This window comes from Pseudomonas sp. RW10S2 (assembly GCF_014268985.1).
Taxonomy (GTDB): domain Bacteria; phylum Pseudomonadota; class Gammaproteobacteria; order Pseudomonadales; family Pseudomonadaceae; genus Aquipseudomonas; species Aquipseudomonas wayambapalatensis.
In genome coordinates, this window is record NZ_JABWRO010000025.1 from 1 (window position 1) to 49,852 (window position 49,852).

At 61.9% G+C, this 49,852-nt stretch carries 60 protein-coding genes and 1 tRNA gene; 53 read left to right on the forward strand and 8 right to left on the reverse strand.

The annotated features are described in order from the left end of the window. Positions 1–126: 126 nt before the first annotated feature. The 30 genes from rpsJ to bfr all read left to right on the forward strand — a co-directional run bounded on the left by rpsJ (position 127) and on the right by bfr (position 16,058). Positions 127–438 carry a 30S ribosomal protein S10 gene (gene rpsJ / locus HU729_RS07970; RefSeq protein ID WP_003186070.1) on the forward strand — a complete coding sequence of 104 codons (312 nt, stop codon included), beginning with the start codon at positions 127–129 and terminating at the stop codon, positions 436–438. An 81-nt stretch (positions 439–519) separates the two neighbouring features. Then, positions 520–1,155 (forward strand): 50S ribosomal protein L3, encoded by a 636-nt coding sequence (gene rplC / locus HU729_RS07975; protein WP_054893562.1) that lies wholly within the window; start codon positions 520–522, stop codon positions 1,153–1,155. A 12-nt stretch (positions 1,156–1,167) separates the two neighbouring features. Beyond that, complete coding sequence (gene rplD, locus HU729_RS07980; protein WP_008089819.1) at positions 1,168–1,770, forward strand: 50S ribosomal protein L4; 603 nt, start codon at positions 1,168–1,170, stop codon at positions 1,768–1,770. Then, positions 1,767–2,066: a 50S ribosomal protein L23 gene (rplW, locus tag HU729_RS07985; RefSeq protein WP_003255484.1), complete on the forward strand. Its 300-nt coding sequence runs from the start codon at positions 1,767–1,769 to the stop codon at positions 2,064–2,066. Before rplD ends, rplW begins: the two co-directional genes overlap by 4 nt. A gap of 14 nt (positions 2,067–2,080) precedes the next feature. Further along, entirely contained in the window at positions 2,081–2,905 is an 825-nt protein-coding gene (rplB, locus tag HU729_RS07990; RefSeq protein WP_186670248.1) for a 50S ribosomal protein L2, read from the forward strand. Positions 2,906–2,921: 16 nt separating this feature from the next. Continuing rightward, on the forward strand, positions 2,922–3,197 hold the full coding sequence (rpsS, locus tag HU729_RS07995; protein WP_003255482.1) for a 30S ribosomal protein S19: 276 nt from the start codon (positions 2,922–2,924) through the stop codon (positions 3,195–3,197). An 11-nt stretch (positions 3,198–3,208) separates the two neighbouring features. Next, positions 3,209–3,541 carry a 50S ribosomal protein L22 gene (gene rplV / locus HU729_RS08000; protein WP_003103908.1) on the forward strand — a complete coding sequence of 111 codons (333 nt, stop codon included), beginning with the start codon at positions 3,209–3,211 and terminating at the stop codon, positions 3,539–3,541. A gap of 13 nt (positions 3,542–3,554) precedes the next feature. After that, positions 3,555–4,241 carry a 30S ribosomal protein S3 gene (gene rpsC, locus HU729_RS08005; RefSeq protein ID WP_003255481.1) on the forward strand — a complete coding sequence of 229 codons (687 nt, stop codon included), beginning with the start codon at positions 3,555–3,557 and terminating at the stop codon, positions 4,239–4,241. Positions 4,242–4,253: 12 nt separating this feature from the next. Then, entirely contained in the window at positions 4,254–4,667 is a 414-nt protein-coding gene (gene rplP / locus HU729_RS08010; protein ID WP_009397508.1) for a 50S ribosomal protein L16, read from the forward strand. Beyond that, complete coding sequence (gene rpmC / locus HU729_RS08015) at positions 4,667–4,858, forward strand: 50S ribosomal protein L29 (RefSeq protein WP_002555481.1); 192 nt, start codon at positions 4,667–4,669, stop codon at positions 4,856–4,858. Before rplP ends, rpmC begins: the two co-directional genes overlap by 1 nt. A gap of 2 nt (positions 4,859–4,860) precedes the next feature. Beyond that, entirely contained in the window at positions 4,861–5,127 is a 267-nt protein-coding gene (rpsQ, locus tag HU729_RS08020) for a 30S ribosomal protein S17 (protein ID WP_023534981.1), read from the forward strand. Positions 5,128–5,150: 23 nt separating this feature from the next. Next, the gene (rplN, locus tag HU729_RS08025) at positions 5,151–5,519 is read left to right on the forward strand and encodes a 50S ribosomal protein L14 (protein WP_011063774.1); all 369 of its coding nucleotides are present in this window, start codon (positions 5,151–5,153) and stop codon (positions 5,517–5,519) included. Between the two features lie 11 nt (positions 5,520–5,530). Next, the gene (rplX, locus tag HU729_RS08030) at positions 5,531–5,845 is read left to right on the forward strand and encodes a 50S ribosomal protein L24 (RefSeq protein ID WP_003255476.1); all 315 of its coding nucleotides are present in this window, start codon (positions 5,531–5,533) and stop codon (positions 5,843–5,845) included. A gap of 20 nt (positions 5,846–5,865) precedes the next feature. Continuing rightward, positions 5,866–6,405: a 50S ribosomal protein L5 gene (gene rplE / locus HU729_RS08035; protein WP_186670250.1), complete on the forward strand. Its 540-nt coding sequence runs from the start codon at positions 5,866–5,868 to the stop codon at positions 6,403–6,405. 13 nt (positions 6,406–6,418) lie between these two features. Continuing rightward, positions 6,419–6,724 (forward strand): 30S ribosomal protein S14, encoded by a 306-nt coding sequence (gene rpsN / locus HU729_RS08040; RefSeq protein ID WP_013970638.1) that lies wholly within the window; start codon positions 6,419–6,421, stop codon positions 6,722–6,724. A gap of 209 nt (positions 6,725–6,933) precedes the next feature. Continuing rightward, positions 6,934–7,326, forward strand: coding sequence for a 30S ribosomal protein S8 (gene rpsH, locus HU729_RS08045; RefSeq protein WP_186670252.1), 393 nt, complete (start codon positions 6,934–6,936; stop codon positions 7,324–7,326). Between the two features lie 12 nt (positions 7,327–7,338). After that, positions 7,339–7,872: a 50S ribosomal protein L6 gene (rplF, locus tag HU729_RS08050; RefSeq protein WP_027594874.1), complete on the forward strand. Its 534-nt coding sequence runs from the start codon at positions 7,339–7,341 to the stop codon at positions 7,870–7,872. 10 nt (positions 7,873–7,882) lie between these two features. Beyond that, on the forward strand, positions 7,883–8,233 hold the full coding sequence (gene rplR / locus HU729_RS08055) for a 50S ribosomal protein L18 (protein WP_023629183.1): 351 nt from the start codon (positions 7,883–7,885) through the stop codon (positions 8,231–8,233). Positions 8,234–8,236: 3 nt separating this feature from the next. Further along, the gene (gene rpsE, locus HU729_RS08060; RefSeq protein WP_003255465.1) at positions 8,237–8,737 is read left to right on the forward strand and encodes a 30S ribosomal protein S5; all 501 of its coding nucleotides are present in this window, start codon (positions 8,237–8,239) and stop codon (positions 8,735–8,737) included. Between the two features lie 2 nt (positions 8,738–8,739). Next, a complete protein-coding gene (rpmD, locus tag HU729_RS08065) occupies positions 8,740–8,916 on the forward strand; it encodes a 50S ribosomal protein L30 (protein WP_029614570.1) in 177 nt (58 codons plus the stop codon). 3 nt (positions 8,917–8,919) lie between these two features. Continuing rightward, positions 8,920–9,354: a 50S ribosomal protein L15 gene (gene rplO / locus HU729_RS08070; protein WP_054893563.1), complete on the forward strand. Its 435-nt coding sequence runs from the start codon at positions 8,920–8,922 to the stop codon at positions 9,352–9,354. Beyond that, entirely contained in the window at positions 9,355–10,686 is a 1,332-nt protein-coding gene (gene secY / locus HU729_RS08075; protein ID WP_003255459.1) for a preprotein translocase subunit SecY, read from the forward strand. 28 nt (positions 10,687–10,714) lie between these two features. After that, complete coding sequence (gene rpmJ / locus HU729_RS08080) at positions 10,715–10,831, forward strand: 50S ribosomal protein L36 (protein ID WP_011531897.1); 117 nt, start codon at positions 10,715–10,717, stop codon at positions 10,829–10,831. Between the two features lie 131 nt (positions 10,832–10,962). Further along, complete coding sequence (gene rpsM, locus HU729_RS08085; protein ID WP_003255457.1) at positions 10,963–11,319, forward strand: 30S ribosomal protein S13; 357 nt, start codon at positions 10,963–10,965, stop codon at positions 11,317–11,319. A gap of 18 nt (positions 11,320–11,337) precedes the next feature. Continuing rightward, positions 11,338–11,727: a 30S ribosomal protein S11 gene (gene rpsK, locus HU729_RS08090; RefSeq protein ID WP_003255454.1), complete on the forward strand. Its 390-nt coding sequence runs from the start codon at positions 11,338–11,340 to the stop codon at positions 11,725–11,727. 15 nt (positions 11,728–11,742) lie between these two features. After that, the gene (gene rpsD / locus HU729_RS08095) at positions 11,743–12,363 is read left to right on the forward strand and encodes a 30S ribosomal protein S4 (protein ID WP_054893564.1); all 621 of its coding nucleotides are present in this window, start codon (positions 11,743–11,745) and stop codon (positions 12,361–12,363) included. A gap of 22 nt (positions 12,364–12,385) precedes the next feature. Further along, the gene (gene rpoA, locus HU729_RS08100; RefSeq protein WP_003255452.1) at positions 12,386–13,387 is read left to right on the forward strand and encodes a DNA-directed RNA polymerase subunit alpha; all 1,002 of its coding nucleotides are present in this window, start codon (positions 12,386–12,388) and stop codon (positions 13,385–13,387) included. A gap of 42 nt (positions 13,388–13,429) precedes the next feature. Further along, positions 13,430–13,816, forward strand: coding sequence for a 50S ribosomal protein L17 (gene rplQ / locus HU729_RS08105; protein ID WP_003255451.1), 387 nt, complete (start codon positions 13,430–13,432; stop codon positions 13,814–13,816). A 172-nt stretch (positions 13,817–13,988) separates the two neighbouring features. Continuing rightward, the gene (locus HU729_RS08110; RefSeq protein WP_186709490.1) at positions 13,989–15,428 is read left to right on the forward strand and encodes a catalase; all 1,440 of its coding nucleotides are present in this window, start codon (positions 13,989–13,991) and stop codon (positions 15,426–15,428) included. 165 nt (positions 15,429–15,593) lie between these two features. After that, positions 15,594–16,058, forward strand: coding sequence for a bacterioferritin (gene bfr / locus HU729_RS08115; protein WP_063542481.1), 465 nt, complete (start codon positions 15,594–15,596; stop codon positions 16,056–16,058). A 66-nt stretch (positions 16,059–16,124) separates the two neighbouring features. Here bfr and uvrA read toward each other — a convergent pair whose 3' ends face one another. Beyond that, complete coding sequence (uvrA, locus tag HU729_RS08120; RefSeq protein WP_186670256.1) at positions 16,125–18,959, reverse strand: excinuclease ABC subunit UvrA; 2,835 nt, start codon at positions 18,957–18,959, stop codon at positions 16,125–16,127. Positions 18,960–19,088: 129 nt separating this feature from the next. Between uvrA and HU729_RS08125 the strand changes: the two genes are divergently transcribed. From HU729_RS08125 to HU729_RS08180, 12 genes are all read left to right on the forward strand, one after another. Then, entirely contained in the window at positions 19,089–20,483 is a 1,395-nt protein-coding gene (locus tag HU729_RS08125) for an MFS transporter (RefSeq protein WP_186709491.1), read from the forward strand. Positions 20,484–20,492: 9 nt separating this feature from the next. Further along, a complete protein-coding gene (locus tag HU729_RS08130; protein WP_186670260.1) occupies positions 20,493–21,035 on the forward strand; it encodes a single-stranded DNA-binding protein in 543 nt (180 codons plus the stop codon). 336 nt (positions 21,036–21,371) lie between these two features. Next, positions 21,372–22,220: a transporter substrate-binding domain-containing protein gene (locus HU729_RS08135; RefSeq protein ID WP_186670262.1), complete on the forward strand. Its 849-nt coding sequence runs from the start codon at positions 21,372–21,374 to the stop codon at positions 22,218–22,220. Positions 22,221–22,272: 52 nt separating this feature from the next. Beyond that, the gene (locus HU729_RS08140; RefSeq protein ID WP_186709492.1) at positions 22,273–22,935 is read left to right on the forward strand and encodes an amino acid ABC transporter permease; all 663 of its coding nucleotides are present in this window, start codon (positions 22,273–22,275) and stop codon (positions 22,933–22,935) included. Positions 22,936–22,945: 10 nt separating this feature from the next. Next, positions 22,946–23,608, forward strand: coding sequence for an amino acid ABC transporter permease (locus HU729_RS08145; RefSeq protein ID WP_186709493.1), 663 nt, complete (start codon positions 22,946–22,948; stop codon positions 23,606–23,608). Then, on the forward strand, positions 23,605–24,402 hold the full coding sequence (locus HU729_RS08150; protein ID WP_186670268.1) for an amino acid ABC transporter ATP-binding protein: 798 nt from the start codon (positions 23,605–23,607) through the stop codon (positions 24,400–24,402). Before HU729_RS08145 ends, HU729_RS08150 begins: the two co-directional genes overlap by 4 nt. Positions 24,403–24,431: 29 nt before the next feature. Then, positions 24,432–24,821, forward strand: coding sequence for a RidA family protein (locus HU729_RS08155; protein WP_186709494.1), 390 nt, complete (start codon positions 24,432–24,434; stop codon positions 24,819–24,821). A gap of 104 nt (positions 24,822–24,925) precedes the next feature. After that, positions 24,926–25,690, forward strand: coding sequence for an IclR family transcriptional regulator (locus tag HU729_RS08160; protein ID WP_186709495.1), 765 nt, complete (start codon positions 24,926–24,928; stop codon positions 25,688–25,690). Between the two features lie 37 nt (positions 25,691–25,727). Next, complete coding sequence (locus HU729_RS08165; protein ID WP_186709496.1) at positions 25,728–26,945, forward strand: amino acid deaminase; 1,218 nt, start codon at positions 25,728–25,730, stop codon at positions 26,943–26,945. A gap of 62 nt (positions 26,946–27,007) precedes the next feature. Next, the gene (locus tag HU729_RS08170) at positions 27,008–27,943 is read left to right on the forward strand and encodes a sugar kinase (protein WP_186709497.1); all 936 of its coding nucleotides are present in this window, start codon (positions 27,008–27,010) and stop codon (positions 27,941–27,943) included. 231 nt (positions 27,944–28,174) lie between these two features. Beyond that, positions 28,175–28,348, forward strand: a complete 174-nt coding sequence (locus HU729_RS08175; protein ID WP_186670301.1) for a hypothetical protein — start codon at positions 28,175–28,177, stop codon at positions 28,346–28,348. A gap of 275 nt (positions 28,349–28,623) precedes the next feature. Beyond that, the gene (locus tag HU729_RS08180) at positions 28,624–29,358 is read left to right on the forward strand and encodes an endo-beta-N-acetylglucosaminidase (protein WP_186709499.1); all 735 of its coding nucleotides are present in this window, start codon (positions 28,624–28,626) and stop codon (positions 29,356–29,358) included. Between the two features lie 68 nt (positions 29,359–29,426). On the opposite strand, the gene HU729_RS08185 is transcribed toward HU729_RS08180, so the two are convergent. Next, on the reverse strand, positions 29,427–29,924 hold the full coding sequence (locus tag HU729_RS08185) for a heme-binding protein (RefSeq protein ID WP_238348333.1): 498 nt from the start codon (positions 29,922–29,924) through the stop codon (positions 29,427–29,429). A 310-nt stretch (positions 29,925–30,234) separates the two neighbouring features. On the opposite strand from HU729_RS08185, the gene fdnG reads away from it, so the two are divergent. The 7 genes from fdnG to HU729_RS08220 all read left to right on the forward strand — a co-directional run bounded on the left by fdnG (position 30,235) and on the right by HU729_RS08220 (position 39,401). After that, the gene (fdnG, locus tag HU729_RS08190) at positions 30,235–33,303 is read left to right on the forward strand and encodes a formate dehydrogenase-N subunit alpha (RefSeq protein ID WP_186709502.1); all 3,069 of its coding nucleotides are present in this window, start codon (positions 30,235–30,237) and stop codon (positions 33,301–33,303) included. Continuing rightward, positions 33,303–34,253 carry a formate dehydrogenase subunit beta gene (gene fdxH / locus HU729_RS08195; RefSeq protein WP_054893573.1) on the forward strand — a complete coding sequence of 317 codons (951 nt, stop codon included), beginning with the start codon at positions 33,303–33,305 and terminating at the stop codon, positions 34,251–34,253. Before fdnG ends, fdxH begins: the two co-directional genes overlap by 1 nt. Then, on the forward strand, positions 34,250–34,906 hold the full coding sequence (locus HU729_RS08200; RefSeq protein WP_186670281.1) for a formate dehydrogenase subunit gamma: 657 nt from the start codon (positions 34,250–34,252) through the stop codon (positions 34,904–34,906). Before fdxH ends, HU729_RS08200 begins: the two co-directional genes overlap by 4 nt. A gap of 4 nt (positions 34,907–34,910) precedes the next feature. Next, positions 34,911–35,837 (forward strand): formate dehydrogenase accessory protein FdhE, encoded by a 927-nt coding sequence (fdhE, locus tag HU729_RS08205; RefSeq protein WP_186709504.1) that lies wholly within the window; start codon positions 34,911–34,913, stop codon positions 35,835–35,837. Between the two features lie 115 nt (positions 35,838–35,952). Further along, the gene (gene selA, locus HU729_RS08210; RefSeq protein WP_186709505.1) at positions 35,953–37,380 is read left to right on the forward strand and encodes an L-seryl-tRNA(Sec) selenium transferase; all 1,428 of its coding nucleotides are present in this window, start codon (positions 35,953–35,955) and stop codon (positions 37,378–37,380) included. After that, positions 37,377–39,299, forward strand: a complete 1,923-nt coding sequence (gene selB, locus HU729_RS08215) for a selenocysteine-specific translation elongation factor (protein WP_186709509.1) — start codon at positions 37,377–37,379, stop codon at positions 39,297–39,299. The genes selA and selB overlap by 4 nt, the downstream gene beginning before the upstream one ends. A gap of 6 nt (positions 39,300–39,305) precedes the next feature. Further along, a tRNA-Sec gene (locus HU729_RS08220) sits at positions 39,306–39,401 on the forward strand. A gap of 119 nt (positions 39,402–39,520) precedes the next feature. On the opposite strand, the gene HU729_RS08225 is transcribed toward HU729_RS08220, so the two are convergent. Both HU729_RS08225 and HU729_RS08230 read right to left on the reverse strand, forming a co-directional pair. Further along, complete coding sequence (locus HU729_RS08225; RefSeq protein WP_186670286.1) at positions 39,521–40,510, reverse strand: asparaginase; 990 nt, start codon at positions 40,508–40,510, stop codon at positions 39,521–39,523. Between the two features lie 72 nt (positions 40,511–40,582). Continuing rightward, positions 40,583–42,025 carry an alanine/glycine:cation symporter family protein gene (locus HU729_RS08230; protein WP_186670288.1) on the reverse strand — a complete coding sequence of 481 codons (1,443 nt, stop codon included), beginning with the start codon at positions 42,023–42,025 and terminating at the stop codon, positions 40,583–40,585. A gap of 178 nt (positions 42,026–42,203) precedes the next feature. Here HU729_RS08230 and HU729_RS08235 point away from each other — a divergent pair, with 178 nt between their 5' ends. Beyond that, positions 42,204–43,013 carry a helix-turn-helix transcriptional regulator gene (locus tag HU729_RS08235; RefSeq protein WP_186709506.1) on the forward strand — a complete coding sequence of 270 codons (810 nt, stop codon included), beginning with the start codon at positions 42,204–42,206 and terminating at the stop codon, positions 43,011–43,013. Between the two features lie 49 nt (positions 43,014–43,062). Here the strand turns inward: HU729_RS08235 and HU729_RS08240 are convergent, their stop codons facing one another. The 3 genes from HU729_RS08240 to HU729_RS08250 are packed head-to-tail and all read right to left on the reverse strand — an operon-like array spanning position 43,063 to position 45,774. After that, a complete protein-coding gene (locus HU729_RS08240) occupies positions 43,063–43,908 on the reverse strand; it encodes an alpha/beta hydrolase (protein ID WP_186670292.1) in 846 nt (281 codons plus the stop codon). An 8-nt stretch (positions 43,909–43,916) separates the two neighbouring features. Then, on the reverse strand, positions 43,917–44,711 hold the full coding sequence (locus HU729_RS08245; protein WP_186670293.1) for a TSUP family transporter: 795 nt from the start codon (positions 44,709–44,711) through the stop codon (positions 43,917–43,919). A gap of 19 nt (positions 44,712–44,730) precedes the next feature. Continuing rightward, on the reverse strand, positions 44,731–45,774 hold the full coding sequence (locus HU729_RS08250) for a hypothetical protein (protein ID WP_186670294.1): 1,044 nt from the start codon (positions 45,772–45,774) through the stop codon (positions 44,731–44,733). 437 nt (positions 45,775–46,211) lie between these two features. On the opposite strand from HU729_RS08250, the gene HU729_RS08255 reads away from it, so the two are divergent. Continuing rightward, entirely contained in the window at positions 46,212–47,096 is an 885-nt protein-coding gene (locus tag HU729_RS08255; protein WP_186670295.1) for a sugar nucleotide-binding protein, read from the forward strand. After that, the gene (locus HU729_RS08260) at positions 47,089–48,021 is read left to right on the forward strand and encodes an NAD-dependent epimerase/dehydratase family protein (RefSeq protein WP_063542505.1); all 933 of its coding nucleotides are present in this window, start codon (positions 47,089–47,091) and stop codon (positions 48,019–48,021) included. Before HU729_RS08255 ends, HU729_RS08260 begins: the two co-directional genes overlap by 8 nt. A gap of 84 nt (positions 48,022–48,105) precedes the next feature. On the opposite strand, the gene HU729_RS08265 is transcribed toward HU729_RS08260, so the two are convergent. Then, positions 48,106–48,534, reverse strand: a complete 429-nt coding sequence (locus HU729_RS08265; RefSeq protein WP_186670296.1) for a helix-turn-helix domain-containing protein — start codon at positions 48,532–48,534, stop codon at positions 48,106–48,108. Positions 48,535–48,634: 100 nt separating this feature from the next. Between HU729_RS08265 and HU729_RS08270 the strand changes: the two genes are divergently transcribed. Next, positions 48,635–49,810: an MFS transporter gene (locus HU729_RS08270; protein WP_186709507.1), complete on the forward strand. Its 1,176-nt coding sequence runs from the start codon at positions 48,635–48,637 to the stop codon at positions 49,808–49,810. Positions 49,811–49,852 lie beyond the last annotated feature (42 nt).

The window sequence follows — 49,852 nt, forward strand, 5'->3', positions numbered from 1 at the left end:
AAACCCCCCGGGGGGGGGGGGGTTTTTTTTTATTGGGTTGACACTAAATAGGGGCGTCTATAGAATCACGCCTCCTTTTAGCGGGCGTAGTGCGTCCGTTGGGAACAGCCTGGAGTCTGAAATCCAATGCAAAATCAGCAAATCCGTATCAGGTTGAAGGCTTTCGACCATCGCCTGATCGACCAATCCACCCAGGAAATCGTGGAAACCGCGAAACGTACTGGTGCACAAGTGCGTGGTCCAATTCCACTGCCTACCCGCAAAGAGCGTTTCACCGTTCTGGTCTCCCCGCACGTCAACAAAGACGCGCGTGACCAGTACGAGATTCGCACTCATAAGCGCGTTCTGGACATCGTCCAGCCAACGGATAAAACCGTTGATGCGCTGATGAAGCTTGATCTCGCGGCAGGTGTGGAAGTGCAGATCAGCCTCGGCTAAGACTTCGGTCTGAGTCGTGTAACGCTCTGAAATGGGCGGCCATAGCGGGTGAAAGCCCCGTACACTCATGAGGTTTACAACATGACTATTGGTGTAGTCGGTCGCAAGTGCGGTATGACCCGCATTTTCACCGAAGAAGGTGTCTCCATTCCGGTCACGGTCATTGAGATCGAGCCGAATCGCGTCACCCAGTTCAAAACTGAAGAAACCGATGGCTACCGTGCAGTGCAAGTCACTGTCGGCGAGCGTCGTGCTTCGCGTGTGACTGCCGCTCAGGCAGGTCACTTCGCCAAGGCTAACGTTGCCGCTGGTCGCGGTGTTTGGGAGTTCCGTCTTGAAGAAGGCGATTTCCAGGCTGGCGATCTGATCAAAGCTGAACTCTTCACTGCAGGCCAGCTGGTAGACGTAACCGGTCAGTCCAAAGGTAAAGGCTTCGCCGGTACCATCAAGCGTTGGAACTTCCGTGGTCAGGATAACACCCACGGTAACTCCGTATCGCACCGTGTCCCTGGCTCCATCGGCCAGTGCCAGACTCCTGGTCGTGTATTCAAGGGCAAGAAGATGTCCGGTCACATGGGCGCTGAGCGCGTGACTGTACAGTCCCTGGAAGTAGTACGCGTAGACGCTGAACGCAACCTGCTGCTGATCAAGGGTGCCGTTCCAGGCGCTACTGGCGGCGACGTGGTTGTGCGTCCGGCTGTCAAGGCTCGCGGTTAAGGGGAAACTGACATGCAACTCAATGTAAATGACGCTCAGGCGATCGAAGTTTCCGAACTGACTTTCGGTGGCGAATTCAACGAGACGCTGGTACACCAAGCAGTCGTGGCCTACATGGCCGGCGGCCGTCAGGGCACCAAGCAGCAGAAGACCCGCTCTGACGTAGCCGGTGGCGGTAAGCGCCCATGGCGTCAGAAGGGTACTGGCCGTGCTCGTGCCGGTACCACTCGTGGTCCGATCTGGCGTGGCGGTGGTGTAACCTTCGCAGCTCGCCCTCAGGATCACTCGCAGAAGCTCAACAAGAAGATGTATCGCGCAGCCCTGCGCTCCATCCTCGCCGAGCTGGTGCGTAGCGATCGTCTGGTTGTGGTTCAGGACTTCGCTGTTGAAGCGCCGAAAACCAAAGACCTGCTGAACAAGCTGAACGGCATGGGCCTGAACGACGTACTGATCGTTTCGGACGCAGTTGATCAGAATCTGTACCTGGCTGCTCGTAACCTGCCGCACGTCGACGTACGTGACGTTCAAGGTTCCGACCCGGTCAGCCTGATCGCCTACGAGAAAGTGTTGATCACTGTCTCGGCCGTGAAGAAATTCGAGGAGCTGCTGGGATGAACCAGGAACGCGTATTCAAAGTCCTCCTTGGCCCGCACGTTTCCGAGAAGGCTACCGTTCTGGCTGAGAAGAAAGGCCAGTTCGTATTCAAGGTTGCTACCGATGCAACCAAGCTGGAAATCAAGAAAGCTGTCGAAGGCCTGTTCAACGTAAAAGTTGAAAACGTGTCGACTGTCAACGTTCTGGGTAAAACCAAGCGTACCGCACGTGGTCTGGGCAAGCGTAATGACTGGAAGAAGGCGATCGTCTCCCTTCAGCCAGGCCAAGATCTCGATTTCAGCAGCAGTGCTGAGTAAGGAAGGGGTGCATCATGGCAATCGTTAAATGCAAACCGACTTCCCCTGGCCGCCGTTTCGTGGTCAAGGTGGTCAACAAGGAGCTGCACAAAGGCGCTCCTCACGCACCGCTGCTCGAGAAGAAATCGAAGTCTGGTGGTCGTAACAACAATGGCCGCATTACCACTCGTCACGTTGGTGGTGGTCACAAGCAGCACTACCGTCTGGTCGACTTCCGTCGCAACGACAAAGATGGCATTCCAGCCACTGTCGAGCGCGTCGAATACGACCCGAACCGTACTGCTCACATCGCCCTGCTGTGCTACGCAGACGGTGAGCGTCGCTACATCATCGCCCCTAAAGGCGTGAGTGCTGGCGACCAGCTGATCGCAGGTGCCCTGGCCCCAATCAAGGCCGGTAACTCCCTGCAACTGCGCAACATCCCAGTAGGTAGCACCGTTCACGGCATCGAACTGAAGCCGGGTAAAGGTGCGCAAATTGCTCGTTCCGCTGGTGCTTCGGCTCAGCTGATCGCGCGTGAAGGTGCATACGTGACTCTGCGTCTGCGCTCTGGTGAGATGCGTAAAGTACTGGCTGAGTGCCGTGCGACCCTGGGCGAAGTCTCGAACTCCGAGCACAGCCTGCGTTCGCTGGGTAAAGCAGGTGCTAAACGCTGGCGCGGCGTTCGCCCGACCGTTCGTGGTGTTGCCATGAACCCGGTTGACCACCCACATGGTGGTGGTGAAGGTCGTACCTCCGGTGGTCGTCATCCGGTATCGCCATGGGGCTTCCCAACCAAGGGTGCGAAGACCCGTGGTAATAAGCGTACCGACAACATGATCGTCCGTCGTCGCAAGTAACTAGAGGGATACGACAGTGCCACGTTCTCTGAAAAAAGGTCCTTTTATCGATCTTCACCTGCTGAAGAAGGTCGAAGTGGCGGTGGAGAAGAATGATCGCAAGCCAGTGAAAACCTGGTCGCGCCGTTCGATGATCCTGCCACAAATGGTCGGTCTGACCATCGCGGTACACAACGGTCGCCAACACGTCCCAGTTCTCGTGAACGAAGACATGGTCGGCCACAAACTGGGCGAGTTCGCCGGTACCCGCACCTATCGCGGGCACGTGGCTGACAAGAAAGCCAAGCGTTAAGGGGTAAGGAAATGGAAGTAGCCGCTAAGTTGTCGGGCGCTCGAATCTCCGCCCAGAAAGCCCGCTTGGTCGCCGACCAGATCCGCGGGAAGAAGGTGGGCGAAGCGCTCAACCTGTTGGCCTTCAGCAGCAAAAAAGCCGCTGAAATCATGAAGAAAGTCCTCGAGTCGGCCGTTGCCAACGCCGAACACAACGAAGGCGCAGACGTTGATGACCTGAAGGTCAGCACCGTTTTCGTCAACGAAGGGCGTTCGCTGAAGCGCATCATGCCGCGTGCCAAAGGCCGCGCTGATCGCATCGTCAAGCGGTCTTGCCATATCACTGTCAAGGTTGCGGACAAGTAACGGAGTCGATCAGATGGGTCAGAAAGTACATCCCACTGGCATTCGCCTGGGAATCGTCAAGGAGCACACCTCCGTCTGGTACGCAGACGGTGCTACTTACGCAGATTACCTGTTGAAGGATCTGAAAACGCGTGAGTACCTCCAAGACAAACTAAAAAGCGCGTCCGTAAGCCGTATCGATATTCATCGTCCGGCTCAAACTGCACGCATCACCATCCACACCGCTCGTCCCGGTATCGTTATCGGCAAGAAGGGTGAGGATGTCGAGAAGCTGCGTCAGGACCTGACCAAGCAGATGGGTGTGCCTGTGCACATCAACATCGAAGAGATCCGCAAGCCGGAACTCGACGCCATGCTGGTTGCGCAAAGCGTTGCCCAGCAGCTGGAGCGCCGCGTTATGTTCCGTCGCGCCATGAAGCGCGCCGTACAGAACGCCATGCGTATTGGTGCCAAGGGCATCAAGATCCAGGTGAGCGGTCGTCTTGGCGGTGCCGAGATCGCCCGTACCGAGTGGTATCGCGAAGGTCGTGTGCCTCTGCACACCCTGCGTGCCGATATCGACTACAACACCTACGAAGCTCACACCACCTACGGTGTGATCGGTGTCAAGGTTTGGATCTTCAAAGGCGAAGTGATTGGTGGTCGCCAGGAAGAGCTGAAGCCGCAAGCACCAGCGCCTCGTAAAAAAGCTGCTAAGTAAGGGGTACGCCAAATGTTGCAACCAAAGCGTACAAAATTCCGCAAGCAGATGACCGGCCACAACCGTGGTCTGGCACTGCGCGGTAGCAAGGTCAGCTTCGGCGAGTTCGCTCTGAAAGCTGTCGCTCGCGGTCGCCTCACCGCTCGCCAGATCGAGTCGGCACGTCGTGCCCTGACCCGTCACGTAAAACGTGGCGGCAAGATCTGGATCCGTGTATTCCCGGACAAGCCGGTTACCAAGAAGCCTCTCGAGGTTCGTATGGGTAAAGGTAAGGGTTCCGTGGAGTACTGGGTTGCCCAGATCCAGCCAGGCAAAGTCCTGTACGAGATCGAGGGTGTTTCTGAAGAGCTGGCGCGCGAAGCTTTCGCCCTGGCTGCTGCAAAGCTGCCTCTCGCCACCTCCTTTGTTAAGCGGACGGTGATGTGATGAAAGCGAATGAACTTCGTGAAAAATCGGCACAGCAACTGAATGAGCAACTGCTCGGCTTGCTGCGCGACCAGTTCAATCTGCGTATGCAGAAAGCAACTGGCCAGTTGGGGCAGTCGCACCTGCTCTCGCAAGTTAAGCGTGACATCGCTCGCGTGAAAACTGTGCTCAACCAGCAGGCAGGTAAGTGATCATGGCTGAAGCTGAAAAAACCGTCCGTACGCTGACTGGCCGTGTCGTCAGCGACAAAATGGACAAGACCATCACCGTTCTGATCGAGCGTCGCGTAAAGCACCCGATCTACGGTAAATACGTTAAGCGTTCGACTAAGCTGCACGCGCACGACGAAACCAATCAGTGCAAGATCGGCGACAAGGTTTCGATCACCGAAACTCGTCCGCTGGCCAAGACCAAGTCCTGGGCACTGGTTGAAGTCCTCGAACGCGCTGTTGAAGTCTAAGGGCTAGGGGTCGGAGAAATTTTATGATTCAGACTCAATCCATGCTCGATGTGGCCGATAACAGCGGCGCTCGTCGCGTCATGTGCATCAAGGTGCTCGGCGGTTCGCACCGCCGTTACGCTGGCATCGGTGACATCATCAAAGTTACCGTCAAGGAAGCGATTCCTCGCGGTAAGGTCAAGAAAGGCCAGGTGATGACCGCTGTTGTCGTCCGTACCCGTCACGGTGTACGTCGCGCTGACGGTTCCATCATTCGTTTCGACGGCAACGCTGCTGTTCTGCTGAACAACAAGCAAGAGCCGATCGGTACCCGCATCTTCGGGCCAGTGACCCGTGAACTTCGTAACGAGAAGTTCATGAAGATCGTCTCGCTCGCCCCTGAAGTGCTGTAAGGAGATCCGACATGCAAAAGATTCGTCGTGACGACGAGATCATCGTGATCGCCGGCAAAGACAAGGGTAAGCGCGGTAAGGTGCTGAAGGTTCTCGCTGATGACCGTCTGGTCATCGGTGGTGTCAACCTGGTCAAGCGTCATACCAAGCCGAACCCGATGGCAGGCGTTCAGGGCGGTATCGTCGAGAAAGAAGCGCCTCTGCACGCTTCCAACGTTGCCATCTTCAATGGCGAAACCAACAAGGCTGACCGCGTTGGTTTCAAAGTAGAAGACGGTAAGAAAATTCGTGTCTTCAAGTCGACCCAAAAAGCGGTTGATGCTTGAACACTGCTAGGTAGAAGACCATGGCACGACTGAAAGAGATGTACCGGAACGAAATCGCTCCCAAGCTTAAGGAAGAACTTAAGCTGTCGAACGTGATGGAAGTTCCGCGCGTTACCAAGATCACCCTGAACATGGGTCTGGGCGAAGCGATCGGCGACAAGAAAGTCATCGAGCACGCAGTTGCCGACCTGGAAAAGATCACCGGTCAAAAGCCGGTCGTGACTTTCGCTCGTAAATCCATCGCGGGCTTCAAAGTCCGTGAAGGCTGGCCGATCGGCGTCAAGGTGACCCTGCGTAGCGACAAGATGTACGAATTCCTGGACCGCCTGCTGGCGATCTCCCTGCCTCGGGTTCGCGACTTCCGCGGCCTGAATGCCAAGTCCTTCGATGGCCGTGGCAACTACAGCATGGGCGTGAAAGAGCAGATCATCTTCCCGGAAATCGACTACGACAAGATCGATGCTCTGCGCGGTTTGGACATCACCCTGACCACCACTGCTCGTTCGGACGACGAAGGCCGCGCTCTGCTGCGTGCATTCAAGTTCCCGTTCCGCAACTGATTGGAGTAGGAAAATGGCCAAGAAGAGCATGAAAAACCGCGAGCTGAAGCGTCAGCTCACGGTAGCCAAGTACGCCAAAAAGCGTGCCGAGCTGAAAGCGACCATCGTCAACCTGAACGCCTCTCCAGAGGAGCGTTTCGCTGCCGTTGTCGCTCTGCAGAAGCAGCCTCGTGATGCCAGCGCCTCGCGCCTGCGCAACCGTTGCCGCCTGACCGGTCGTCCTCACGGTGTTTACCGTAAGTTCGGCCTGGGCCGTAACATGCTGCGTCAAGCTGCAATGCGCGGTGACGTACCAGGTCTGGTCAAGGCCTCCTGGTAATAGCTGCAGGTGAGATCCCGGCGTAGGGGGAGCAATCTTCCGACCGCCGGTGACATCGCCAACAAACAAGCCCCCTCGTGGGGCTTGTTTCGTTTCTGTCTTGTGTCTAGAATGACCGGCTCACCTGAGCCTGGGTTTTTTGCCCGGGGCGGTCAGGTGGTTGTGATAGCCGCAAGGCTAATAATTCTTGTATCAGGAGCATCTAGCCCATGAGTATGCAGGACCCGTTAGCGGACATGCTAACTCGCATCCGTAATGCCCAGATGGCTGAAAAGTCCGTCGTAAGCATGCCTTCCTCCACTCTGAAGGTCGCGGTTGCCAAAGTTCTGAAGGACGAAGGTTACATCGCTGGCTACCAGGTCAGTGGCGAAGTCAAGCCTTCCCTGTCGATCGAACTGAAGTACTTCGAAGGCCGTCCGGTCATCGAAGAACTGAAGCGCTCCAGCCGTCCAGGCCTGCGCCAGTACAAGTCCGTCTCTGACCTGCCGAAAGTACGTGGCGGTCTGGGCGTGTCTATCGTCTCCACCAACAAAGGTGTGATGACTGATCGCGCTGCGCGCGCTGCCGGTGTCGGTGGCGAAGTTCTGTGCACAGTGTTCTAAGGGGAGATAGGCATGTCTCGCGTCGCTAAGAACCCCGTTAAGCTGCCATCCGGTGTCGAAGTCAAATTCGCCGGCCAGCAGCTTTCGGTGAAGGGTGCCAAGGGCACTCTCGAACTGAACGTTCACTCGTCTGTTGAAGTTACCGAAGAGTCTGGCGAGCTGCGCTTCGTCGCTCGCAACGGTGACCAGCAAGCTCGCGCCATGGCCGGTACCACCCGTGCTCTGGTGAACAACATGGTCCAGGGCGTAAGCCAAGGCTTCGAGCGCAAGCTCCAGCTGGTCGGTGTTGGTTACAAGGCACAGGCCAAGGGCACCATCCTGAACCTGGCTCTGGGCTTCTCGCATCCAGTGGACTACGAACTGCCAGCCGGTATCACCGCTGAAACCCCAAGCCAGACCGACATCCTGATCAAGGGTATCGACAAGCAGCTGGTGGGTCAGGTGGCCGCTGAAATCCGCGATTTCCGTCCGCCAGAGCCTTACAAAGGCAAGGGTGTGCGTTACGCGGACGAAGTAGTCCGTCGTAAAGAAGCCAAGAAGAAGTAGGGCCTAGCAAATGACCGACAAAAAAGTTATTCGACTGCGTCGCGCTCGCAAAGCACGCCTGAAAATGCACGAGCTCGAAGCCGTGCGTCTGTGCGTGTTCCGCTCCTCGCAGCACATCTATGCCCAGGTCATTTCGGCCGACGGCAGCAAGGTTCTGGCAAGCGCCTCGACCTTGGACAAAGAACTGCGTGATGGCGCCACCGGCAACATCGACGCGGCCACTAAGGTTGGCAAGCTGGTAGCTGAGCGTGCGAAAGCCGCCGGTGTATCTCAAGTTGCCTTTGACCGTTCCGGCTTCAAGTACCATGGTCGCGTCAAGGCGCTGGCCGATGCTGCTCGTGAAGGCGGACTGGAGTTCTAAGTTATGGCAAATAACGATCAAAAGCGCGACGAAGGCTACATCGAGAAGCTGGTTCAAGTTAACCGCGTTGCTAAAACCGTTAAAGGCGGCCGTATCTTCACCTTCACCGCGCTGACCGTGGTAGGTGATGGCAAAGGTCGCGTCGGCTTCGGCCGTGGCAAATCGCGCGAAGTACCTGCCGCGATCCAGAAAGCCATGGAAGCTGCCCGTCGCAACATGATCCAGGTTGACCTGAAGGGCACCACCCTGCAGTACGCCACCAAGGCTGCCCACGGCGCCTCGAAGGTTTACATGCAGCCTGCTTCGGAAGGTACCGGTATCATCGCCGGCGGCGCAATGCGTGCTGTCCTGGAAGTTGCTGGTGTCCAGAACGTTCTGGCCAAGTGCTACGGTTCGACCAACCCAGTGAACGTGGTTTACGCCACCTTCAAGGGTCTGAAAGCCATGCAATCTCCTGAGTCCATTGCTGCCAAGCGCGGCAAGAGTGTTGAGGAGATCTTCTGATCATGGCAACCGTAAAAGTAACGCTGATCAAGAGCACCGCCGGCCGTCTGCCTAACCACATCCTGTGCGTTAAAGGCCTGGGTCTGCGTCGCATCGGTCACACTGTAGAAGTCCAGGATACTCCCGAGAATCGCGGGATGATCAACAAGGCTTACTACATGCTGCGCGTCGAGGGTTAATCGATGAAACTCAATGATCTGAGTCCAGCGCCGGGTTCCCGTCGCGAGAAGCATCGTCCGGGTCGTGGTATCGGTAGCGGTTTGGGCAAGACTGGTGGCCGCGGTCACAAAGGTCAGACCTCCCGTTCCGGTGGCACCATCGCTCCGGGCTTCGAAGGCGGTCAACAGCCGCTGCACCGTCGTCTGCCGAAGTTCGGCTTCGTTTCCCTGAAAGCCATGGACCGCGCTGAAGTGCGTCTGTCCGAGCTGGCCAAGGTGGAAGGCGACGTGATCTCCGTACAGTCCCTGAAAGACGCCAACGTGATTGGCCAGCATGTACAGCGTGTGAAAATCATGCTGTCCGGCGAAGTCACTCGCGCAGTCACTATCAAGGGCATCGCCGTCACCAAAGGTGCGCGTGCGGCTATCGAAGCAGCTGGCGGCAAGTTCGAGGAATAAATGGCTAAGCAAGGTGCTCTCTCTTCGCTCGGTAAGGGCGGGATGTCGGAACTCTGGGCTCGTCTGCGCTTTCTGTTCATGGCGATCATCGTCTATCGGATCGGCGCACATATCCCGGTGCCTGGCATCAATCCAGACCGTCTGGCGGATCTGTTTCGACAGAATGAGGGGACCATTCTTAGCTTGTTCAACATGTTTTCCGGTGGTGCGCTGGAGCGCATGAGCATCTTTGCACTGGGGATCATGCCGTACATCTCGGCATCGATCATCATGCAGCTCATGACCGCAGTCAGCCCTCAACTGGAGCAGTTGAAGAAGGAAGGTGAAGCTGGCCGTCGCAAGATCAGCCAGTACACCCGCTACGGCACCGTTATCCTGGCGCTGGTTCAAGCCATTGGCATGTCCATTGGCCTGGCCAACCAGGGCGTGGCGTTTTCTGCAGGCCTGGGCTTCCATGTCGTTGCCGTCTCCACTTTCGTGGCTGGCGCAATGTTCATGATGTGGCTCGGCGAGCAGATCACCGAGCGCGGTGTGGGCAACGGTATCTCGATGTTGATCTTCGCAGGTATCGTTGCCGGTCTTCCGAGAGCAATCGGGCAGTCTTTCGAGTCTGCGCGCACAGGCGATATCAACATCTTCGCCCTGGTCGCTATCGGTTTGCTTGCAGTAGCGATTATCGGTTTCGTGGTGTTCATTGAGCGTGGTCAGCGTCGTATCGCCGTTCACTATGCCAAGCGTCAGCAGGGCCGCAAGGTCTTCGCTGCGCAGACCAGCCACTTGCCGCTGAAAGTGAACATGGCGGGCGTCATTCCTGCCATTTTCGCGAGCAGCATCTTGCTGTTCCCGGCTTCGCTGGGTGCCTGGTTCGGTCAGTCCGAAGGTATGGGCTGGCTGCAGGACATCTCGCAGTCGATCGCTCCTGGTCAGCCGTTGAACATTCTGCTGTTTAGTGCAGGGATCATCTTCTTCTGCTTCTTCTACACAGCGTTGATGTTCAACCCGAAAGACGTAGCGGAAAACCTGAAGAAGTCCGGTGCCTTTATTCCGGGTATCCGTCCTGGTGAGCAGTCGGCGCGCTACATTGATGGCGTTCTGACTCGTCTGACCATGTTCGGTGCTCTTTACATGATGGCCGTCTGCCTTCTGCCCCAGTTCCTGGTGGTGGCAGCAAACGTGCCGTTCTACCTTGGCGGGACCTCGTTGCTGATTGTGGTAGTGGTTGTGATGGACTTCATGTCCCAAGTACAATCGCACCTCGTTTCGCACCAGTACGAATCCCTGATGAAGAAAGCCAACCTGAAAGGCTACGGTGGCAGCGGCCTGCTGCGCTGATAGACCCCTAAGGTTCGAGGAGTCGGTAATGAAAGTTCGTGCATCGGTGAAAAAGCTGTGCCGCAACTGCAAGATCATTCGTCGCGAAGGTATCGTGCGCGTGATCTGCAGCGCGGAACCGCGTCACAAGCAGCGCCAAGGCTGAGTGTGATCTGCGCTTCAAACCCAGCAGCTAGTGTGCTGCTGGGTTGATTATTCGTTTCTACAGCGATATTATCTCGCGCCCTATTTCTTGGCTTCCGGGGCGTAGGTAGCTGTCAATTGGAGTCCCACTGAATGGCCCGTATTGCAGGCGTCAACATTCCAGATAACAAGCATACTGTTATCTCGCTGACCTACATCTATGGTGTCGGTCGCACAACTGCACAGAAAATCTGTGCAGACGCTGGTGTAAATCCAGCCGCTAAGATCAAGGATCTGAGCGACGAGCAAATCGAAACCCTGCGTGGCGAAGTTGCGAAGTTCACCACCGAAGGTGACCTGCGTCGTGACATCAACATGAAGATCAAGCGCTTGATGGACCTGGGTTGCTACCGCGGCCTGCGTCATCGTAAAGGTCTGCCGGTTCGCGGTCAGCGCACCAAGACCAACGCACGCACCCGTAAGGGCCCGCGTAAGCCGATCCGCAAGTAATCGCCCAGGAATATAGACATGGCAAAACCTGCTGCTCGTCCTCGTAAAAAAGTCAAAAAGACAGTGGTTGATGGCATCGCCCACATCCATGCGTCTTTCAACAACACCATCGTGACCATCACCGACCGTCAGGGCAATGCTTTGTCCTGGGCGACCTCCGGTGGTTCGGGTTTCCGTGGTTCGCGCAAATCCACCCCGTTCGCAGCCCAGATCGCTGCTGAGCGTGCTGGTCAAGCTGCGCTGGAATACGGTCTGAAGAACCTCGACGTCAACGTCAAGGGTCCAGGTCCAGGTCGTGAGTCCGCCGTTCGTGCACTGAACAGCTGCGGCTACAAGATCGCCAGCATCACCGACGTGACGCCAATCCCGCATAACGGGTGCCGTCCGCCGAAGAAGCGTCGCGTGTAATCAGGAGACAGATAAATGGCACGTTACATTGGTCCAAAATGCAAACTGTCTCGCCGTGAAGGCACTGACCTGTTCCTGAAGAGCGGCGTTCGCGCTCTGGAATCGAAGTGCAACATCGAAGCAGCCCCAGGTATCCACGGCCAGCGCCGTGGCCGTCAGTCCGACTACGGTACCCAGCTGCGCGAGAAACAAAAAGTCCGCCGTATCTACGGTGTCCTGGAGCGCCAGTTCCGCGGTTACTACCAAGTCGCAGCCTCGAAAAAAGGCGCTACTGGTGAGAACCTGCTGCAACTGCTGGAATGCCGCCTGGACAACGTCGTTTACCGTATGGGCTTCGGTTCGACTCGTTCCGAATCCCGTCAGCTGGTTTCGCACAAAGCGATCAGCGTCAACGGCAAGACCGTAAACATTCCATCCTACCAAGTTCGTCCGGGTGACGTGGTCGCGGTTCGTGAGAAGTCGCTGAACCAGCTGCGCATTGTTCAAGCCCTTGAACTGTGCGCCCAGCGTGGCCGCGTTGAGTGGGTAGACGTTGATTCCGCTAAAAAGTCGGGCGTTTTCAAGAACGTTCCTGCTCGCAGCGATCTGTCCGCCGACATCAACGAAAACCTGATTGTCGAGCTCTACTCCAAGTAAGGGCTAGAAAATAGGTGCATCCATGCAGATTTCGGTAAATGAGTTCCTGACTCCCCGTCACATCGACGTGCAGGTAGTCAGTCCAACCCGCGCCAAGATCACGCTCGAGCCTCTCGAGCGTGGTTTCGGCCATACCCTGGGCAACGCGCTGCGTCGCATCCTGTTGTCCTCCATGCCTGGCTGTGCAGTAGTCGAGGCCGAGATCGATGGCGTACTCCATGAGTACTCCGCGATCGAAGGTGTACAGGAAGACGTCATTGAAATCCTGTTGAACCTCAAAGGCCTGGCGATCAAGCTGCACGGTCGTGACGAAGTTACGCTGACCTTGTCGAAAAAGGGTTCGGGGGTGGTTACCGCTGCCGATATTCAGCTGGATCACGATGTCGAGATCGTCAATCCCGATCACGTAATCGCGAACCTGGCGTCCAACGGCGCCCTGAACATGAAGCTCACCGTAGCTCGTGGTCGCGGTTACGAGCCGGCCGATTCCCGTCAGACTGACGAAGATGAAAGCCGCAGCATTGGCCGTCTTCAGCTGGACGCTTCGTTCAGCCCGGTGCGTCGTATCGCCTACGTGGTCGAGAACGCCCGTGTTGAACAGCGTACCAACCTGGACAAGCTGGTCATCGATCTGGAAACCAACGGCACCCTGGACCCTGAAGAGGCCATTCGTCGTGCCGCGACCATCCTGCAACAGCAGCTGGCCGCGTTCGTCGACCTCAAAGGTGACAGCGAGCCGGTCGTGGTCGAGCAGGAAGACGAGATCGATCCGATCCTGCTGCGCCCGGTTGACGACCTGGAACTGACTGTACGTTCGGCCAACTGCCTCAAGGCGGAGAACATCTACTACATCGGCGACCTGATTCAGCGTACCGAAGTAGAGCTGTTGAAGACTCCTAACCTGGGCAAGAAGTCCCTGACTGAAATCAAGGACGTCCTGGCCTCCCGTGGTCTGTCTCTCGGCATGCGCCTCGACAACTGGCCGCCTGCAAGTCTTAAGAAAGACGACAAGGCGACTGCCTGATCGTCGTAATCACCGAACGTAGTGTTTGGTAAGGAATGAATCATGCGTCATCGTAAAAGTGGACGTCACCTGAGCCGTACCAGCTCTCACCGCAAGGCTATGTTCCAGAACATGGCAGTGTCGTTGATCGAGCACGAGCTGATCAAAACCACCCTGCCGAAAGCCAAGGAACTGCGCCGCGTTGCCGAGCCGCTGATCACCCTGGCCAAGGAAGATAGCGTCGCCAACCGTCGTCTGGCTTTCGACCGTACCCGTTCGAAATCCGCTGTTGGCAAGCTGTTCAACGACCTGGGCAAGCGTTACGCCACCCGTCAGGGCGGCTACCTGCGCATCCTGAAGTGCGGTTTCCGCGCTGGCGACAACGCGCCTATGGCGTACGTCGAGCTGGTTGATCGTCCGGTCGGTGGTGCTGTAGAAGCTGCCGAGTAAGACGTTCCGTCTGCTACAAGAAACCGGGCCTAGTGCCCGGTTTTTTGTGTTTACATGAATTGTAAAAAACTATCGATATAAGCATATCTATAAATTAGATCTTGTCATGTTGCCCATCCATACTTGCTCTCAAGCCGATTAGCCGGCGTTTCGAGACCGATAAGGAGAGCCCATGAGCAAGATTCTTACTACCGCCAGCGGTGCACCTGTAGCCGATAACCAGAATTCCCGTTCGGCAGGCCCGCGCGGCCCGTTGCTGCTCGACGACTTCCATCTGATCGAGAAGCTGGCCCACTTCAACCGCGAGAACATCCCTGAGCGCCGCGTGCACGCCAAGGGCTCGGGCGCTTACGGCACCTTCACCGTTACTCGAGACATCACCCAATACACCAGCGCCCGCCTGTTCGAGAGCATTGGCAAGCAGACCGAAACCTTCCTGCGCTTCTCCACGGTCGGCGGCGAGCGTGGTTCGGCCGACACCGAGCGTGACCCGCGCGGTTTTGCCGTCAAGTTTTACACCGAGGAAGGTAACTGGGACATCGTCGGCAACAATACCCCCGTGTTCTTCATTCGCGATCCGCTGAAATTCCCGGACTTTATCCATACCCAGAAGCGTCACCCGCAGACCAACCTGAAGAACGCCCAGATGATGTGGGACTTCTGGTCGCATTCGCCCGAGGCGCTGCACCAGGTCACCATCCTGTTCTCTGACCGTGGTATTCCGGACGGCTACCGCCACATGCACGGTTTCGGCAGCCATACCTACAGTCTGCTGAGTGCGGATGGCCAGCGTACCTGGGTCAAGTGGCACTTCAAGACCCAGCAAGGCATCAAGAACCTGGCCCCGGCCGATGCGGCACGTATCGCCGGTACCGATCCGGATTACGCACAACGTGACCTGTTCGAAGCGATCGATCGCGGCGACTACCCACGCTGGACCGTCTGCATCCAGGTGATGAGTGAAGAAGAGGCAGCCAACCGCGCCGAAAATCCCTTCGACGTCACCAAGACCTGGTCGCAGAAGGACTACCCGCTGATCGAGGTGGGTGTGCTTGAACTCAATCGCAACCCGCTCAACTACTTCGCCGAAGTCGAGCAGGCCGCGTTCGGGCCGAGCAATATGGTGCCAGGTGTTGGCCTGTCTCCAGACCGCATGCTGCAGGGGCGCGTATTTGCCTACGCCGATGCTCACCGCTACCGCATTGGCACCAACCACCAGCATTTGCCGGTGAACGCGCCACGTAGCCCGGTGCACAGCTACCAACGCGATGGTGCGATGACCATGGGCAGCTACGGCAGCGCTCCGAACTACGAGCCGAACAGCTACGCCGATGCGCCCAAGCAGTCGCCCCGTCACGCCGAGCCTGCGCTGGCCCTCAAGGGGGCGGCAGATCGTTACGACCACCGCGAAGACAATGACTACTACAGCCACGCTGGTGCGCTGTTCCGCCTGATGAACGCCGAGCAGCAAGCGCTGTTGATCGACAACATTGCCGGCACCCTGAAAGGCGTCAGCGACGATGTAGTGCAGCGTCAGTTGCAGCACTTCTTCAAGGCAGATCCCGCTTACGGCGAGGGGATTGCCAAGGCCTTGGGCATCAAGCTCGCCTAAGTCGAAGTGATAAGGAGAACCGCCCTCATTGGGGCGGTTTTTCAATGAAAATCACTACGGTTTGCCCGCTTTTTTCACACAAATTGCGCATTTTTCAGTGACCTTGAAGAAATCATGGTTCACACTATCCCCCTATCAAGCTTTCACTCAGGGAGAATCAGGGCGATGCAAGGTCACCCGGACGTAATCGATTACCTCAACACGTTGCTGACGGGCGAACTGGCGGCACGTGACCAATACTTCATCCACTCGCGCATGTACGAAGACTGGGGCCTGGCCAAGCTCTACGAACGTATCAACCACGAGATGGAAGAAGAGGCGCAGCACGCCGATGCCCTGATTCGCCGCATTCTCATGCTCGAAGGCACCCCGCGCATGCGCCCGGATGACCTCGACGTGGGCACCACCGTGCCGGACATGATCGCTGCCGACCTGCGCCTTGAGTACAAGGTCCGCGCCGCATTGTGCAAAGGCATCGAGTTGTGCGAGCTGCACAAGGACTACATCAGCCGCGATATCCTGCGCGCGCAACTGGCCGACACCGAGGAAGATCACACCTACTGGCTGGAGAAGCAGCAGGGCCTGATCAAATCCATCGGGCTGCAGAACTACCTGCAATCGCAGATGTAACGTCCCTGCAGAGGGCACGCATATAGAGAAAAGCCCCTGGCATTTGCATGTCAGGGGCTTTTTTCGTCAGGCCCGATCGCGTTCCAGCAAGGGCTTGAGGTAATGCCCGGTATACGACTGCTTCATCTTGGCCAGTTCCTCGGGCGTGCCGCTGGCAATGATCTGGCCTCCCTTCGAGCCACCTTCCGGCCCCAGGTCCACCAGCCAGTCGGCGGTCTTGATCACGTCCAGGTTGTGCTCGATCACCACCACCGTGTTGCCGTGGTCGCGCAGGCGATGCAGCACGTCCAGCAGTTGCTGGATGTCGGCGAAGTGCAGGCCGGTGGTTGGCTCATCCAGGATGTAGAGGGTCTTGCCGGTATCGCGCTTGGACAGCTCGCGCGACAGCTTCACCCGCTGCGCCTCGCCGCCCGAAAGCGTCGTCGCCGATTGCCCCAACTTGATGTACGAAAGGCCCACGTCCATCAGCGTCTGCAGCTTGCGCGCCAACGCCGGTACCGCGTCGAAGAACTCGCGGGCGTCCTCGATGGTCATTTCCAGGACCTCGTGGATGTTCTTGCCCTTGTACTTGATCTCCAGGGTTTCGCGGTTGTAGCGCTTGCTCTTGCACACATCACACGGCACGTAGATATCCGGCAGGAAGTGCATTTCCACCTTGATCAGGCCATCGCCCTGGCACGCTTCGCAGCGCCCGCCCTTGACGTTGAACGAGAAGCGCCCCGGGCCATAACCTCGCGAGCGCGACTCGGGCACGCCAGCGAACAGTTCGCGGATCGGAGTGAAGATCCCGGTATAGGTGGCCGGGTTCGAGCGCGGTGTGCGGCCGATCGGGCTCTGGTCGATGTCGACTACCTTGTCCAGGTGTTGCAGGCCGTCCATGCTGGTGTGCGCTGCTGCTTCCAGGCTGCTGGCACCATTGAGCGCGGTGGCGGCCAAGGGGAACAGGGTGTTGTTGATCAGTGTCGATTTGCCCGAGCCGGACACACCGGTGACGCAGGTCAGCAGGCCGATCGGCACTTCAAGGTCGACGTTCTGCAGGTTGTTGCCGCGCGCGCCCTTGAGCTTGAGCGACAGCTTCTTGTTGCGAGGCGTGCGTTTGGCCGGCACGGCGATCTTCTTGCGGCCTGACAGGTACATGCCGGTCACCGAGTCGGGGTGCGCCATGACTTCCTGCGGCGAGCCTTCGGCGACGATCTGTCCACCATGCACCCCGGCGCCCGGGCCGATGTCGACGACATAGTCGGCCAGGCGAATGGCATCCTCGTCGTGCTCTACCACGATCACCGTGTTGCCCAGGTCGCGCAGGTGGTTGAGGGTGGCCAGCAGGCGGTCGTTGTCACGTTGGTGCAGGCCGATCGACGGCTCGTCGAGGATGTACATCACCCCCACTAGGCCGGCGCCAATCTGGCTGGCCAGACGGATCCGCTGGGCCTCGCCGCCCGAAAGGGTTTCGGCGCTGCGGTCGAGGGTGAGGTAGTCCAGGCCGACGTTGACCAGGAACTGCAGGCGCTCGCAGATTTCCTTGAGGATCTTCGCTGCAATCTCTCCGCGCCGACCGCTCAGCGTCAGGGTGGCAAAGTACTCGCTGGCATCGCCGATCGGCAGGTTGGTCACGGCCGGCAGGGTTTTTTCGCCCACCCATACATGGCGTGCTTCGCGGCGCAGGCGGGTGCCGCGGCAGTCCGGGCACGGCTGCGTGCCAAGGAACTTGGCCAGCTCCTCGCGCACAGTCGCCGACTCCGTCTCGCGGTAGCGCCGCTCCAGGTTCGGCACGATGCCTTCGAAGGGGTGCGAGCGCTTGACGATGTCGCCGCGGTCGTTGAGGTACTTGAAGTCGACGCTTTGCTTGCCGCTGCCCTGCAGGATCACCTTCTGGTGATCGGCCGAGAGCTGGCCGAACGGCTCGTCGAGGCTGAAGCCGTAATGCGCCGCCAGCGAGCCGAGCATCTGGAAGTAGTAGACGTTGCGTCGGTCCCAGCCACGGATCGCGCCTTCGGCCAGGGTCAGCTCGTTGTTGACCAGGCGCTTGGTGTCGAAGTACTGCTTCACGCCCAGGCCGTCGCAGGTCGGGCAGGCGCCAGCCGGGTTGTTGAAGGAGAACAGCTTGGGTTCGAGCTCGCTGATCGCATGGCCGCAGACTGGGCAGGCGAAGCGCGCGGAGAAGATCATGTCCTCGGCGCTTTCGTCATCCATCTGCGCCACCAGGGCGATACCGTCGGCCAGCTTGAGGGCGGTCTCGAAGGACTCGGCCAGGCGCTGCTGCAGGTCGTTGCGCACCTTGAAGCGGTCGACCACCACATCGATGCTGTGCTTCTTCTGCTTGTCGAGCTTGGGCAACTCGTCGAGTTCGTACAGCTTGCCGTTGACCCGCGCACGAACGAAGCCCTGGGCGCGCAGCTCATCGAACACCGCCAGGTGCTCACCCTTGCGCTCGCGCACCACGGGTGCCAGCAGCATCAGCTTGCTGCCTTCGGGTTGCTCGAGCACCAGGTCGACCATCTGGCTGATCGTTTGCGCTTCCAGCGGAATGTCGTGGTCCGGGCAGCGTGGCGTACCGACGCGGGCATAGAGCAGGCGCAGGTAATCGTAGATTTCGGTGATGGTGCCAACGGTCGAACGCGGGTTGTGCGAGGTCGACTTCTGCTCGATGGAGATCGCCGGTGACAGGCCTTCGATGGTGTCGACATCGGGCTTTTCCATCATCGACAAAAATTGCCGGGCATAGGCCGACAGCGACTCCACATAGCGGCGTTGGCCTTCGGCGTAGAGTGTGTCGAAGGCCAGGGACGACTTGCCGGAACCGGACAGACCGGTGATCACGATCAGTTTGTCCCGGGGCAGGGTCAGGTCGATGTTCTTCAGGTTGTGGGTACGTGCCCCACGGATCAGGATCTTGTCCACTACGGCCTCGCTTGGCGGGCATAAACAAGGAAGTATACGGCGCGCTGCCACTACGCGGCAAAGCGTCGCGTAGATGCCGTCTAGCCGTCGGACTGATAGAATCGCCGCCGGTTCACACGAGGTTTATCCATGCACGACACCCACAACGAGCGCATGAGTGGCAGCGAAACCCGCGCCGCAGGCGGCCTTGCCCTGGTCTTTGCCTTTCGTATGCTGGGCATGTTCATGGTCCTGCCCGTGCTGGCCACCTATGGCATGGACCTCGCCGGTGCCACGCCCGCGCTGATCGGCCTGGCCATTGGCGCCTACGGCCTGACGCAAGCCGTGCTGCAGATTCCGTTCGGGGTGATTTCCGACCGCATCGGTCGCCGTCCGGTGATCTACCTGGGCCTGGTGATCTTCGCCCTTGGCAGCTTGCTGGCGGCCCAGGCCGATTCGATCTGGGGCGTGATCGCCGGACGCATCCTGCAGGGCGCGGGGGCGATTTCCGCAGCGGTCATGGCCTTGCTCTCCGACCTCACCCGTGAGCAGCATCGCACCAAGGCCATGGCCATGATCGGCATGAGCATCGGCCTGTCGTTCGCGGTGGCGATGGTGATAGGGCCGCTGCTGACAAGCGCCTTCGGGTTGTCGGGATTGTTCCTCGCCACTGCAGGACTTGCCGTGGTCGGCATCGCCCTGATCGCCTTCGTCGTGCCCAGTGCGCACAGTGCGCTGCAGCACCGCGAGTCTGGTGTCGCACGCCAGGCGCTCGGCCCGACCCTGCGTAATCCGGACCTTCTGCGCCTGGACCTGAGCATTTTCATCCTCCATGCGATCCTCATGGCGAGCTTCGTGGCATTGCCGCTGGCGTTCGTCGAGCGTGGCGGCCTGCCCAAGGAAGAGCACTGGTGGGTATACCTGACCGCGTTGCTCATCTCATTTTTTGCAATGGTGCCGTTCATCATCTACGGCGAAAAGAAGCGCAAGATGAAACGCGTGTTGGTTGGTGCGGTCATTGTGCTGCTGCTGATCGAGGTGTTCTTCTGGCAATGGGCTGACAACTTGCGCGGACTGGTGACCGGCACCGTGATATTCTTTACTGCCTTCAACCTGCTGGAGGCATCCTTGCCTTCGCTGGTCAGCAAGGTGTCGCCCGCCGGCGGCAAGGGAACGGCCATGGGGGTCTACTCCACGAGCCAGTTCCTGGGTGCCGCGCTGGGAGGAATCATCGGTGGCTGGTTGTACCAGCACGGTGGCCTGGGCATGGTGTTCCTGGGATGTGCTGTACTGTGTGGTATCTGGCTGGTATCTGCCCTGGGCATGAACGAACCGCCGTACGTCACCAGCCTGCGCATGCCGCTGACACCGGAGGCGGTTCGGGAAGCCGGATTGACCGAGCGCCTGATGGCTGTGCCGGGTGTGACCGACGCCGTGGTGGTGGCAGAAGAAGCCGCCATCTATATCAAACTGGATACGAAAATTTTGGACCGTGCGACCCTCGAGCGTCTGGTGAACCCAGCCCCGACGGCGTGCGAAGCCTAGGAGAACGTTATGGCCCGTGGGGTTAACAAAGTCATTCTGGTTGGTACTTGCGGCCAGGATCCCGAAGTCCGCTACCTGCCCAACGGTAACGCCGTGACCAACCTGAGCCTGGCCACCAGCGAGCAGTGGACCGACAAGCAGTCGGGGCAAAAGGTCGAGCGCACCGAATGGCACCGTGTCTCGCTGTTCGGCAAGGTTGCCGAGATCGCCGGCGAGTACCTGCGCAAGGGTTCGCAGTGCTACATCGAGGGCAAGCTGCAGACCCGCGAGTGGGAAAAGGACGGCATCAAGCGCTACACCACCGAGATCATCGTCGACATGCAGGGCACCATGCAGCTGCTCGGCGGTCGTCCGCAGGGGCAGGGCGGTGATCAGTACAACCAGGGTGGCGGCAACTACAACCAGGGTGGTGGCCAGCAGCAACAGTACAACCAGGCACCACGCCAGCAGGCGCCGCGTCCGCAGCAGGCACAACAGCGTCCAGCGCCCCAGCAGCCAGCTCCGCAGCCTGCCGCTGATTTCGACAGCTTCGATGACGATATTCCGTTCTAGGAGTTACCTGAGCCTTTACGTGTAAAGCTGTCACCTGAAACCCCCGCCTTGCGGGGGTTTTTCATTTTCGCGCGGCATGCGCCTGGTTTCCTTTGCCCACTCTTCTGCCGCCCTCATGTGGGGCGTTACGCACCCAATGTGGTCATTGGTAGCACTGCCCTCGCTGTGCTCGTCTTGATGCTGCGCTCGCGCCAGCACGCATCCTGTTGATTCAACTCATATTCGAATGGCTGTGGGATTTCCCTTCTCGGCTGTGGCACACTTTCTGCCGTCTATTCCGTTGTTGCAAACAACGTTCCGGTATAGCGGAATAAACAATATCTGGGAGTGCCCGTCATGCAGCGTCGACTTTCCTTGTTTACAGCGTGTGCTTTTCTCTTTGCGGCTTCAGCTTCGCTCGCGGGCATTGCCCAGGCGGCGGACAGCAAGCTCGACAGCGTGTTGAAGCGTGGCCACCTCATCGTGGGCACAGGCAGCACCAACGCGCCATGGCACTTCCAGGGCGCGGATGGCAAGTTGCAGGGTTTCGATATCGACATCGGGCGGATGGTCGCCAAGGGGCTGTTCAATGACCCGGAGAAGGTCGAGTTCGTGGTGCAGTCGTCTGACGCCCGGATTCCCAATCTGTTGACCGACAAGGTCGACATGAGCTGCCAGTTCATCACCGTCACCGCCAGCCGCGCGCAGCAAGTGGCATTCACCCTGCCGTACTACCGCGAAGGCGTCGGCCTGCTGCTGCCGGCCAACAGCAAGTACAAGGAGATCGAAGATCTGAAGGCGGCGGGTGACAGCGTCACCGTGGCGGTGCTGCAGAACGTCTACGCCGAGGAGCTGGTGCACCAGGCGCTGCCCAAGGCCAAGGTCGACCAATACGACAGCGTTGACCTGATGTACCAGGCCGTGAACTCCGGTCGGGCCGACACCGCTGCCACCGACCAGTCGTCGGTCAAGTACCTGATGGTGCAGAACCCCGGTCGCTATCGCAGCCCGGCCTATGCCTGGAGCCCGCAGACCTACGCCTGTGCAGTCAAGCGCGGCGACCAGGACTGGCTGAATTTCGTCAATACCGTCCTGCACGAAGCCATGACCGGTGTCGAGTTCCCGACCTACGCAGCGTCGTTCAAGCAGTGGTTTGGTGTCGAGCTGCCTAGCCCGGCCATTGGTTTCCCCGTCGAATTCAAATGACTCCGCAAGAGCGGGGCGCCTCTGTCGCACCCCGCTCCAGGTACTGCTGACCATGAACTATCAGTTGAACTTTGCTGCCGTGTGGCGCGATTTCGACACCTTGCTGGCGGGGCTCGGTCTGGGGCTCGAGCTGGCGCTGGTGTCGATCGCCATCGGCTGCGTGATCGGCCTGTTGATGGCGTTTGCCTTGCTCTCGAAGCACCGCGCATTGCGGGTGTTGGCATCGGTGTACGTGACGGTGATCCGCAACACGCCGATTCTCGTGCTGATCCTGTTGATCTACTTTGCGCTCCCAGGGTTGGGGATCCGCCTGGACAAGATTCCCTCGTTCATCATCACCCTGTCGCTGTATGCCGGGGCGTACCTGACCGAAGTGTTTCGTGGCGGTCTGCTGAGCATTCCCAAGTGCCTGCGCGAGGCGGGGCTGGCCATTGGCCTCGGCGAGTGGCAGATCAAGGCGTACATCACGGTGCCAGTGATGTTGCGCAACGTGCTGCCTGCCTTGTCGAACAACTTCATTTCGCTGTTCAAGGACACCTCGCTGGCGGCGGCGATCGCCGTGCCTGAGCTGACCTATTACGCGCGCAAGATCAATGTCGAGAGCTACCGGGTGATTGAAACCTGGCTGGTGACCACAGCGCTCTATGTCGCGGCCTGCTACCTCATCGCCCTGCTGCTGCGTTACCTCGAGCAGCGTCTGGCGATTCGTCGATAGGAGGGCCCTCATGTACGAGTCCCCAAGCTGGTTGCATGAATTGTGGAGCGCCCGCGAAGCCCTGTGGTCAGGCTTTCTGACCAGTGTGCAGTGTTCCATCCTGGCGATTTTGCTCGGCACCCTGATCGGTGTCGTTGCCGGGCTGGTGCTGACCTACGGCAGGTTCTGGACGCGCGCGCCGTTTCGTTTCTACGTCGACCTGATTCGCGGCACGCCGGTGTTCGTGCTGGTGCTGGCCTGTTTCTACATGGCGCCGGCGCTGGGTTGGCAGATCAACGCGTTCCAGGCCGGGGTGCTGGGGCTGACGCTGTTCTGCGGCTCTCACGTCGCCGAGATCGTGCGCGGTGCGTTGCAAGCGCTGCCACGTGGGCAGATGGAAGCGAGCAAGGCCATCGGTCTGACGTTCTATCAGGCGCTGGGCTACGTGTTGTTGCCTCAGGCCATGCGGCAGATGTTGCCGACCTGGGTCAACTCATCGACCGAAATCGTCAAGGCCTCGACCTTGCTCTCGGTGATCGGTGTGGCCGAGTTGCTGCTGAGTACCCAGCAGATCATCGCCCGGACCTTCATGACCCTGGAGTTCTACCTGTTCGCCGGTTTTCTCTTTTTCATCATCAACTACGCCATCGAATTACTCGGCCGGCATATTGAAAAGCGGGTGGCCTTGCCATGACTCACGTTGCAGCTTCTACCCAGAACACCAGCCAGGCCCTGCTCGAGATTCGCGGCCTGCACAAACAGTACGGTCAGCTCGAAGTGCTCAAGGGCGTCGACCTGACGATGCAGCGCGGCAACGTGGTCACGCTGATTGGCTCCAGCGGCTCGGGCAAGACCACGCTGTTGCGCTGCGTGAACATGCTCGAAGAGTTCCAGGGCGGGCGGATCCTGCTCGAGGGTGAGTCCATCGGATACCACGAGGTCAACGGCAAGCGCGTGCGCCACTCGGAAAACGTCATCGCCCGGCATCGGGCCATGACCGGCATGGCGTTCCAGCAGTTCAACCTGTTTCCGCACCTGACCGCTTTGCAGAACGTCACCCTGGGCCTGCTCAAGGTGAAAAAGCTGCACAAGGACGAGGCCGTGGTGCTGGCGGAAAAATGGCTGGAGCGCGTAGGCCTGCTGGCGCGCCGCGATCATTTTCCCGGCCAGCTCTCTGGCGGGCAGCAACAGCGCGTGGCGATCGCCCGGGCGATTGCGATGAAGCCGAGCCTGATGCTGTTCGACGAAGTCACCTCGGCCCTCGACCCGGAGCTGGTGGGCGAAGTGTTGAGCGTCATCAAAGGGCTGGCCGAGGACGGCATGACCATGTTGCTGGTGACCCACGAGATGCGCTTTGCCTTTGAAGTCTCGGACACCATCGTTTTCATGAACCAGGGGCGTATCGAAGAGCAGGGGCCTCCCAAGGACCTTTTCGAGCGCCCGCAGTCTCCGCGCTTGGCGGAATTTCTCAAAAGCACCCGCTTTTAACAGTCAATTTGCAACCAGGAGAAACACCCATGAGCATTACTCGTTATGGCACGGGTAGCACCGCCGGTGGCGGCCAGCCCCGTCCTTTCGCCCGCGCGGTCGAGGCCGATGGCTGGCTGCACGTGTCAGGCCAGGTGCCTGCAGTGGATGGCGAAATCATCGTCGGCGGCATCGTCGAGCAGACCCACCAGACCATGCGCAACTTGATCGCCATCCTCGAAGAAGCCGGCTATGGCCTCGAAGATGTGGTGCGCGCCGGCGTATGGCTGGAAGATCCGCGGGACTTCTGGAGCTTCAACAAAGTCTTTTCCGAGTACTTCAAGCCCGAGCATGCACCGGCCCGGGCCTGTGTGCAGGCAAGCATGATGGTCGACTGCAAGGTCGAGATCGATTGCATCGCCTACAAGAAAAAGGGCTGACGCGCGGCGGCGCTTGTAGGCGCCGTCGAAGGCTGCAATCTTTTGCCGATCGCAAGCACGCGCAGTCTGCGCCAGCGCCTACGAACTAGCATGGGAACACTGAAATGACCGAAGACACTATCAAACGCCGGGCTCGTGGCTTGGACCGGGCGTTCGATATCCTCGATTACCTCAAGGAAGTCGGCCAGCCCCTGCGGCCGAATGACATCGCCAATGGTATCGGCAGCCCGAAGTCCACGGTCTACGAACTGGTCGCCTCGTTGCTCGAGCGCCGGATCCTGGAGCAAGTGGGCAAGGACGGCCATGTCTACCTCGGTCGTCAGCTGTATTTTCTCGGGCAGGCCCACCTGCGGCATTTCGACCTGACGCGCGAGGCCGATCACGCGCTGCAGGAAATCGTCAGCCAAACCCGTGAAACCGCACAGATGTGCCTGCTCAACGGGCGCAAGTACACCGTTGCGCTGATGCGCGAAGGGGAGCGGCACTTCCGCATTTCCTCGGACATCGGTGAAGACGCCCCCATCCCCTGGACCGCCTCCGGGCGGCTGTTGCTGGCGCACCTGAGCGACCAGGCGATCGTCGACCTGATCGACCACGACGACTTCATCCTGCCCGATGGCGAGCGCCTGCCGCTCGAGCAATTCCTCAAGGAGATCCGCCAGGCTGGCATCGACGGCTTCTTTTCCTTCGACAGTGTTGCGGACACCTTTACCCATTGCTTTGCCGCGCCGGTCAAAGACCGTGACGGCGTGGCCATCGCGACCCTGTGCATCGTCGCCCCGCGGGCTGATGCCAAGAACAACTACAACGACTATCGCCGGGTGTTGATCGAAAGCGCCAACAGCCTGGCCCGTCGCATCAATGAATGACCGTGGCCGTTAGCGGCTGCGCGTGAGGAGTGAGAGCATGTCTTCTGCCTTGAACATCGCCGCCGTGGAAAAGGGTGCAGGCCAACCCGGCGCCAGCCTGGTGCGCGACGTAAGCCTGCCGGCGCTGGTGCTGCACCGCGAAGCGCTGGAGCACAATATCCGTTGGATGCAGTCGTTCGTCAGCGACAGCGGCGCAGAGCTGGCGCCGCATGGCAAAACCAGCATGACGCCAGCGTTGTTCCGTCGCCAACTGGACGCCGGTGCCTGGGGCATCACCCTGGCCACCGCGGTACAGACCCGCGCCGCCTACGCCCATGGCGTGCGCCGGGTGTTGATGGCCAACCAATTGGTGGGGGCGCCGAACATGGCGCTGATCGCCGAGTTGCTGGCCGACCCTGCATTCGACTTCCACTGCATGGTCGATCACCCGGACAACGTCGCCGACCTTGGGGCATTCTTCGCCGCACGCGGCCTGCGCTTGAACGTCATGATCGAGTATGGCGTGGTCGGTGGCCGTTGCGGTTGCCGTAGCGAAGCCGAAGTGCTGGCGCTGGCCGAGGCGATCAAGGCCCAGCCGGGCCTGGCCTTGACCGGCATCGAAGGCTACGAAGGGGTGATTCACGGCGACCACGCGGTCAGCGGCATTCGTGCGTTCGCCGCGTCGCTGGTGCAGTTGGCCGTGCAACTGCAGGACAGCGCGGCGTTCGCCCTCGACCAGCCGATCATCACGGCGTCGGGGTCGGCCTGGTATGACCTGATCGCCGAGTCCTTCGAAGCGCAGAACGCCACGGGGCGCTTCCTCAGTGTGCTGCGCCCTGGCAGCTACGTGGCGCATGACCATGGTATCTACAAGCAAGCGCAATGCTGTGTGCTCGATCGCCGCAGCGACCTGCACGAGGGCCTGCGTCCGGCGCTGGAGGTCTGGGCCCATGTGCAGTCCTTGCCGGAGCCGGGCTTCGCGGTGATCGCCCTGGGCAAGCGCGACGTGGCGTATGACGCCGGGCTGCCGATGCCATTGCTGCGCTACCGGGCCGGTGTGGTGCCGGCAGTTGGCGACGATGTCAGTGCCTGCACGGTAACGGCCGTGATGGATCAGCACGCATTCATGACGGTAGCGCCCGGTGTGCAATTGCGGGTCGGCGACATCATCTCGTTCGGCACCTCCCACCCGTGCCTGACCTTCGACAAGTGGCGCACAGGGTGCCTGGTGGATGAGCAGTTGAACGTCATCGAAAGCCTGGAAACCTGCTTCTGAGGTCTGAGGCCGCAGCCCTTCCGTCACCTGTGAAACAGCAGAACCATCGAGAATCCACAACCATGAACAGCATCAGCAGGCTCGGCCCCGGTATCGCGCGTATCGCGTTGATCGGCGAGTGCATGATCGAGTTGCAGCAGCGCGCTGACGGCAGCCTGCAACAGGGCTTTGGCGGCGATACCCTGAACACGGCCGTCTATCTGTCACGTGAAATGGGTGATGGCGCCAGCGTGGATTACGTCACCGCGCTGGGCGATGACAGTTTCAGCGATGCCATGTGCCAGCGCTGGTCCGACGAAGGCATCGGCCTGGGCATGGTCCAGCGCTTACCGGGTCGCTTGCCCGGTTTGTACTGCATCCAGACCGATGCATCGGGAGAGCGTCGTTTTCTCTATTGGCGCAACGAAGCCGCCGTGCGCGATTGCTTCACCACGCCAGCGGCGGCCCCGATTCTGGCGGAGCTGGTGGCTTACGACGTGCTGTATTTCAGCGGCATCACCCTGGCGGTGCTGGGTGAGGCAGGGCGCACCAAACTCATTGAAACGCTGATCGCGGCGCGACAGCGGGGCGCGCGGGTGGTCTTCGACAACAACTACCGGCCGCGCTTGTGGAGCACGGTGGAGCAGGCCCAGGCGGCGTATCGCGAGGTGCTGCCCTATGTCGATTTGGCACTGTTGACGGTGGACGATGAGCAGGCCCTGTTCGGGTTTGCCGATTGCGCAGCGGTGTTCGCGGCCTATGCGCAAATCGGCACGCCTGAAGTGGTCCTCAAGCGCGGCGCTGAGCCGTGCCTGATTCGCTGTGACGGTGCCTCGTTCGAGGTCCCGGCGCAGCGCGTCGAGCGCGTCGTGGACACCACGGCGGCCGGGGATTCGTTCAGCGCGGCGTATCTGGCCAGTCGGCTGCGTGGCGCCAGCCCGGAACAAGCGGCAGAAGCGGGGCACCGCCTGGCGAGCCGGGTGATTCAACAACCGGGGGCGCTGATTCCCCGAGGCTGAATGGCCTCCGGGCCAGATGACTGGCCCGGTTTGAACCTGCCATGGCCGCGGGCAACGCGTCGAGGATGAAAATCCGCCAGGGCTAATTTCAAAAATAACGACCCGCCATGCCTCTGTGCGACAACCCTTACCTCATGACGAAAATTAGTTTCACGTCATTTGAAAAGGCTTAACGGAAATGTTTTATGACTTTCACAAAACATTCGACGTGACCCTTTCGAGGAGTACCGCATGACCCTGTCCCCCGGCTACCCGGCCGACGTGGCGATCCCGCAGCGCGCGGCGGAAGGGATCGACGGGGTGTGGGTCAACGGTGTGTTGAGTTACCGCGACGGCCAGGCCAACGGCAGAAGGGAAGGGCGCTTCCTCGCGCGCGAGGGCGATTTGCGCGAGGGCTTCAGGTAACGCGCAGACCAGCGCAATGCGTTGAGGTTGCCAGGTGCCTGGAGGCACTCATTCATACGTGATCCATCTTTTGTCGCGGGGTGCTCCTGGAAAGGGGCATGGATGAATGTGGAAACCCTTCAGTTTTGTCAGGCGCGTGCGGGGTCGTTTGAATGGCGGCTCTTTACCCGTACTGAACGGAGCTGGTCATGACGCAAAATCACCAACCTTTGATGGGCTGCTACTTCCGATCCTGGCGCGACACTGTAAATGGGGTGGAGGGCAACTGCTGTTCCATGGCGGATCTACCCGAGGAGGTGGATATCGCCTTCGTGTTTCCCAATGGCGAAGAGTCGCCGCTGTTCTGGGAAAAGCTGGAGAGCGACTTGATTCCCGCCCTGCACGCCAAGCAGATCAAGGTCGTGCGCACGTTGTTCATCGATGAACTGATCAACCCGGACTTTGCGGATTCGCCGCAAGGTTACCAGGACCTCGCGAACCATCTGCAGCAACGTTTCCTCTGCGTCCCCGGACTGGACGGACTGGACATCGACCTTGAAAAAAAACTGACGCCCACCCAGCGTGCCAAGGCGCAGGCCGTCTCGCTGCTGCTGGCCGAGCGCTTGAAGCAGAGCGGCAAACTGTTCATCTACGACACCAGTGAATTGGGTGACATGGAGCTGCTGAGCGCCTTGGCGCCGTCGCTGGACTACCTGCTTTTCCAGGCTTACGGACAGAGCCCGGAGCGAGTGCAAGCACACTTCGACAGACTGTTCTGCGGCTTCCTCGCACCGGAGAAATTCATGGTCGGCTTCTCGTTCTACGAGGAGCGTGGAACCCGCTGGGGCGATACCGCTGCTGATTTCGACGGCAGCAGGGCGCGCCAGTACGCGGAGTGGGTTCCGACCCAAGGTAACAAGGCAGGGATTTTCTCCTACGCCGTCGACCGTGATGGCGTCACGGAGGGCGACGATAACCTGCAACCTACCGATTACAGCTGGACCCGGCGGCTCAAGCAGCTCAGCCGCTGATGCATCGCCGATGCCCGCGCAGGTGGCGCGGGCATCTTCCTGCGCTGCACTACACCGGCGCTTTATCGCTACAGCCCGTCGAGCGCGGCCTGGGCAAAGTACGCATCCAGTTCTGGGGTTGCACCGCTGATGCCGATACCGCCGATATGCTTGCCGTTCCTGTCCAGGATCGGCAGCCCGCCCTCCAGCAAGGTGAAACCCGGCAAGGATGCGTAGGGGTTGGCCGGGTGTGCGCTGCTGCGCTCGCTCAACGCGCGTGTCGACAAGGGAAAGCGGGCAGATGTCGCCGCTTTGAGTTGTGCCACCTGGATGCTGCCGCTGCTGGTGCCGTCCATGCGGTGGAAGTGCTTCAGGTTACCGTGGTTGTCGATGATGCTGATCACGATCGCGTAGCCTCGGGCGATGGCTGCACGTTCAGCGGCCGCCGTTATTTCTCGTGCCTGTTGTGAAGTGAGAGGCAGGGGCGCGTCTTGGCCAGGTGTCGCCTCCGAAGCCGCCGCGAAGCTTGGGAGAGCAGCGCCTGAGCTGGCGATGAGCATGGCGAGAAGCAGATTTTTGATACCCATTGCGAGTGATCCGTTTTTCGGAAAACCCGGCAAGTTAGCGGCTTTTCAGTGGCTTTGGTGTAGCCCATTTCCGAAAGCGCTGGACGGACAGCGGGGCTACGAGGGGACCTTTCCGTGACCGCAAAGCGCGAGCGTGCGAAGTGCCGCTCGTAGCGCCAGCGGCCAAAACCTGGGGCAAGTTTGACATGTGTCATCGCACCTTTTCGTTTCTTGGCTAGTCTTACATGTTGGCGGCCAACAAACCGCCGCCCATGATATCCGAGAGACGCCGGCAACGTCCCGTGCGTCCAAACCTGATCAGGAGTGCACGATGGACCTGAACCGTCGGCAGTTCTTCAAGGTCGCCGCCGTCGGCCTTGGAGGCTCGAGTCTCGCGGCGTTGGGCATGGCCCCGACAGCCGCGTTCGCCGAGCAGGTGCGCCACTTCAAGCTGGCGCACACCAAGGAAACCCGCAACACCTGCCCCTACTGCTCGGTCGGCTGCGGCCTGATCCTGTACAGCCAGGGCGATGCGGGCAAGAACGTCAAACAGAACATCATCCACATCGAAGGCGACGCTGATCATCCGGTCAACCGCGGCACCCTGTGCCCTAAAGGCGCCGGGCTGCTCGACTTCATCCACAGCCCCAGCCGCCTGCAATACCCCGAGATGCGCAAGCCGGGCAGCCAGGAGTGGGTGCGGGTCAGCTGGGACGAGGCGCTCGACCGCGTCGCCACGCTGATGAAGCAGGACCGCGATGCCAACTTCATCGAGAAGAACGCCCAGGGCCAGACGGTCAACCGCTGGCTGACCACGGGCTTCCTCGCGGCGTCGGCAGCGTCCAGCGAAGCAGGCTACCTGACTCATAAAGTCATCCGTTCACTCGGCATGCTGGGGTTCGACAACCAGGCGCGTGTCTGACACGGCCCGACGGTGGCAAGTCTTGCCCCGACGTACGGCCGTGGCGCGATGACCAATCACTGGTCTGACATCGCCAACGCAAACCTGGTGCTGGTCATGGGCGGCAACGCAGCCGAGGCTCACCCCTGCGGGTTCAAATGGGTGACCGAGGCCAAGGCGCACAACAAGGCGCGCCTGATCGTGGTCGATCCGCGTTTCACCCGGACCGCTTCGGTGGCCGACTACTACGCGCCGATTCGCACCGGCAGCGACATCGCCTTCATGGGCGGGCTGATCAACTACCTGCTGACGACCGACCAGATCCAGCACGAATACGTGCGCAACTACACCGACGTGTCGTTCATCGTCAAAGAGAACTATGGCTTCGAAGACGGCCTGTTCAGTGGCTATGACGCGGCCAAGCGGATCTATGCCGACAAGTCCGGCTGGGGCTACGAGCTGGGTGAGGACGGTTTCGCCAAGGTCGACCCGACGCTGCAGCACCCGCGCTGCGTGTTCCAGTTGATGAAGCAGCACTACAGCCGCTACACGCCGGAAATCGCCAGCATGACCTGCGGCATGCCCCAGGACCAGATGATGAAGGTCTGGAAAGAGATCGCCACCTGCGCCGTGCCGGGCAAGACCATGACGATCCTCTACGCCCTGGGCTGGACCCAGCATTCGATCGGTGCGCAGATCATCCGCAGTGCGGCCATGGTCCAGTTGTTGCTGGGCAACGTCGGCATGCCCGGCGGTGGGGTCAACGCCCTGCGCGGGCATTCCAACATCCAGGGTCTGACCGACCTGGGGCTGCTGTCGAACTCGCTGCCAGGCTACCTGACGCTGGCCGGCGACGCCGAGCAGGACTACGCCGCGTTCATCGACAAGCGCGCCTCCAAGCCGCTGCGTCCGGGCCAGCTCTCGTATTGGCAGAACTATGGCAAGTTCCATGTCAGCCTGATGAAGGCCTGGTATGGCGCCAACGCCACCGCCGAGAACAACTGGGGCTACGACTGGCTGCCCAAGCTCGATGTGGCGGCCTACGACGTGCTGCGCATGTTCGAGATGATGGGGCAGGGCAAGGTCAACGGCTACATGTGCCAGGGTTTCAACCCGATCGCCGCGCTGCCGGACAAGAACCGCGTCACCGCGGCGCTGGGCAAGCTCAAGTGGCTGGTGGTCATGGACCCGCTGGCCACCGAGACATCCGAGTTCTGGCGCAACGCCGGGCCTTACAACGATGTCGACACGGCCAATATCCAGACCGAGGTGATTCGCCTGCCCACCACCTGCTTTGCCGAGGAGGACGGCTCGCTGGTCAACAGCAGCCGCTGGCTGCAGTGGCACTGGAAGGGCGCTGACGGCCCCGGCGAGACGCGCACCGACGTACAGATCATGAGCGAGCTGTTCCTGCGTCTGCGTGAGCGCTACAAGTCGGAAGGCGGCGCTTACCCCGACCCGATGCTCAACATCAGCTGGCCGTACAAGATCCCCGACGAGCCTTCCCCCGAAGAGCTCGCCAAGGAGATGAACGGCTGGGCGGTGAGCGACATGACCGACGCCAGTGGGCTGGCCATCAAGGGCGGCCAGCAGTTGTCGGGCTTCGGTCAGTTGAAAGATGACGGCAGCACAGCATCCGGCTGCTGGATCTTCGCCGGTTGCTGGACCGAGCAGGGCAACCAGATGGCCCGGCGCGACAACAGCGACCCCTACGGCATGCATCAGGTGCAGAACTGGGCCTGGGCCTGGCCGGCCAACCGCCGCATCCTCTACAACCGCGCCTCCAGTGACCCGCAGGGCAAGCCCTGGGATCCGCACAAGAAGCGCCTGGTGTGGTGGAACGGCAAGTCCTGGGGCGGCACCGACGTGCCGGACTTCAAGGTCGATTCACCGCCTGAAGCGGGGATGAACCCGTTCATCATGAACCCCGAGGGCGTGGCGCGCTTCTTCGCCATCGACAAGATGGCCGAAGGGCCGTTCCCCGAGCACTACGAGCCGTTCGAGACGCCGATCGGGATCAACCCGCTGCACCCTAACAACAAGAAGGCCACCAGCAACCCGGCAGGCCGGATCTTCGATTCGGTATGGGACACCCTCGGCAAGCACGAGGAGTTCCCCTACGCGGCGACCACCTACCGGCTGACCGAGCACTTCCACTTCTGGAGCAAGCACTGCCGCCTGAACGCGATCATCCAACCCGAGCAGTTCGTCGAGATCGGCGAAGTGCTGGCCGGCGAGAAGGGCATCAAGGCGGGGGATCGGGTACGGGTGTCGAGCAAGCGCGGGCATATCGAGGCGGTGGCGGTGGTGACAAAGCGGATCCGTCCGCTGCAGGTCAACAACCAGACCGTGCACCAGATCGGCATCCCGCTGCACTGGGGTTTTACCGGTTCGACCCGGCATGGCTACCTGACCAACACCCTGGTGCCGTTCCTCGGTGATGGCAACACCCAGACGCCGGAGTCCAAGTCGTTCCTCGTCAACGTGGAGAAGATCTGATGGCCCAGCAAGATATCATCGCCCGCTCGGCCACCACGACCGTACCGCCTTCGGTACGCCAGCAGGAGCAGGTCGCCAAGCTGATCGACACCACCAAGTGCATCGGCTGCAAGGCCTGCCAGGTGGCGTGCTCGGAGTGGAACGAGCTGCGTGACGAGGTCGGCCACAACCATGGCACCTACGACAACCCGCAGGACCTCACCGCCGACACCTGGACCCTGATGCGCTTCACCGAGCACGAGCGCGACGACGGGAACCTGGAGTGGCTGATCCGCAAGGATGGCTGCATGCATTGCGCCGACCCTGGCTGCCTCAAGGCCTGCCCGAGCCCCGGCGCGATCATCAAGCACGCCAACGGCATCGTCGACTTCAACCAGGACCACTGCATCGGTTGCGGCTACTGCATCACCGGCTGCCCGTTCAACATCCCGCGGATCTCGCAGAAAGACCACAAGGCCTACAAGTGCAGCCTGTGTTCCGACCGCGTGGCCGTGGGCCTGGAGCCGGCCTGCGTGAAGACCTGCCCGACCGGGGCGATCGTCTTCGGCAGCAAGGACGAGATGAAGGTGCATGCCGACGAGCGCATCGTCGACCTCAAGTCGCGCGGCTACGAGAACGCCGGCCTGTACGACCCGGACGGTGTCGGTGGCACCCACGTGATGTACGTGCTGCACCACGCCGATACACCCAGGCTGTATGCAGGCCTGCCGGACCAGCCGGTGATCAGCCCACTGGTAGGGTTGTGGAAAGGCATCAGCAAACCGCTGGCGCTGCTGGCCATGGGCGCGGCGGTCCTGGCTGGGTTCTTCCACTATGTGCGGGTCGGGCCGCAGCGGGTCGAGGAAGACGAACATCCCGCCCCGACCGATACCAGCGTGCACCAGGTGGATCCGGCAGTGCACGTCTATGACCCGGGCAAGCCCGGCGGGCAAGGGGAGCAGCGGCCATGAACGACAACAAGCCTATCCTGCGCTACAACGCCAACGAGCGGACCAACCACTGGATCGTCGCGATCCTGTTCTTCATGGCCGGGCTGTCGGGCCTGGCGCTGTTTCATCCGGCGCTGTTCTGGCTCAGCAACCTGTTCGGTGGCGGCCCCTGGACGCGCATCCTGCACCCCTTCCTCGGCGTGGCGATGTTCGTGTTCTTCCTGGGGCTGGTGATCCGCTTCTGGCGGGCCAACTTCATCACCGCCAACGACCGCCTGTGGCTGCGCCGTGTAGATCGGGTGATGCGCAACGAGGAAGAGGGCGTGCCGCCGATCGGCAAGTACAACGCCGGGCAGAAGCTGCTGTTCTGGACCTTGCTCGTGTGCATGCTGATCCTGCTGGTCAGTGGGGTGGTGATCTGGCGCGCCTGGTTCAGCCAGTACTTCGACATCGGCGCGATCCGCCTGGCCACCTTGCTCCATGCCCTGGCGGCGTTCGTGCTGGTGCTGAGCATCATCGTGCACATCTATGCCGGGATCTGGATCAAGGGCTCGGTCGGCGCCATGCTGCATGGCTGGGTCAGCCGTGCCTGGGCACGCAAACATCATGAGCTGTGGTACCGGGAAGTGACCGGCGACAAGACGCCACACAACCCCGGACGGAAAGAAGGATGAGCGCTTGAGCACGATTCTCGAACCCGGGCAGATCGAAGCATCGGCGGTAATGCCGCCGTTTCTTCACCAGCCCGCCGACAACCTGTTCGAACTGCGCGCGGCGCGACTGGAGCAGCTTGCCCAGGGCCATGCCCTTGGCGACTACCTGAGGTGGGTCGCGCGCCTGTGCCGGGTGCAGCAGCACCTGCTCGACAACCCACCGGGCGGGGTGCCGGTGGCCGAGGCGCGTCAGCGACTGTGCATCAGCCACGGCCTGCCGCCGCTGGCCGCCGACAGCCTGGTGCGAGAAGGGCCGTGGCTGGTTTGGTTGCAGGCGTTGCTCGATCGCTTCGAGGCACCGGGGCAAGGCGCCTTGGCTGATGCGTTGGAGGCCCTGCGCAACAGCGACGAGGCCCAGCGCAAAGGCTGGGGCATCGCTTTGCTGAGCGGGCAGTACGATGCCGTGCCCGCCGCACTGGTGCCTTTCATCGGCGCCGCACTGCAGGCTGCCTGGGCCAGTTGGCGCCGGGCCTTGCCCAGCGATGAACTCAAGCCCGGCGGCAGCCTCGCGCAGTGCCCCTGCTGCGGCTCGCCGGCGATGGCGGGCCTGGTGCGCAACCGGGGCAAGCACAACGGGCTGCGTTACCTGGCCTGTTCGCTGTGCGCCTGCGAGTGGCATGTGGTGCGGGTCAAGTGCGTGTATTGCGAGTCGAGCAAGGACTTGCGCTACTCCAGCCTGGAAGATGACCGCCATGCACCGGGCAATGCGCCGCTACGGGCGGAGTGCTGCCCAGGATGCAACACCTACCTCAAGCACTGCTACCTGGAAAATGACGCGATGGGCGAGGCACTGGCCGATGACCTGGCCAGCCTGGCGCTGGATATCCGCCTGGACGAGGAAGGCTTTCATCGGCTGGCGCCGAACCTGATGTTGGCGCCGGGGGGCGGGTGAGGGTCTACACTGTCAGACCGAGTCGCCCTTTCCGCTTGTAGGAGCGGCGGTTCGCCGCTGCGACTTGCCCGCGAAAGGGCCATCACAGACACCGGATCAACCAAGGTAGTACCGCATGTCGTCAAGCCTCGCCAATCAAGCCCCACGCCTGCCCTCCATCGACACTCTGCTGCGCCACCCCGCCTGCCAACCCTTGATCGATCGCCATGGCCGCGACGCGACCCTGGCCAGTCTGCGTCAATTGCTCGACGACCTGCGCGACTCCGCTCGCCTTGGCCAGTTGAGCGCCGTCGAACTGGCTGCCGAAGTCCTGCTTGGACGCTCCGGCGAGCGCCTGGCGATTCAGCAGCGCAGCCAGGTGCGAAGGGTCTTCAACCTCACCGGTACGGTGCTGCACACCAACCTCGGTCGCGCCCTGTTGCCGGAAGAGGCCGTACAGGCGATGCAGACCGCCGCGCGTTATCCGCTCAACCTCGAATTCGACCTGGCCACCGGCAAGCGTGGCGACCGCGATGACCTGATCGAGGGCCTGATCCGCGAGCTGACCGGCGCCGAGGCGGTCACCGTGGTCAACAACAACGCCGCTGCCGTGCTGCTGGCGCTCAACAGCCTGGGCGCGCGCAAGGAAGGGATCATCTCCCGTGGCGAGTTGATCGAGATCGGCGGCGCCTTCCGCATCCCCGACATCATGGCCCGTGCTGGCGTGCGCCTGCACGAGATCGGCACCACCAACCGCACCCATGCCCGCGACTACGAGGCGGCGATCAATCCGCGCACCGGCCTGTTGATGCGTGTGCATTGCAGCAACTACAGCATCCAGGGCTTCACCACTCAGGTGCCGACCGCGGAGCTTGCGCGCATCGCTCACCAGCATGAGCTGCCGCTGCTCGAAGACCTGGGCAGCGGCAGCCTGCTCGACCTCACCCGCTGGGGACTGCCCGCCGAGCCGACGGTGCGCCAGGCGCTGGCCGACGGCGCCGATATCGTCACCTTCAGTGGCGACAAGCTGCTGGGTGGTCCGCAGGCGGGCATCATCGTCGGGCGCAAAGAGCTGATCGCCAGGATCAAGAAGAACCCGCTCAAGCGCGCGCTGCGTGTGGACAAGATCACCCTGGCGGCGCTCGAGGCGGTGCTGGCGTTGTACCGCGACCCCGATCGCCTGGCCGAACGCTTGCCCAGCCTGCGCCTGCTGACCCGGCCCCAGGACGAGATCGTCGCCCAGGCGCAGCGCCTGGCGCCCGAACTGGCTGCGCGACTGGGCGGGCAGTGGACGGTCACGGTCGAGCCCGCATTGGGCATGATCGGCAGCGGCAGCCAGCCGGTGGCACGGCTGCCCAGCGCGGCGCTGTGCTTGCGGCCACAGGTCTCGAAGAAGCTGCGTGGGCGCAGCCTGAGGGTGCTGGAGCGCGCCCTGCGCGAATTGCCGGTGCCGGTGCTAGGGCGCATCGATGACGATGCCTTGTGGCTCGACCTGCGTCAGCTGGATGACGAAACCCAGTGGCTGGCGCAGTTGCCGGCGCTGCAACTGGGGCCGGTGCAGTGATCGTCGGCACCGCCGGGCATATCGATCACGGCAAGACCTCGCTGCTCCAGGCCCTGACCGGCCAGGCCGGCGACCAGCGCCAGGAAGAGCGCGCCCGGGGCATGACCATCGACCTCGGCTATCGCTATGCGGCGCTGGCCGAAGGCGAGCCGTTGACCGGCTTTATCGACGTGCCCGGTCACGAGCGTTTTATCCACAACATGCTCGCTGGCGCCCAGGGTATCGACCTGGTGCTGCTGGTGGTGGCCGCTGACGACGGCGTCATGCCGCAGACCCGCGAGCACCTGGCGATCATCGAGCTGCTGGGCATTCCCCAGGCGCTGGTGGCGATCAGCAAATGCGACCGGGTCGAGGCGTCGCGGCGTCTTGAGGTCCAGCGGGAGGTCGATGCGCTGCTGGCGCCCGGGCCCTATGCGGGCGCTCGGCAGTTTGCGCTGTCCAGCGTGACCGGGGAAGGCGTCGAGGCGCTGCGCCAGGCCTTGGTCGAGGCCCGCGCACAGGTGCAGCGGCGCGCGACGCAGGGCGGTTTTCGCCTGTCGATCGACCGCGCTTTCGCGGTTTCGGGCGCGGGGGTGGTGGTCACCGGCACGGCACTGGCCGGCCAGGTGCGTGCGGGTGACACGCTGTTGCTGGGCAAGGCGGGCAAGCCAGTACGGGTACGTGGCCTGCATGCGCAGAATCAGGCTGCGCTGGTGGCCGAGGCCGGGCAGCGGGTGGCGCTGAACATCAGTGCCGAGCGCCTGACCGTGGAGCAGGTGCACCGTGGCGACTGGCTGGTGCCCGAGTGGCTGCATGCGCCCAGTTCGCGTATCGATATCGAGTTGTCATTGTTGCCGGGCGAGACGCGCACCTTCGAGCATTTCAGCGCGGTGCATGTGCACCTCGGCACCCAGGACGTGACGGCGCGGGTGGCGCTGCTGGAGGGCGAGGCTCTGACGGCAGGCCAACGCATGTTCGCTCAGTTGCTGCTCAACGCACCGTTGCAGGCTGTGCATGGCGACCGCCTGGTGCTGCGCGACCAACGCGCCCAGCGCACCCTCGGCGGTGGCCAAGTGCTTGATCCTTTCGCCCCCAGCAGACAGCGCCGCAGCGAGTCGCGCTTGCGCCAACTGCAGGTGCTGCGCGATGCCCGCGACCTGGAACAGGCGCTGCCAGCCTTGCTGGCGGCAGCGCCCGCGGGGCTCGACCCGCAGCGCCTGGAGCGACAGTTCAACCGTCTGCGTGACAGTTGGCGGTTGCCCGATGACGTCCAGGTGATTGCCACCCGCCAGGGGCCGTTGCTGTTCGATCGTCAGCAATGGCAGGCGCTCAGGCGTGAAGTGCTCGTGCAACTGGCGCGGTTCCACGAGCAGGAGCCCGACCAGCTTGGCCCCGACCGCGACCGCCTGCGCCGCTTCTGTGCCTTGCCGCTGGAGCGTGCCGCTTTTGTCAGCCTGCTGGACGAGTTGCTCGGTGAGGGCGCAGTCGCCAGCAGCGGCCCGTGGTTGCACCTGCCGGATCACAAGGTGCAGTTGAGCGACGCCGATACTGCGCTCTGGGAGCGTCTGCAACCGCGTTTGCTGGAAGGCGCGTTCGATCCGCCCTGGGTCAGGACCTTGGCTGCAGCCGAGCAGGTGGAGGAAGCCCAAGTGCGCCTGCTGATGCGCAAGCTGGCACGGCTGGGGGTATTGCACCAGGTGGTGCGCGACCTGTTCTACCCGCAGGAGACGATCCTGCGCATGGCCGAGATGCTGTTGCGGCAGACACAGGACACGCCGGTAGTGCAGGTGGCGGCGTTTCGCGATATGTTGGGCATCGGTCGCAAGCGCAGTGTGCAGATTCTCGAGTACTTCGACCGGCTCGGCCTGACCCGCAGGGTCGCCGAGCAACGTCACATCCGCGCCGACAGCGCGCTGGCCCGGCAGCAGGCCAGGCCCTGAGTTCAAGGAAGGCAATCGCGCCCGGTGGCGCGGCCGGGCTTCAAACCCGGTTGGGGACGGCAGCCGTTCCCGGGCAGGTTCGACTCCCGCTGCCTTCCGCCATTTTCGCCAGGCCCATTCGCGGGCAAGCCCGCTCCCACAGGTACAGCACAATTCTCAAGAACTGTGGAGATCCCTGTGGGAGCGGGCTTGCCCGCGAAGAGGCCATGACAGGCTGAAACCTAAGCCCGCTCCCCACACAGGTCCAATGCAAACCACCGCTCTGCGGCCTCCACATCCAACCCAGCCCCCAACAGCGCGAACATCTTGCCCAGCGCCGCTTCGCGAGTCATCCCGCCGCCACTGACCAGCCCGGTATCGCGCAGCTTGCTGCCGGCGGCATAGGTGTCGAACACCACCGCGCCTTCGGGACACTGGCTGATCGCGACGATCATCACCCCACGCCGACGCGCGTCATGCAGCGCATCGAGCAGTGCCTGGTCATCGGAGGGCCCGGTGCCGCTGCCATAGCACTCCAGCAGCAAGCCCTGCACACCGGCCTCGCGGAACCCGCGCAGGTAATCTGCACACAACCCCGGGAACACCGGCAGCACCGCCAGCTTCACTGGTTGGCGCACCTGGCGGTAGTCCAGGCTGGCCGGGATCTGTGCAGCGCGCTCGCCTTCGCGATGGCGCTCCATCACTGTGAACGCATCGAAGGCTTCGCTGCGCAGTTTCGAGGCGCGGCAGCCGTGCAGCAGGTGGCCGTGGAAATACAACTGCACGCCGTTGCCCAGGCCCTGCTCGAAGTGACGCAAAGCACCGACCAGGTTGTCCCAGGCGTCGCTGTCCGGCGCACCGGCCGGCAGCATGGAGCCGGTGAGCAGGACCGGCACCTGCAGGCCGAGCAGCAGGAACGACAAGGTCGCGGCGCTGTAGGCCAGGGTGTCGGTGCCATGCAGCACCAGCACGCCGTCATGGCCGTCATGCTCGACCGCCTCGACGATGGCATCACGCATCGCCAGCCAGTTGGCCTGCTGCATGTTGGCGCTGTCGATCAGCGGGTTGAGCTCGCGCAAGGTCCATTGCAGTGTCGGCGCGTCCTTGCGCTGTGCCAGGTGGTCACGCATGCGTGCATCGAAGCCACCCGCCGGCGCCAGGCCTGCGGGGGTCTGCAGCATGCCGATGGTGCCACCTGTGTAGAGAACGAGGAGATTCTTGACTGCACCCATGGAAGGATTCCGAAGCGAGGAGCGAAGGAAAGCCGGCCGCCCACGAGCGGGGCGGCCGGACAGGGCAGGGTATCAGCGCTGGTGCTGAAGTTCGCCAGCCGCTTTGTCAGTGGCTGTTTCAGCCTGAGGATTGGCTGGCCAGGCGGCACGGTCCAAGTCCAGGTCGGCAAATTTGCTGGAGTCGAAAACTGGCTGCTTGATGCCAGCCTTGCGCTGTACGTCGTAGTCGCGCATCACGCGCAGGCCGACCTTGAACAGCAGGGCCAGGGCGACCAGGTTGACGAAGGCCAGGCAGGTCATGGTGATGTCGGCGAAGGCGAACACGGTCGACAGGTCCTGCATCGAACCCCAGACCACCAGCGCCAGCACCAGGCCACGGAAGACCATCAGCACGACACGGTTGCGGCTCAGGAACTGCAGGCTGTTCTCGCCCAGGTAGTAGTTGTAGAGGATGCAGGTGAAGACGAACAGCGACAGCGCGACGCTGACGAAGATGCGGCCCCAGTCACCGACCACGGCGGCCAGCGAGTTCTGGGTCAGGACGATACCGTCGCCCTCGAAGCCCGGAGTGTAGAAGCCCGACAGCAGGATCAGCAGCGCGGTGCAGGTGCAGATCACGAAGGTGTCGAGGAACACGCTGAAGGCCTGCACCACGCCTTGTGCGCCTGGGTGCTTCACCGCAGCCACTGCAGCGACGTTCGGGGCACTGCCCAGGCCCGCTTCGTTGGCGAACACGCCGCGCTTCACGCCCATGACGATGGCGCTGCCGAGCAGGCCGCCAAAGGCTGGGTCGAGGCCGAAGGCGCTCTTGAAGATGGTTTCCAGCATGGCTGGCACGTGTTCGATCTGGGTGCCGATCACGTACAGGGTCACGCCGATGTAGGCCAGGGTCTTGATCGGGACCAGCAGGTCCGAGACTGCGGCGATGCGCTTGATGCCACCGATGAAGGTGATGGCTAGCAGCACTGCCAGGACGATACCGGTTTGGCGTGGGTCGAAGGCAAAGGCGTTCTGCAGCGAATGGGTCACGGTGTACGACTGCAGGCCGATGAAGGCGAAGCCGTAGGTGACCAGCAGCAGGATCGAGAACACGATCGCCATGCTCTTGAGCTTCAGGCCGTGCTGGATGTAGTAGGCCGGGCCGCCGCGGTACAGACCGTCACCGTCGGCGCGCTTGTACACCTGGGCCAGGGTACATTCGAAGAAGCTGCTGGACATGCCCACCAGTGCGGTGACCCACATCCAGAACACCGCGCCTGGGCCGCCCAGGGTCACGGCGATGCCGACACCGGCGATGTTACCTGCACCGACGCGGCCGGCGAGGCTCAGCATCAGGGCCTGGAACGAGCTCAGTTGGCCAGCCTGGCCGCGCAGGGACTCCTTGAACACGCCGAACATGTGGCCGAAGTGGCGGAACTGGACGAACCGGGAACGAATGGTGAAGTAGCTACCGAGCCCGACGATCAGGACGATGAGCAGTTTTCCTGAAAGGAAATCGTTAAGTGCTTCGAGCATTGGAAAATGACCTCGATTCTTATTCTTCGTGTGGAGTGACCAGCGGCGGCAAGGACGCGCGCTATCGTTGGCGCGCATGGTTGGTCATGACACCTGTGGTTACAATTTCGCGGGTTGCTCTGTTTTGGTGCGACTTGATGCTAGACTTGCACCACTCGCATCACCTGGAACGCCGTTCATGGCCGATTTTCTAGCCGCCAATCTCAAACTCGCCTGCAGTCACTACCGCTCTATTTCAGAGGTTTGCCGACAGCTGTCGATCAATCGCGCGCAATTCAACAAGTACCTGAGCGGACAGAGCCAGCCGACGACCTACAACCTCAAGCGCATCGGCGATTTCTTCGGGGTCGAGGATTACGAGCTGAATCTGCCGCCGGAGCAGTTCGCCCGGCTGATCGGTGCGCGCAACCCGTCGGTGTCGTCAGGCCCGCAGGACGACCCGATCAGCGAGCTGTTCAAGCCCTTGCATGCCCAGGCCGGCAATCTGTCGCGCTATTGCGGCTACTACTTCGAATACTCCAACTGCATGTCGGTACCGGGCTCGATCCTGGTGTCGCTGGTGCACCTGTGGGAGGAGCGCGGCAGCTTCCTGTTCGAGCGCCAGGAACGCCAGGAGCGCAGCAGTGCCAGCCAGCATGCGGAAGTGCGTTGCCGCTACCTGGGTGCGGCGTTCCAGTTGCAGGACCGGATGTTCCTGATCGACTACGAGTCGCTGACTCTCAACGAGATGAGCCAGACCGTGCTCATCCCCAGCTTCAAGAGCCGCATCACCCGCCTCAACGGTCTCAAGACCGGGGTTTCCAGCGGTGACCGGCGCAACCCTGCCTGCACTCGCGTGGTGTGGGAGTTTCTTGGTGAGGAGATCAACCGAATCAATGCCTATCGCCAGGTGAAGCTCTATCGCCCGGATGATCCGCGCATCGACGACGACATTCGCGACCGGCTCGGCGCCGGGGCGATCAGCAATGGCTTGTTCGAGATCGAATAGGGCATCGGCTCTACTTGCCCGCGAAAAGCAAGCCACGGTGCCCAACCTGTCACCCCTGGTCGAGAATGAACGCCGCCACCGCATCGGCCACCTGATCGGCAATTTCCGGTGCATCGCGCAGGTGCGCGGCGATGCCGTGGTCGCAGTCGGTCAGCAACAGGCACTCCACATGGGGCGCCGGCACCGAGCGCAGCAGCGCATGGGTGACTTCCTCCGGGATCGGGCTGTAGCGCTGCACACCGCGCAGCAGGCGGGTGCCGGCCGACGTGCCGGGGCCCTGGCCGTGGGTCTGGGAGTTGAGGCCGTCGTACTCGCCGATCACCAGCAGTACCCGCCCCTGGAACTGGCGCAGGAAGGCGTAGCTGTCACAGTCGAGAAAGGCGTAGGGCTTGCGGATCGCCGCGCTGAAGGCCGGCCCGAACGGCGCGTCGTGGGCGTCATCGGGGTAGACAGCCGGGCAGATCAGCACCAGCTTGTCGATGTCTGGCAGTTGCGCCGCAAGCTTGAGGGCAATCGCGCCGCCCAGGCTGTGGCCGACCAGGGTGCGGCAGCGCTCGGCGATATGCCGGTGGAAGCGCCGGGCCTCCTGCAGGTTGATCGCCAGTGTCGGTGCGCTGGCGCCGGGCTCGCTTGCCTTGCTGTGGCCGGACAGGTTGCCGGTCAGCGAACCGATGCCCTGGCGTTGCAGGCGATAGAGCAGCGGGTTGAGGCGGGTGAAGTCCGAGCGTGCACCGCCGACCACGAACAGCGGCGGTGCCCGCTCGCTGTCGGGCAGCAGCAGGCGTGCCTGTTGCTGATAACCGTCGAAGGCTTCGTCGATGAAGCCTTCGGTGCCCGGCGCGGGTTCGTCGTACTGCCAGGTGCTGCGTTGCTCGGAGGTGTTCGCAAAGTCCATGGCGCTCCTTAGAGGAACTGATGTTGCAGCCATTCGCCGAGCGGGTTGCCTGCGCCAAGCAGCAGCTTGAGGGCCATGATGCAGCACACGCAGACCAGCAACGGCTTGATCAGCCTGGGCCCGAAATGCACCGCGCAGCGTGCGCCCAGTTGCGCACCGATGAACGCGGCACAGGCCATCGCCAGGGCCAGGGGCCAGATGATCGCCCCGCTCAGCGAGAATACCGAGAGGGCGCCCAGGTTGCACGCGGCGTTGAGCAGCTTGCTGTTGCATACCGCGCGCAGCAGGTGCTGGCCGAGCAGGATCACGCAGGCGAGCATGAAGAACGAACCCACCCCGGGACCGAACACGCCGTCATAGAAGCCAATCAGCGGTGCGGCGGTCAGGCAGAACACCGCGTTGGAGATCTTCGCCTTGCGCTCGTGCTCGTCGGGCTTGGGGCTGAAGGCGAAGTAGGCCGCCACCAGGATCAGCAGCACCGGCACACAGGCCTGCAGGAACGTCTTGGGCACCAGGCTCACCGACAGCGCCCCGAGGGCGCCTCCGGTGAAGGCCATGGCGGCCATGGGCAGGCCGCGTTGCCAGTCGATCATGCCCTTGCGGGCGAAGGCGACGGTGGCCGACACCGTCGCCGAGGCCGCCTGGAACTTGTTGGTGGCGATGGCCGCCAACGGGTCGATGCCGGCGACGAACAGTACCGGCAGGGTGATCAGCCCGCCGCCACCCGCGATGGCGTCGAAGAAGCCGGCCATCAGCGCCACCGACGCCAGGGTCAGCAGCAGGGAGACATCGATTTCCATCATTACCGCACGTTCCTTTTATTCAGCCGCGCACCAGCAGCGGATCCGGAGTGATCACCCGAGGTTGGGCGAAGGGGGAGTAGCCGAACAGCCGCACCAGCAGGCGACGGTTGTCCTGGACGATGTCGCGACCATGCAGGGCGCGGTTGTTGTTGATCACCAAAGCAGTGTCCGGTTGCAGCACGAAGGGCCGTGGCCGTGTCTCGGCGACCCTTTGCTGGAAGGCGTCGAAGGCCTGGGCGGCGAGGTCGCTGGCCTGGTCGTTGAGCGAGAACCGGTACGAGTTGTAGCGCAGGGCGAAGCCGCCATTGGCGTCGAACTGCAGCATCGCGGTGGCCTGCTCCGGTTCGCCGCTGCCGGCGACGAAGCAGTCGCTGCGGGTGAAGTCGAACGATGCCGAGGTCAGCGCCAGCGCATGCAGGCTGCCCAAGCCTTCGATGACCTCGCGCATGGGGATGACGTGGGTTGGCTCGTTCGCCGGGTTCCAGCGCGCGGTGAGGATCAGTGCAGAGGGCGCAGGCGAATGGTCATCGCGAGCGATCACCGAGCAGTTGTACGGAGCTTCGGTGTGTGGGCCCAGGCGCAGACCGGCGTGGGAGCTGAGTTCCACGCGGGTGTCGCGGGTCTCCTCCGGGCGCGGCTGGCTGCCGCCGCCCTTGAAGTTGCCGACCAGACGCACCTGCTTGCCTTCGTTGTCGATATCGAAGGCGAACGCCCGGTAACGCACCAGTTCCAGCAGGATCTGGTTGCGCGAGGCCAGGTAGAGGCAGCGGGGGTCGTGCTCCAGGCCCTGCAGTTCAGGCAGGTATTCGGGAATGGGGTCGTCGTCCGGGCTGGTCATGCCGCGGTACATCAGTGCCGACAGCGTGCCGTCGGCGAAGCGCCGCAGTGTTGCCTGTTGCTGGGGGGCGAGCGATCCTGCCAGCGTTTCGGCAGATTGCCGTGCCTTGCCAGCCGCCCCGAAGACTTCCGGGCCGCCGAGTCGGGCGAGGGATTGACTGGCGACGAACAGCGCATCGGCTTGGTCCTGGGTAAATTCCAGGTACGCGACTTCGGAATCCTGCATGGGAAACCTTCCTTGTTATTGTTGTGTTGGCGTTCCGTGCCGGCCGACAGCTGGAGTGCGTTGGCCTGACTGCGGTGAATACAGTCTGTAGTGGCCAACTGCCGCGCAGTATCGGGTAGTTTCCGAAGGCGCAAAAGAGGGGCGAGAAAATTTCACGGCTGTGAAGCGTTGTGAAGAACGAAGCAGGCACGCCATGGTGATTCTCCTGATTGTCGGGTGCGCACACGGGGCTGCCATGCCCCGGCTTCTACTATTAGTTCAGGTTTTTCGTCTGCCGTGGTGCAAGACCGGTTTTATGTGAGCGACAGAGAAATCTTCGATGCCTATTGGAAATTTCCCACACAAAGACAAGCGAACCCCAAGGGTTGGACTTCCCCAGGCGGAAACCGCAAAATGACCCCTTTCCCTTAATCGATCTGAGCGGACCTGCTGACTCTATGCGTATGCGCCTGATGCTGTTGGGTGGTGGCAATGCCCTCGGGCAAGCGCTGATTCGTCTTGGGGCCGAGGAAGACATCGCGTTCCTGGCTCCGCGCCCGCCGGACGAGGGCTGGGATCCGGCCAGCCTCACCCAGTTGCTCGACGATCACCGCCCCGACACCCTGGTCAACCTGGCCTATTACTTCGACTGGTTCCAGGCCGAGTCGGTCAGCGAACAGCGCCTGGCCCTTCAGGAGCGTGCCGTGGAGCGTCTGGCCGAACTGTGCCAGCACCACGAGATCACTCTGGTCCAGCCCTCCAGCTACCGCGTGTTCGACGGTTCGCGCGCCACTTCCTACAGCGAGAAGGACGAGCCGGTGCCGCTGGGCCTGCGTGGCCAGGCGCTGTGGCGTATCGAGCAGAGCGTGCGTGCGGCCTGCCCGCAACATGTGCTGCTGCGTTTCGGCTGGGTGCTGGACGAAAGCCTTGACGGCGCACTCGGGCGTTTCCTGACTCGCGCCGAGCAACCGCAGGAGCTGCTGCTGGCCGATGACCGCCGCGGCAACCCGACGCCGGTGGACGACGCTGCCAGGGTGATCCTCTCGGTGATCAAGCAGCTGGACTGCGACGCGCCGCTGTGGGGCACCTACCATTACGCCGGCAACGAGGCGACCACACCCTTGGCGCTGGGACAAGCTATCCTTTCCGAGGCAGCGCAGTGGCACAAGCTGGCCGTGCAGGCCCCCACCGCACAGGCCCACGCCGCGCGCCCGGATGCCAGCGAGGAGCCGCAGCATGCGGTGCTGGCCTGCAAGAAGATCCTTCACACCTTCGGCATCAAGCCCCGTGCCTGGCGCGCCGGCTTGCCGCCCTTACTGGACCGTTTCTATCGTCATGGCTGATGCCCCCATCCTCATTACCGGCGGAGCTGGTTTCATCGGCTCCCACCTGTGCGATGCGCTGCTCGACAAAGGCTATGCGGTGCGCATTCTCGATGATCTGTCCACCGGCAAGCGCAGCAACCTACAGATCGACCATCCGCGCCTGCAACTGATCGAAGGTGATGTTGCCGACACTGCACTGGTTACCCGTGCAGCCGCCGGTTGCGCAGCGGTGGTCCACCTCGCTGCGGTTGCGTCGGTGCAGGCGTCGGTGGACGACCCGGTCAAGACCCACCAGAGCAACTTCATCGGCACCCTCAACGTCTGCGAGGCGATGCGCATCAACGGTGTGCGCCGGGTGCTGTTCGCCTCGAGCGCGGCGGTCTACGGCAACAATGGCGAAGGCCAGTCGATCACCGAGGACACGCCCAAGGCGCCACTGACGCCTTACGCCGTGGACAAGCTGGCTGGCGAGCAGTACCTGGACTTCTACCGCCGCCAACATGGGCTGGAGCCGGTGGTGTTCCGCTTCTTCAATATCTTCGGACCGCGCCAGGATCCCTCGTCGCCGTACTCGGGGGTGATCAGCATCTTCTGCGAGCGTGCGACCAAGGGCTTGCCGATCACCGTGTTCGGCGATGGCGAGCAGACCCGCGACTTCCTCTATGTCGGCGACCTGGTGCAGGTGATGGTGCAGGCGCTGGAGCAGCCGCAGGTGGAAGAGGGCGCTGTGAACATCGGCTTGAACCAGGCGACTTCGCTGAATCACTTGCTTGCGGCATTGCAGCAGGTGGTTGGCAGCTTGCCGACGATCAGCCATGGCCCGGCGCGCGCGGGGGATATCCGCCACTCGCGGGCGGACAACCACCGGCTGTTGGCGCGTTTTGATTTTCCCCAGGCGACCCCGATCGCCGAGGGGCTGGCGCGTTTGTTGGGCAAAGACTGACAAACACGCTGGCCTTGCAGGTACTTCACTGATCTCCAGGACAGTGGAGTACCCGCGAACAGGCCCTGACAGGCCAGAACACCTTCAAGCCCGCCGACAATCCTCTGGCCTCAGCAACCGCCCATCCCGCGCCCGCACTTCCAGCTTCGCCACAGGTTCGCCCTTGGCATTGTCCAGCAGCACCGAACGCGCCTCGCCCGCCTCGAACTGAAAGCGCTCCCCCCACTGACGCAGGCCCACCACGATCGGAAACACCGAGCGGCCTTTCTCTGTCAGCACATATTCCTTGTACGCACTGCCATCCGACGCCGGCTGCAGTTCCATGAGCCCTGTTTCCACCAGCAGCTTCAGTCGCGTGGCGAGGATGTTCTTCGCCAGCCCCAGGTTCTTCTGGAACGCGCTGAAGCGGCGCAACCCATCGAACGCGTCGCGCAGGATCATCAGTGCCCAGCGGTCGCCGAGCACTTCGAGGGCTCGGGCCACGGGGCATCGGCTGTTGTTTTCGTCGAGCATCGCTCATTCCGGATCTGTCACTGTGGTTGCAGACTAAAACCAGATTTGCTAGAAATCCAGCCTGTGGTTTTATTTTAAAACCAGATTTCCAGGAGTCTGCATGTCATCTGCCCACGAAGCGTCGTCGTTTCAACTCACGCGCGGCCTGACCCTTCTGCTGGCCGCAGCCTGCGCACTGGCGGTGGCTACGGTGTACTGCGCCCAGCCGCTGCTGGAGTCCATGGCCCAGAGCCTGGGCGTGCCGAGTGGTCAGGTCGGGTGGGTGGTCGGCGCAATCCAGGCAGGTTATGCGCTGGGATTGCTGCTGATCGTGCCGCTGGGTGATCTGCTCGACCGCAAGCGCTTGATCCTCGCGCAGTTGCTGCTGTCGGCACTGGCGCTGGTTGCGGTCGGCCTGGCCCAGCATTGGGCGGCGCTGTTGGCGGCCATGGGGATGGTCGGGCTGATGGCCGTGGTGGTGCAGTTGATGGTCGCCCAGGCAGCCACCCTGGCGACACCGGCGCAGCAGGGGCAGGCGGTGGGCGCGGTCACCAGCGGCATTGTGCTGGGCATTTTGCTGGCGCGGCTGGTGGCGGGTGTCGTGGCTGACCTGGCCGGCTGGCGAGGCGTCTATTTCGCAGCTGCCGGGCTGGTGCTGCTGATGGTGGCGCTGCTCGGCTGGCGTATGCCCGCTGCACGGCCGCCGGGGCAGCGCCAACGGTACCGGACGTTGTTGTGTTCGATGGTGGTGTTGCTGCGCGATGATCGGCTGCTGCGCCAGCGGGGTGTGTTCGCGCTGCTGATCTTCGCGGCGTTCAGCGTGCTGTGGAGCAGCATGGTGCTGCCGTTGAGTGCGCTGCAACTGACCCACACCCAGATCGGCCTGTTCGGCCTGGCCGGTGTCGCCGGCGCCCTTGCCGCCTCGCGTGCCGGGCGCCTGGCCGATCGCGGTCTGGGGCAGCGCACCACGGGGCTGGCGCTGGGGCTGCTGACACTGTCGTGGCTGCCGAGCCTGTTCGTCGAGCAGTCGTTGCTGGCCCTGGTGGCCGGTGTGGTGATGCTGGACCTGGCCGTGCAGGCGGTGCATGTGACCAACCAGAGCCTGCTGCTGGCCGGGCGTGCACAGATGGCCAGTCGCCTGGTTGGCGCGTACATGTGCTGCTATTCGGTTGGCAGCGGGGCAGGGGCGGTGGCAGCGAGCTGGGTCTACGGGGCGTGGGGGTGGGGCGCGGTGTGTGGGCTGGGGGCTGGGATCAGCGCGTTGGCGTGGGGGTATTGGTGGCGGCTGCATCGCTGAGGATTGCTGCGCTCGTGTAGGAGCGGGCTTGCCCGCGAAAAA

What these genes read in the sequence shown, in the direction of transcription:
- rpsJ (WP_003186070.1), top strand. Translation starts at nt 127, where the DNA reads ATGCAAAATCAGCAAATCCGTATCAGGTTGAAGGCTTTCGACCATCGC.
- rplC (WP_054893562.1), top strand. Translation starts at nt 520, where the DNA reads ATGACTATTGGTGTAGTCGGTCGCAAGTGCGGTATGACCCGCATTTTC.
- rplD (WP_008089819.1), top strand. Translation starts at nt 1,168, where the DNA reads ATGCAACTCAATGTAAATGACGCTCAGGCGATCGAAGTTTCCGAACTG.
- rplW (WP_003255484.1), top strand. Translation starts at nt 1,767, where the DNA reads ATGAACCAGGAACGCGTATTCAAAGTCCTCCTTGGCCCGCACGTTTCC.
- rplB (WP_186670248.1), top strand. Translation starts at nt 2,081, where the DNA reads ATGGCAATCGTTAAATGCAAACCGACTTCCCCTGGCCGCCGTTTCGTG.
- rplV (WP_003103908.1), top strand. Translation starts at nt 3,209, where the DNA reads ATGGAAGTAGCCGCTAAGTTGTCGGGCGCTCGAATCTCCGCCCAGAAA.
- rpsC (WP_003255481.1), top strand. Translation starts at nt 3,555, where the DNA reads ATGGGTCAGAAAGTACATCCCACTGGCATTCGCCTGGGAATCGTCAAG.
- rplP (WP_009397508.1), top strand. Translation starts at nt 4,254, where the DNA reads ATGTTGCAACCAAAGCGTACAAAATTCCGCAAGCAGATGACCGGCCAC.
- rpmC (WP_002555481.1), top strand. Translation starts at nt 4,667, where the DNA reads ATGAAAGCGAATGAACTTCGTGAAAAATCGGCACAGCAACTGAATGAG.
- rpsQ (WP_023534981.1), top strand. Translation starts at nt 4,861, where the DNA reads ATGGCTGAAGCTGAAAAAACCGTCCGTACGCTGACTGGCCGTGTCGTC.
- rplN (WP_011063774.1), top strand. Translation starts at nt 5,151, where the DNA reads ATGATTCAGACTCAATCCATGCTCGATGTGGCCGATAACAGCGGCGCT.
- rplX (WP_003255476.1), top strand. Translation starts at nt 5,531, where the DNA reads ATGCAAAAGATTCGTCGTGACGACGAGATCATCGTGATCGCCGGCAAA.
- rplE (WP_186670250.1), top strand. Translation starts at nt 5,866, where the DNA reads ATGGCACGACTGAAAGAGATGTACCGGAACGAAATCGCTCCCAAGCTT.
- rpsN (WP_013970638.1), top strand. Translation starts at nt 6,419, where the DNA reads ATGGCCAAGAAGAGCATGAAAAACCGCGAGCTGAAGCGTCAGCTCACG.
- rpsH (WP_186670252.1), top strand. Translation starts at nt 6,934, where the DNA reads ATGAGTATGCAGGACCCGTTAGCGGACATGCTAACTCGCATCCGTAAT.
- rplF (WP_027594874.1), top strand. Translation starts at nt 7,339, where the DNA reads ATGTCTCGCGTCGCTAAGAACCCCGTTAAGCTGCCATCCGGTGTCGAA.
- rplR (WP_023629183.1), top strand. Translation starts at nt 7,883, where the DNA reads ATGACCGACAAAAAAGTTATTCGACTGCGTCGCGCTCGCAAAGCACGC.
- rpsE (WP_003255465.1), top strand. Translation starts at nt 8,237, where the DNA reads ATGGCAAATAACGATCAAAAGCGCGACGAAGGCTACATCGAGAAGCTG.
- rpmD (WP_029614570.1), top strand. Translation starts at nt 8,740, where the DNA reads ATGGCAACCGTAAAAGTAACGCTGATCAAGAGCACCGCCGGCCGTCTG.
- rplO (WP_054893563.1), top strand. Translation starts at nt 8,920, where the DNA reads ATGAAACTCAATGATCTGAGTCCAGCGCCGGGTTCCCGTCGCGAGAAG.
- secY (WP_003255459.1), top strand. Translation starts at nt 9,355, where the DNA reads ATGGCTAAGCAAGGTGCTCTCTCTTCGCTCGGTAAGGGCGGGATGTCG.
- rpmJ (WP_011531897.1), top strand. Translation starts at nt 10,715, where the DNA reads ATGAAAGTTCGTGCATCGGTGAAAAAGCTGTGCCGCAACTGCAAGATC.
- rpsM (WP_003255457.1), top strand. Translation starts at nt 10,963, where the DNA reads ATGGCCCGTATTGCAGGCGTCAACATTCCAGATAACAAGCATACTGTT.
- rpsK (WP_003255454.1), top strand. Translation starts at nt 11,338, where the DNA reads ATGGCAAAACCTGCTGCTCGTCCTCGTAAAAAAGTCAAAAAGACAGTG.
- rpsD (WP_054893564.1), top strand. Translation starts at nt 11,743, where the DNA reads ATGGCACGTTACATTGGTCCAAAATGCAAACTGTCTCGCCGTGAAGGC.
- rpoA (WP_003255452.1), top strand. Translation starts at nt 12,386, where the DNA reads ATGCAGATTTCGGTAAATGAGTTCCTGACTCCCCGTCACATCGACGTG.
- rplQ (WP_003255451.1), top strand. Translation starts at nt 13,430, where the DNA reads ATGCGTCATCGTAAAAGTGGACGTCACCTGAGCCGTACCAGCTCTCAC.
- HU729_RS08110 (WP_186709490.1), top strand. Translation starts at nt 13,989, where the DNA reads ATGAGCAAGATTCTTACTACCGCCAGCGGTGCACCTGTAGCCGATAAC.
- bfr (WP_063542481.1), top strand. Translation starts at nt 15,594, where the DNA reads ATGCAAGGTCACCCGGACGTAATCGATTACCTCAACACGTTGCTGACG.
- HU729_RS08125 (WP_186709491.1), top strand. Translation starts at nt 19,089, where the DNA reads ATGCACGACACCCACAACGAGCGCATGAGTGGCAGCGAAACCCGCGCC.
- HU729_RS08130 (WP_186670260.1), top strand. Translation starts at nt 20,493, where the DNA reads ATGGCCCGTGGGGTTAACAAAGTCATTCTGGTTGGTACTTGCGGCCAG.
- HU729_RS08135 (WP_186670262.1), top strand. Translation starts at nt 21,372, where the DNA reads ATGCAGCGTCGACTTTCCTTGTTTACAGCGTGTGCTTTTCTCTTTGCG.
- HU729_RS08140 (WP_186709492.1), top strand. Translation starts at nt 22,273, where the DNA reads ATGAACTATCAGTTGAACTTTGCTGCCGTGTGGCGCGATTTCGACACC.
- HU729_RS08145 (WP_186709493.1), top strand. Translation starts at nt 22,946, where the DNA reads ATGTACGAGTCCCCAAGCTGGTTGCATGAATTGTGGAGCGCCCGCGAA.
- HU729_RS08150 (WP_186670268.1), top strand. Translation starts at nt 23,605, where the DNA reads ATGACTCACGTTGCAGCTTCTACCCAGAACACCAGCCAGGCCCTGCTC.
- HU729_RS08155 (WP_186709494.1), top strand. Translation starts at nt 24,432, where the DNA reads ATGAGCATTACTCGTTATGGCACGGGTAGCACCGCCGGTGGCGGCCAG.
- HU729_RS08160 (WP_186709495.1), top strand. Translation starts at nt 24,926, where the DNA reads ATGACCGAAGACACTATCAAACGCCGGGCTCGTGGCTTGGACCGGGCG.
- HU729_RS08165 (WP_186709496.1), top strand. Translation starts at nt 25,728, where the DNA reads ATGTCTTCTGCCTTGAACATCGCCGCCGTGGAAAAGGGTGCAGGCCAA.
- HU729_RS08170 (WP_186709497.1), top strand. Translation starts at nt 27,008, where the DNA reads ATGAACAGCATCAGCAGGCTCGGCCCCGGTATCGCGCGTATCGCGTTG.
- HU729_RS08175 (WP_186670301.1), top strand. Translation starts at nt 28,175, where the DNA reads ATGACCCTGTCCCCCGGCTACCCGGCCGACGTGGCGATCCCGCAGCGC.
- HU729_RS08180 (WP_186709499.1), top strand. Translation starts at nt 28,624, where the DNA reads ATGGCGGATCTACCCGAGGAGGTGGATATCGCCTTCGTGTTTCCCAAT.
- HU729_RS08185 (WP_238348333.1), bottom strand. Translation starts at nt 29,924, where the DNA reads ATGGGTATCAAAAATCTGCTTCTCGCCATGCTCATCGCCAGCTCAGGC.
- fdxH (WP_054893573.1), top strand. Translation starts at nt 33,303, where the DNA reads ATGGCCCAGCAAGATATCATCGCCCGCTCGGCCACCACGACCGTACCG.
- HU729_RS08200 (WP_186670281.1), top strand. Translation starts at nt 34,250, where the DNA reads ATGAACGACAACAAGCCTATCCTGCGCTACAACGCCAACGAGCGGACC.
- selA (WP_186709505.1), top strand. Translation starts at nt 35,953, where the DNA reads ATGTCGTCAAGCCTCGCCAATCAAGCCCCACGCCTGCCCTCCATCGAC.
- HU729_RS08225 (WP_186670286.1), bottom strand. Translation starts at nt 40,510, where the DNA reads ATGGGTGCAGTCAAGAATCTCCTCGTTCTCTACACAGGTGGCACCATC.
- HU729_RS08230 (WP_186670288.1), bottom strand. Translation starts at nt 42,025, where the DNA reads ATGCTCGAAGCACTTAACGATTTCCTTTCAGGAAAACTGCTCATCGTC.
- HU729_RS08235 (WP_186709506.1), top strand. Translation starts at nt 42,204, where the DNA reads ATGGCCGATTTTCTAGCCGCCAATCTCAAACTCGCCTGCAGTCACTAC.
- HU729_RS08240 (WP_186670292.1), bottom strand. Translation starts at nt 43,908, where the DNA reads ATGGACTTTGCGAACACCTCCGAGCAACGCAGCACCTGGCAGTACGAC.
- HU729_RS08245 (WP_186670293.1), bottom strand. Translation starts at nt 44,711, where the DNA reads ATGATGGAAATCGATGTCTCCCTGCTGCTGACCCTGGCGTCGGTGGCG.
- HU729_RS08250 (WP_186670294.1), bottom strand. Translation starts at nt 45,774, where the DNA reads ATGCAGGATTCCGAAGTCGCGTACCTGGAATTTACCCAGGACCAAGCC.
- HU729_RS08255 (WP_186670295.1), top strand. Translation starts at nt 46,212, where the DNA reads ATGCGTATGCGCCTGATGCTGTTGGGTGGTGGCAATGCCCTCGGGCAA.
- HU729_RS08260 (WP_063542505.1), top strand. Translation starts at nt 47,089, where the DNA reads ATGGCTGATGCCCCCATCCTCATTACCGGCGGAGCTGGTTTCATCGGC.
- HU729_RS08265 (WP_186670296.1), bottom strand. Translation starts at nt 48,534, where the DNA reads ATGCTCGACGAAAACAACAGCCGATGCCCCGTGGCCCGAGCCCTCGAA.
- HU729_RS08270 (WP_186709507.1), top strand. Translation starts at nt 48,635, where the DNA reads ATGTCATCTGCCCACGAAGCGTCGTCGTTTCAACTCACGCGCGGCCTG.